The organism is Bacillus cereus (assembly GCF_007678085.1).
GTDB lineage: Bacteria > Bacillota > Bacilli > Bacillales > Bacillaceae_G > Bacillus_A > Bacillus_A cereus_BE.
On record NZ_VEDW01000003.1, the window covers coordinates 630078 to 687748 of the forward strand.

A 57671-nucleotide genomic window follows, 5' to 3' on the forward strand; every position below is an offset into this window, starting at 1 on the left:
CAGGAACAACTTCGATACATATACTATAAAAGGTGGATGTGACCAAGGTGTGAACATAGAGTGAAAGAGAGAGGGAGTTTTATATAAGAGGTAGCGTAAACAAAAAATAAGACCATCACATAAGAGATGGTCAAGGAAGGGGACAATTTATGTCAATTTAATTAGGGATGGAAAGCTGTTCAAGACACTGGGGAATGTCTTATAAATTAGGGAGGAACAGCTCCGATACATATACTATAAAAGGTAGATGTGACCCCCATGTGAACATAGAGTGAAAGATATGAGGATTTGTGAAACGATACATATAAAATGATTATTGCAAGAGTTGTAGAGTAAGAAGAAATATAATAGAAAGTGTCTTGTCATAAATGAAATGAAGTTCGAGTATAAATAAAAGTTGAAAACTAGGAAAAAAAGGATTATGCTCAACTATATTATAAGAATATAAGGTTTATCCCGCTGTTTAAGGTTTCTTATAAGCTTTTATTTATGAGGGGAAAAGGGAGTTAGTGAAATGGAAGTAACAAAAAGACAAGGTCTGTATAATCGTTTTATACGATTAAATCCACCACAAATATTAGCATTAGGTTTTTTTTGCTTAATTGTGGTTGGAGGTTTGTTATTAAAGTTACCACTTGCAACGAAAGTACATATTAGTTGGGTAGATGCTTTCTTTACGGCAACGTCAGCAGCAACTGTAACGGGATTGGGAGTAGTAGATACTGCAAGTACGTTTACGATGTTTGGCGAGATTGTTATTATGTTTTTAATTCAAACAGGTGGTTTAGGTCTTATGACAATTGCCATTTTAATTGTTTGGGTATTAGGTAAAAAAATCGGATTACGCCATCGCTTATTAATTGGAGAGGCATTTAATCAGACAAATATAGGTGGTCTCGTAAAATTAGTAAAACGTGTCTTTATATTTTCAATTTGTATTGAGCTTATTGGAGTCATCTATTTATCATTTCGTTTTATTCCAGAGTTTGGCTTTGGAAAAGGTGTATATTATAGCATTTTTCACGTTATTGCCTCTTATAATAATGCTGGATTTGCTTTATGGCCGGATAATTTAACAAGGTATGTAGGAGATCCTATTATTAATATTGGGATTTGCTCATTAATTGTAATTGGTGGTCTCGGTTTTACTGTATTAATTGATATATGGTATAGCCGTAGTTTTCGAAAATTATCACTTCATTCCAAAATCATGATTATTGGAACGGTAGCGCTAAATGTGATAGCGATGATTGTGATTTTTGTATTGGAATATAATAATGTGAAGACGTTAGGGAATTTACCTTTAAATGAAAAGTTATGGGCTTCTTTCTTTCAAGGTATTACTCCTCGTACTGCTGGATTTAATACAGTTGACTACGGGGGAATGGAAGAATCATCTATATTATTTACGATGGTTTTAATGTTTATTGGTGCAGGAAGTGTATCAACAGGTGGAGGGATTAAATTAACAACGTTTGTTATTTTAGTTACATCTGTCCTTTCTTTCTTTAGAAAAAAAGAGGAAATCGTTTTATTTCAGCGCACAATTAAAATGTCAACAGTAACGAGAGCGTTAGCCATTGCTGTTGCCAGTCAAATACTCATTTTTGCAGCAGTATTTTTATTAATGCTTACAGAAAACTTCAGCTTTATTCAGTTACTATTTGAAACAATTTCAGCGTTTGGAACAGTAGGGTTAACGATGGGGATTACTGCAAAGTTATCAGCGTTTGGAAAATGTATTATTATGTTTGTTATGTTTTGCGGATTAATTGGACCGTTAACACTTGTGTTTTCTTTAGCGCGACCAGCAAAACAAAAAATTAAATATCCATCGGAAGATGTATTTACAGGATGAGGTATCCCGCATAAGCGAGATACCTTTTTCTTTTTAAAAAAGGGAGAACAATAATCCGACAAGTGCTACTCGGAATAAAATTGCAATGAGTGCTGCAATTCCGCCGACAATCGCAGCGATACCACCAGTTACAGTAGCTCCGCGATTATAAGCGTAAATTCCTAGTAATACAGAAACAAGACCAAATAATGTTGGGAAGGTAAAGAGTGATAAGATAGATAGGGCAAGAGCGATAAAGCCAGCAGTTGATCCAGCGGCGGACGATCTTACATCATCTTTATGATCTTTCTCATCGTAATCATAATCCATGCGCTGTGGTGCAACCTCAGCTGCATATTCTTCTTTATAGTCACTATAATCACTATCTATTCTATCTCTTTTTTTATACTCATCAAATTTCTCAGTCAAAGTCATGACTCCTTTCATAACAAGGTTCAATAGTAGTATGTATCTCTTTTTCTTTTTTATCCCGCTTTAATGGGCAGTAAGCCCCCCACCTCAAAATTCAGCGAAAGCAAAGAAGTTAGGTGGGGGTCGGGCTGCCCATTAAAGTCCGATTGGTGAGGGCTAATAATCAGTGGGGGATGAAGAAAACCCTCACTGATTAAAGTTTCACTTTATCCGAGTATGTACAGGGAGTAATATCCATTTAGAAGGGAGAAATTGTTTTTTTGAAATAGGAAAAGTTAGTATGACTTCCTCTATTTTGGAAAGTATAAAAAAGAATAATGAGGAAAGGGTGCAATACATAATGGAACATCCAATTGAAAATTTAATGAAAACAGCAATGACAAATTTAAAAGAGATGGTAGATGTAAATACGATTGTCGGAAGTCCAGTTTCAACAGCTGATGGAAATGTAGTATTAACAGTATCTCAAGTGGCTTTTGGTTTTGGAGCTGGCGGAAGTGACTTTAAAGGTGATTTTATTTCCGAAAAACATAATAACGGACAAGGGCAGCATAAAGAGAATAAGCAAAGTCACCCATTTGGAGGCGGAAGCGGGGCTGGGGTTTCTATTAGCCCAGTTGCTTTTTTAGTAGTTGGTTCAAACGGTGTGCAAGTATTGCACCTCAATAGTAGTACACATTTAATTGAAAAGGCTTTAAATACTGTACCAAGCACTGTAGATAAATTTGTAAATGGTCGCCAAAAGTGAACTTGCATTTTTTAGGAATTATGATATATTAGAAAAAGTGCGCTTTAGGATGATCGGAATAATTGAACTGTAAATATATATGATGTGTGGAATAAGGGAGAGGAATTTATGATTAATATCAAAAACTTAGTATTTGGCTTATGTATGTTAGTAAGCGGTTTTGTTGTATATGTAATAAAAGAAAAAGCTCCATTCTAAAACAGACAAACCGTTACTGTCTGTTTTTAATTTGTACAAAATGTTGACAAGTTATTGTATTGGTGTTAAAATTTTAATTCGTGTCTCGGTTACAGCTAGTATAAAGTAAATAAATCTTATAAATATAATACGAAAAGTTTGCGAAAGATCGGGTAGTCTTACCAACAACTTTTGTGAACAAACCCTATAAATTATAAGTGTAGGCTTTATAGGTATACTAGTGAATCAAGGAGCGGTCAGTGGAACCGTAATGATGAGAGAGAGGTAGGGCTTTCATCCAGTATATGTTACTTTCCCGTTAGGTGAATATAAAAAAGAGGACTCCTTTTCAAAAGGAGTCCTCTTTCTTTTTGTATAATACATTTAAGTACGGCTCTCAACGTGCTGACAAATTTCATCTGTTGTTAAACCATGAGCTACAACTACCTATCCCTTGATTGATGCATCTGCAATTCCCATCATATTAAAATCTTGCTCAGTTACAATACAACAATCACACCCTTGTGCATCATGTTCTGAGTTGAGGGTAATAACTTCATGTCCTTGTTTAACATCTATTAATGAGTTTTCAACGCCAATTCTAGCCATAATTCGCACTTTCTACCATCTATTTGCTAGTATAATCAAGTACATCGCATATATTTATCCTGATATTTACAGGTGGACTGAGTAAAGTGTCACTTTACTTAGTCGTTATATACACCAGTAAGCATTTGACTTACGAATTGATCGTTTAAAGTATCTTGGGCAGAAGAAGTATTTGAATGAATGTCGATGGAAGCAATAAAATTATTATGTTCTTTATTATTTGGTTCTACTTCTACATAATTATCGAATTTACAAAAACCTTTCGTATCCATTAGATCAAATAGTTGAAGCATTTCTACTACCTCTTGTCTCGTTCCTTTAATTTGTACACACGCCATATTGATTTCCTCCTTCATTTTGACAAATTGTTTTTTAAAAATAGGATTATGATTGCGAGATGAAAAATATGAATGTTATTTTTAGACAGCGTTATTTTTATTATTTTCCCCCTTTTTCAGCAAAAGTCGTTATATATTCCCGAATTTATAAAAACGGACGTCCGTTTATTGAATACAATAGATTCGTATCAATTGATGAAAATCCTTCTTTTAAACAAATATTTTTTTTAGTGAAAATTGGCGAAAAAAAAATTTTGACTTTTTGTAAACGTTAACAATGCTGTTAAATCAATATAATCAAAGATGTACGTACGATTAAAAATTATAAATTTTCTAAAAATTAACTTGATTTATTTAGAAAGGAGAGTAAACTAGGAAACAATAAAAAATTCATAGAACATAGGAGGCGCTTTCCAGTGAACGAGCAATGGATTTTCTTAAATGGAGAATTTGTTCCAAAAGACGAGGCAAAAGTTTCAGTATATGATCATGGTTATTTATATGGCGATGGAGTATTTGAAGGAATTAGAGTATATAGCGGTAATGTTTTCCGTTTGAGAGAGCATCTTGTCCGGTTATATGAATCAGCAAAATCCATCATGTTAGAAATTCCATATTCTTTAGATGAAGTAACGAATATTGTTGTTGAGACGATTCGACAAAATAAATTATCTAATGGATACATTCGCCTTGTTGTATCGAGAGGAGCAGGAAATCTTGGATTAGATCCTGATTCTTGTAAGACACCGAATGTAGTAGTAATTGCAGAACAACTATCTTTATTCCCTCAAGAATATTATGAAAAAGGGATTCCGGTGGTAACAGTTGCAACGCGCAGAAACCGTCCAGATGTTTTGTCGCCTCAAGTAAAATCATTAAATTACTTAAACAATATTTTAGTTCGTATTGAAGCGAAATTAGCTGGAGTACAAGAAGCACTTATGTTAAATGATCAAGGATACGTAGCTGAAGGCTCAGGAGATAACGTGTTTATTGTAAAAGGAAATAAATTAATTACACCCCCAAGTTCTGCTGGAGCGTTAGAAGGTATTACACGAAACGCTATTTTAGAAATCGGTGAAAAACTTGGATATGACGTTAGAGAAGAGTTATTTACAAGACATGATGTATATGTAGCTGATGAAGTATTTTTAACAGGAACGGCTGCTGAAGTAATTGCTGTTACGACAGTAGATGGTAGAACGATTGGTTTAGGGCAAACAGGTCCACATACGAATCGTTTATTAGAAGAATTCCGAAAGTTAGTTATAGAAGATGGAGAGAAGATTTATGAAGAAAATAAAGTTGGATAACAACTTTTTATAACATAAGAAAGCGTTGAGAGGGAGGAGTAGTTGATTGTGAAGCCTCACAGAGAGTCGGTGGTTGCTGAAAACCGATGGTTCACGTCGACGAACATCGCCCTTGAGTGCTAAGCTGAAGCGTTTGTCTAGGCTTAGACGGTAGCTCCGTTATTAGCTAGACTCATTTATGGGTCACTGAGGCAAGAGTATTCTTGCAAAGAAGGGTGGTACCGCGAAATCTTTCGTCCCTTCAGCACATAGCTGGAGTGTGGACGTAGGATTTTTTTTATTGATAAAAGTTTTCAAAAAGGGGGCTTATAAGAACAATGTCTTCAAAAACGGAAGAGAAACTGGCAACTGGTGCACAGCTATTGTTAGAAGCGCTAGAAAAGGAAGGAGTAGAGGTGATTTTTGGTTATCCTGGTGGTGCTGTTTTACCTCTTTATGATGCACTCTATGACTGTGAAATTCCGCATATTTTAACAAGGCATGAGCAAGGAGCTATTCACGCCGCTGAAGGGTATGCCAGAATTACTGGTAATCCAGGGGTTGTCATTGCAACGAGTGGACCAGGTGCTACAAATGTTATTACGGGTCTAGCAGATGCGATGATTGATTCATTACCACTTGTTGTATTTACAGGGCAAGTAGCAACAACGTTAATTGGAAGTGATGCTTTCCAAGAAGCGGATATTATGGGGCTTACGATGCCGGTGACAAAACATAACTATCAAGTGCGAAAGGCTTCAGATTTACCTCGAATTATTAAAGAAGCATTTCATATTGCTAGAACAGGAAGACCAGGCCCAGTCGTTATTGACCTTCCGAAAGATATGGTAGTAGAGCAAGGAGAACGATGTAATGACGTACAAATGGATTTACCAGGATACAACCCTAATTATGAACCGAATCTACTCCAAATAAACAAATTATTACAAGCAATTGAGACTTCAAAAAAACCGTTAATTTTAGCTGGAGCAGGTGTATTGCATGCGAAAGCTTCGAAAGAATTAACAAGTTTTGCTCGTAAATATGAAATTCCTGTTGTGCATACATTACTTGGTCTTGGTGGTTTTCCGCCGGATGATGAGCTTTTTCTAGGGATGGGAGGGATGCATGGTTCTTACACAGCTAATATGGCGTTATATGAATGCGACTTACTTATTAATATAGGTGCAAGATTCGATGATCGCCTTACTGGAAATTTAGCTTATTTTGCTAAAGAGGCGACCGTTGCGCATATCGATATTGATCCAGCGGAAATCGGAAAAAATGTACCGACTGAAATTCCTATTGTTGCAAGTGCTAAGCGAGCGCTAGAAGTATTACTTCAACCAGAAGGAAGGAAAGAAAATCATCATAAGTGGCTCTCTTTATTAAAGAGTAGAAAAGAAAAGTATCCACTATCTTATAAACGAAATTCAGAAAGTATTAAGCCTCAATATGCAATTGATATGTTATATGAAATTACGAAAGGAGAAGCGATTGTAACAACAGATGTTGGGCAACATCAAATGTGGGCAGCCCAATATTATCCGTTGAAAAACCCAGATAAATGGGTAACTTCAGGGGGATTAGGGACGATGGGATTCGGATTTCCAGCAGCAATTGGTGCACAAATTGCAAAGCCTGAAGAACTAGTTATTGCAATTGTCGGTGACGCTGGATTTCAAATGACCTTGCAAGAATTAAGTGTGTTAAAAGAACACTCTTTACCTGTTAAAGTATTTATTTTAAATAATGAAGCTTTAGGAATGGTAAGACAATGGCAAGATGAATTTTATAACAAAAGATATTCGCACTCTTTACTATCGTGTCAACCAGATTTCGTTGCTCTTGCGAATGCATATGGCATAAAAGGAGTGCGCATAGATGATCCACTTCTTGCAAAGAAGCAAATACAGCAGGCGATTAAATTACAAGAACCAGTCGTAATTGATTGCCGTGTACTTCAATCAGAAAAGGTAATGCCGATGGTTGCACCAGGGAAAGGAGTTCACCAAATGGAGGGAGTGGAAAAAAGGTGAAGAGAATTGTTACAGCGACAGTTCGAAATCAAAGTGGTGTGTTAAACCGAATTACAGGTGTTATGACACGAAGACATTTTAATATTGAAAGTATTTCAGTAGGTCATACAGAATCATCAGATATATCGCGGATGACGATTGTTGTACACGTTGAAAATGAACAGCAAGTGGAGCAGTTAATTAAACAACTTCATAAGCAAATTGATGTTCTGAAAGTATCAGATATTACAGAAGAAGCGATGATCGCAAGAGAACTTGCACTTATTAAAGTCGCAACATCAGTAGCAAGAGCAGAATTATATAGTTTAATTGAACCGTTTCGAGCCGCTGTAATAGATGTTGGGAAGGATTCCATAGTTGTGCAAGTAACTGGTACGCAGGAGAAAGTAGAAGCATTAATTGAATTACTTCGTCCGTACGGTTTGAAAGAAATTGCTAGAACAGGTGTAACAGCATTTACGCGTAGTATGAAAAAACAAGATAAGCAAGTTATGTTAATTCAATAATCATTTAAATATAGGGGGAAATGAAAATGGCAAAAGTTTATTATGAGAAAGATGTAATGGTAAATGTATTAAAAGAAAAGAAAGTAGCAATCATTGGATACGGATCGCAGGGTCATGCGCATGCGCAAAACTTACGTGATAACGGATTTGATGTAGTAGTAGGTTTAAGAAAAGGGAAGTCTTGGGATAAGGCGAAAGAAGATGGATTTTCTGTATATACAGTAGCAGAAGCAGCGGGAAAAGCTGATGTAGTAATGATTTTACTACCGGATGAACTGCAGCCAGAAGTATATGAAGCGGAAATTAAGCCGAATTTACAGGCAGGAAATTCTCTCGTTTTTGCACACGGATTTAATGTTCACTTTGATCAAGTGAAACCACCAGCAAATGTAGATGTATTTCTAGTAGCACCAAAAGGACCAGGGCATCTCGTACGTCGTACGTTTGCTGAAGGAGGAGCTGTTCCTGCATTATTTGCAGTATATCAAGATGCAACAGGAGTTGCGACTGAAAAGGCACTTTCTTATGCCGATGGAATTGGAGCGACGAGAGCTGGTGTATTAGAAACAACATTTAAAGAAGAAACAGAAACAGATTTATTTGGAGAGCAAGCTGTGCTTTGCGGCGGAGTAACTGCGCTAGTAAAAGCTGGATTTGAAACGTTAGTTGATGCCGGATATCAGCCGGAACTTGCATATTTTGAATGTTTACATGAACTAAAACTAATCGTTGACCTTATGTATGAAGGCGGACTTGAAAATATGAGGTATTCAGTTTCAGATACAGCGCAGTGGGGCGACTTCGTATCAGGACCACGCGTTGTGACTGAAGATACGAAGAAAGCGATGGGTGCAGTGCTAGCAGAAATTCAAGATGGTACGTTTGCGAGAGGCTGGATCGCAGAACATAAAGCAGGAAAACCAAATTTCCATGCGACAAATGAGAAAGAGAATGAACATGAAATCGAAGTAGTTGGACGTAAATTACGTGAAATGATGCCTTTCGTGCAGCCGCGAGTAAAGGCAGGGATCAAATAATATGAAGCAGATTTTGTTCATGGATACAACGCTACGTGATGGCGAACAATCACCAGGAGTGAATTTAAATGAACAAGAGAAATTGCAAATTGCAAGGCAATTAGAGAGACTAGGTATTAATGTCATGGAAGCTGGCTTTGCAGCAGCTTCCGAAGGGGATTTTCAATCGGTAAAACGCATCGCAAATACGATTCAAAATGCTACAGTTATGAGTTTAGCTAGAGCGAAAGAAAATGATATTCGAAGGGCATATGAAGCGGTGAAAGGTGCTGTATCTCCCCGTTTACACGTATTTTTAGCTACGAGTGATATTCATATGAAATATAAGCTTTGTATGTCAAAAGAAGATGTATTAGATAGTATTTACCGCTCGGTTACACTCGGGAAATCATTATTTCCGACAGTACAATTTTCTGCAGAAGATGCGACAAGGACAGCAAGGGATTTTTTAGCTGAAGCAGTAGAAGTTGCGATTCGTGCAGGAGCGAATGTAATTAATATTCCAGATACAGTTGGATATACGAATCCAGAAGAATATTATTCTCTTTTTAAATACTTACAAGAAGCCGTTCCTTCCTATGAAAAAGCAATTTTCTCTTGTCATTGTCACGATGATCTTGGGATGGCTGTAGCAAATTCGCTAGCTGCGGTTGAAGGCGGAGCATTGCAAGTAGAAGGAACAATTAATGGAATTGGAGAAAGAGCAGGGAATGCGGCGCTAGAAGAGGTCGCAGTTGCTCTTCATATTAGAAAAGATTTCTATAAAGCGGAGTCTTCTATGACGCTAAAAGAAATTAAAGCGACGAGTACATTAGTAAGCAGATTAACAGGTATGGTTGTACCGAAAAATAAAGCAATCGTTGGAGCGAATGCATTTGCTCATGAATCTGGAATTCATCAGGATGGTGTTTTAAAAGAAGTGACAACATATGAAATAATTGAACCAGCGCTAATAGGCGAATCTCAAAATCTATTCGTACTTGGAAAACATTCTGGACGTCACGCATTTACAGAAAAAATGAAAGAGCTTGGCTATGAATTTACAAAGGAAGAACGAGACGCGGTGTTTGAAGCATTCAAAAAATTAGCTGATCGTAAGAAGGAAATTACTGAGGAAGATTTACGTGCGCTTATGCTTGGGGAAGCAGCATTTGCGGCTCAGCAATATAACATTACGCAACTACAAGTACATTTCGTATCAAATAGTACACAATGCGCGACAGTTGTACTAAAAGACGAGGAAGGAAATGTATACGAAGATGCAGCTACTGGTTCTGGTAGTATTGAGGCAATTTATAATGCAATCCAAAGAATTTTAAGATTAGAATGTGAATTGGCGGATTATCGCATACAATCTATTACACAAGGTCAAGACGCACTAGCTCATGTTCATGTTGAATTAAGAGAAGGAACGCATCAAGTATCAGGTTTTGGTGTTGCGCAAGACGTATTGGAAGCGTCGGCAAGAGCATATGTCCATGCAGCAGGGAAATTAAAATCTCTTATAGCGCTTGTGAAATAAGTGTTTGGTAGGTGAGAGGGAAGTTTCCTTACCTATCAAATCAAAGTTCTGAAAATTCAGTTAAAAGGAGTGTTGAAATTGGAAAAACGTATCGTTTGTTTAGCTGGTGATGGTGTTGGTCCGGAAATTATGGAAAGCGCGAAAGAAGTATTGCATATGGTAGAGAGGTTATATGGACATCATTTTCACTTACAAGACGAGTACTTTGGCGGGAGTGCTATCGATTTAAATGGGCAACCATTACCACAACGAACGCTTGCTGCTTGTTTAGCAAGTGATGCGGTTTTACTTGGAGCGGTTGGTGGACCAAGGTGGGACGGTGCGAAAGAAAGACCGGAGAAAGGATTATTAGCTTTAAGAAAAGGGCTCGGTGTATTTGCGAACGTTCGCCCTGTAACGGTAGAAAGTGCAACGGCACATTTATCGCCATTAAAAAAGGCTGATGAAATTGATTTCGTTGTCGTTCGTGAGTTAACAGGTGGGATTTATTTTTCTTATCCGAAAGAACGGACGGACGAAGTAGCAACAGATACACTTACGTATCATCGCCATGAAATTGAACGTATCGTTTCTTATGCTTTTCAATTAGCAAGTAAGCGGAAGAAAAAAGTAACATCTATTGATAAGGCGAATGTTTTAGAATCTAGTAAACTATGGAGGACTGTGACAGAAGAAGTAGCACTTCGTTATCCGGACGTTGAACTAGAACATATTTTAGTAGATGCAGCTGCGATGGAGTTAATTCGGAATCCAGGACGGTTTGATGTAATTGTAACGGAAAATTTATTTGGGGATATTTTAAGTGACGAGGCTTCCGTATTAGCTGGATCATTAGGAATGCTTCCATCAGCAAGTCATGCGGAAAAGGGACCTTCATTATACGAGCCTATTCACGGATCAGCACCGGATATTGCCGGAAAAAATAAGGCAAATCCAATTGCCATGATGCGCTCCGTTGCCATGATGCTTGGGCAATCGTTCGGATTAACGAGAGAAGTGTGTGCAATTGAAGACGCAATTTCTGCAGTCCTTAAATCAGGAAAATGTACAGCAGATATCGGAGGGACTGAAACGACAACTTCATTTACGAAGGCAGTTATGCAAGAAATGGAAGAACAAGCGCTAGTAGGGAGAGGGAGATAATGGGGAAAAGGTTGCTAGATAAGCTTTGGGAAAGACACGTAGTTACGACAAACGAAAATGGATTGGATTTATTATATATTGATTTGCATCTTGTTCACGAAGTAACGTCACCGCAAGCCTTTGAAGGCTTGCGGCTTACAAATCGAACGGTCCGCAGACCAGATTTAACATTCGCAACGATGGATCATAATATCCCGACGAAAGATGTTTGGAATATTACGGATCGCATTGCGAAGCAGCAACTAGATACACTTCGGGAAAACTGTAAACAATTTCAGGTACCGTTAGCGGATATCGGGGATGAAGAGCAAGGGATCGTTCATGTTATCGGACCAGAACTAGGGCTCACGCAGCCAGGAAAAACAATTGTTTGTGGTGATAGTCATACAGCAACGCACGGTGCGTTCGGTGCGTTAGCATTCGGCATTGGTACGAGTGAAGTGGAACATGTATTGGCAACGCAAACGTTATGGCAACGTAAACCGAAAGCGATGGGCATTGAGTTAAAAGGGAAATTACAGAAAGGTGTCTACGCAAAAGATATTATTTTGCATCTCCTTTCAAAGTACGGTGTAGCAGTTGGAACTGGATACGTAATGGAATTTTACGGAGAGACAATTGGAGCTATGGAGATGGAAGAGAGAATGACGCTTTGTAATATGGCAATTGAAGGAGGAGCGAAGGCTGGCATTATAGCACCAGATGAAAAAACATTTACTTATGTAAAAGGACGTAAATATGCACCGAAAGACTATGAAACTTTCGAGAAAAAATGGTCTGAACTGTATACAGATTCAGATGCAATTTATGATTTACATATTTTGATAGATGTGGCGGATTTAGCACCGTACGTTACGTGGGGAACAAACCCGAGTATGGGTGTTCGTATTGATGAAAAATTGCCAGAAAAGCATGATGCAAATGACGAAAGAGCATTTTCTTATATGGGATTAAGCCCTGGACAAAGTACGTATGACATTCCAGTTCAGCATGTTTTTATTGGATCTTGTACAAATTCCAGGCTCTCTGATTTAGAAATTGCTGCATCTGTTGTGAAAGGGAGAAAGGTAAAAGAAGGTGTGCGAGCACTCGTTGTGCCTGGATCGAAAAGAGTAAGAGAAGCTGCGATGCAAAAAGGACTACATCACATCTTTGAAGAAGCTGGATTTGAATGGAGAGAACCTGGATGTTCAATGTGTCTTGGAATGAATCCAGATCAAGTACCTGAAGGAGAACATTGTGCTTCCACTTCAAACCGTAATTTTGAAGGAAGACAAGGAAAAGGAGCGCGAACACATTTGGTTAGCCCAGCAATGGCGGCAGCAGCTGCGTTATATGGTCATTTTGTTGATACTAGAAAGGAGAGTTATGATGGAGCCGTTTCGTATTCATAAAGGTACTGCCGCAGTACTAATGAATGATAACATTGATACAGATCAAATTATTCCGAAGCAATATTTAAAGAGAATTGAAAGGACCGGATTTGGCAAATATTTATTCGATGAATGGCGTTTTGATAATAACCGCCATGAAAACCCTAATTTTCCACTTAATGCACAAGATAGAAAAGGGGCAAGCATATTAATTACAGGTGATAATTTTGGTTGCGGTTCTTCAAGAGAACATGCTCCGTGGGCGCTTGCTGATTATGGTTTTCGCGTTATTGTCGCTGGCGGGTTTGCAGATATTTTTTATATGAATTGTATGAAAAATGGTATGTTACCAATTGTAATGGATAAAGAAATGCGCGAACAACTTGCCAAAACGGATGCGAGAGAACAAATAGAAGTAGATTTAGAGAATGAAGTAATTACAACGAGTACGCACAGGCTTCATTTTACAATCGAGAAAATGTGGAAAGAGAAATTATTAAATGGTCTAGACGAAATTAGTATTACGATGCAATATGAACAAGAAATTGTAGAATATGAAAGGAAAGTAGCTTTATATTAAGAAATAACGGAATGTTCAAAATGTATTTACATTCAGAATTAAGTATTATATACTATGTAAAAATCAGAGGAGAAAGGGAGTAAGTATTATGAAAACAATGCAATCTATTAAAATGCTTACACAACTACATCATCATACATAAAGCCCTTGAACCTAGCGTGAAAACGTGTAGGCACAAGGGTTATTCCCGTTGTACCTACACTCTACTAAAGAGCCTTGTAGGTATTTTGTCTACAAGGCTCTTTTTATTTTCGGTTTAGGTGAATGAAATAGGCATACATTAGAAAGGGAAAGGTGTGAGAATTTAGATGACAAAATGGAAGCGTGCAAACCCAAATGGAACGAGAGATTATTTATTCGAAGAATGTACGTTAATTGAAGAAGTGGAGCAAAAATTAAGGCGTACTTTTTTAGAGAGAGGTTATGAAGAAATAAGGACACCTACAATTGAATTTTATGATGTGTTTGCCTTTCAAAATAGACCGATAGATGAAGAAAAGATGTATAAATTTTTTGATGAAAAGGGACGGATTATCGTCTTGCGTCCAGATATGACAATTCCTTTAGCGAGAGTGATGGGAACGCAGAGATGTGATACGCCACTTAAAGTAACGTATAGCGGGAATGTATTTCGAGCAAATGAGTCTCTTACTGGAAAATATAATGAGATTGTACAAAGTGGTATTGAAATTATCGGGATTGATAATGTAAGAGCGGAAATTGAATGTGTCATAAGCGTTATTCAATCACTTCAAAAGTTGAAAGTACAATCTTTTACAATAGAGATTGGGCAAGTGCAGTTATATAAATGTATTGTAAAAAAGCTCTCTATTCATGAGGAAGAAGAGAAAGTACTTAGAACGTATATTGAAAGTAAAAATTATGCTGCGCTATCAAATTTTATTAGAGAAAAGAAATTAGATCGATGTGATGAAACAGTAAGATTATTGGAGAAATTACCAAGGCTTTTTGGGAATTTAGAAGTGATTGAGGAGGCAGAAAAACTCGCCTCAAGTAATGAAATGAAAATGGCTATTGCAAGAGTGAAAGAAATATATGAAGCGATTGAAAAACTAGGCTATGGATCTTACATATCAATTGATTTAGGTATGATTCAACATTTGGATTATTATACAGGTGTTATTTTCAAAGGGTATATATATGAAATTGGGGAAGAAATTGTTAGTGGCGGAAGATATGATGAGCTAATTGGAAATTTTGGAGAAATGTTGCCGGCTGTTGGACTCGCGGTGCAAGTCAATCAAATTGTGAAGGCACTACAAGAGCAACAAGAGCCATATGAACGAAAGAGAATAGATATTATCATTCATTATGAGTTAAATAGATTAGCAGAAGCGGAACGATTACGAAGTTTACTTCAAAAGGACGGAAAAAAAGTAGAGCTATCTTTATTCTCTAATGTAAATGACACCTTTCAATTTGCAAGAAAAAATCAAATCGGAACGGTCGTTGAGGCAAAGAATGAATCATTAGTGGAATATGTGTGGAAAGAAAAATGGGTAGTCCAGAAAGAAGGAGAAACTTCATGCGTAACATTCAAATTGCGTTAACGAAAGGAAGATTAGAAAAACATGTGATTCCGCTCTTTGAGCAAATTGGAATTGATTGTTCAGAACTCAAAAATAAAGGAAGAAAGCTTGTCTTTCAAAGTAAAAATACAGATATCTCATTTATTTTAGTGAAAGCAGTAGATGTTGCTACTTATGTGGAACATGGAGTAGCTGATATTGGAGTCGTTGGAAAAGATGTTTTAATGGAAAACGAGAAAGATATTTATGAAATGTTGGATTTAGGAGTAGGTGTGTGTAAGTTTTGTGTTGCTTCTATTCCTACTTATAACGCGAAGAGCTACCGGAAGAAACGTATTGCGACGAAATATCCACATATTACTTCTAACTATTTTCATGATAAAGGAGAAGATGTAGAAATTATAAAAATAGAAGGTTCGGTAGAAATTGCGCCTATTCTTGGATTGGCAGATGCGATTGTTGATATTGTTGAAACAGGAAAAACATTACAAGAAAACGGGCTCATTGTATTTGAAGAAATGTGTTCTATATCCGCTCGAATGATTGTAAATAAGGCTGCATTAAAAACTAAAAAAGACGAAATATTTAGTATTGTAAATATGATGGAACAAGAAATTTTATCAGGAAAATAGGGGGATTAAAATGGAAATCGTTTATGAAGATTTCAAAGAGGCGTTATCGAAAATAAAATTGCTACGAGAAAACGCTAATATAATAGAAGAAACTGTTCAAAGAAGTGTAAGTGAAATCGTTCAAAATGTAAGGGAAAGTAGGGATGAGGCCCTATCTTTTTATACAAAAAAGTTTGATGGTGTAAAGGTTAAAGAATTTCGCGTAAGTGAAGAAGAAATAAAACAAGCGAGTATGTTTGTCGAGAATTCATTTTTAGAAGCGTTACAAGAGGCGAAGAAAAACATTATTTCATATCATGAAAAGCAAAAAAGGCAATCTATATTCGATTGCGCGAGTAAAGGCATCATTAGAGGACAAATCATTCGGTCATTAGAGAATGTAGGAGTATATGTGCCAGGCGGAACTGCTTCGTATCCTTCGTCAGTGTTAATGAATGTATTACCAGCAAAACTCGCTGGTGTGAAAAAGATTGTAATGGTAACACCGCCAAGAGAAGGAGGAATTGATCCACATATTTTAGTTGCTGCAAGCCTTGCAGGAGTAGATGAAATTTATACGATAGGTGGTGCGCAAGCAATTGCTGCTTTAGCGTATGGGACGGAATCGATTCCGAAAGTGGATAAAATAGTTGGACCAGGAAATTTATACGTCGCTCTAGCGAAACGAGAAGTATACGGAATAGTAAATATCGATATGATTGCTGGACCGTCAGAAATAGTAGTTATTGCTGATGAAACCGGTAATGCAAAATATATCGCTGCTGATTTACTGTCACAAGCAGAACATGACGAGAGAGCAACAGCAATTTGTATTACAACGAATACAGAGTTAGCAAAAGAAGTAGAAAAAGAGATAGAAAGACAGTTGGAAACATTACCAAGAAGCGAAATTGCACGTGAATCAATAAATAGAAATGGAGCTATTTGTATTGTTCCTTCTTTAGAGAAGGCACTACAATTGTCGAATGAAATCGCTCCAGAACATTTAGAGTTACATATAAAAGAACCGATGAGTGCTCTAGCTTATGTGAAACATGCAGGATCTATTTTTCTTGGACCATACGCACCAGAACCGCTCGGTGATTATTTAGCAGGACCGAATCACGTGTTACCGACAAGTGGAACGGCAAGATTTTTTTCACCGTTATCAGTCGATGATTTCGTGAAAAAATCAAGCTTTCTGTCTTATACGGAGGAAGCGTTAAGAGATGTACAACATCATATTGTAGAACTTGCCAATAAAGAAGGGTTACATGCGCATGCGAGAGCAATTCAAATAAGATTTGAGGAGGAAGAATAATGCGTGAGTCTAGTCAAATACGTGAGACGACAGAAACAAAAATAAAATTAAGTTTACAGCTTGATGAGGAAAAGGGCGTTTCTGTACAAACGGGAGTTGGATTTTTTGATCATATGCTAACTTTATTTGCAAGGCATGGAAGATTTGGTTTACAAGTGGAGGCGGAAGGCGATGTATTTGTTGATGCGCATCATACAGTTGAAGATGTTGGAATTGTACTCGGGAATTGTTTGAAAGAAGCCTTGCAAAGTAAAGAGGGGATTAACCGTTACGGCTCCGCATATGTACCGATGGATGAGTCTTTAGGTTTTGTCGCAATTGATATAAGTGGACGCTCGTATATTGTATTTCAAGGAGAATTAACGAATCCAAAGCTAGGGGATTTTGATACAGAACTAACGGAAGAGTTTTTTAGAGCAGTTGCTCATGCTGCCAATATTACATTACATGCTCGCATTTTATACGGAAGCAATACACATCACAAAATTGAAGCATTATTTAAAGCGTTTGGTCGAGCGCTTAGAGAAGCAGTCGAAAAAAATGCCAACATTACTGGTGTAAATTCAACGAAAGGGATGTTGTAATTGATTGCTATTATAGATTATGGAATGGGAAATATTCGTAGTGTAGAACAAGCATTAAAATATATTGGAGCAGCGTACATCGTAACGAGTGATAAAGAAGAGATTTTTAGAAGTGATGGAGTGATTTTACCAGGAGTAGGTGCATTTCCAAAAGCGATGGATGTATTGGAAGAAAAAGATTTAGTGCGTGTGTTAAAAGAAGTCGGGATTTCAGGGAAACCGCTTCTGGGCATTTGCTTAGGAATGCAACTTTTATTTGAAAAAAGTGAGGAACTACAAGACTGTAACGGATTAAGTTTATTGCCAGGTGTTATTCGAAAGTTAAAGGTTCCTTATAAAATTCCTCATATGGGATGGAATGAGTTAAAGAAAGAGGGAGAAATAGCACTTTGGAATAGAGTAGAGAATGGTTCTTTCGTATATTATGTCCACTCTTATTACGCAGATTGTCCAAATGAAATTGTGTATGGAATAAGTGAATATGGGGTGAAAGTACCTGGTTTTGTAGCAAAAGGAAATATATACGGCGCACAGTTTCATCCTGAAAAAAGTGGTGACATTGGGATGCAAATGTTGAAAAATTTCAAAGGAGTGATAGAAGCATGGAAATCTTCCCAGCTATCGATTTAAAAGAAGGTCGATGCGTTAGACTTTATCAAGGCGAGTTTAGTAAAGAAACAGTAATGAATGAAAATCCGGTTGCACAAGCGATTATATTTGAAAAATTGGGAGCGAAAACACTACACATTGTTGATTTAGATGGTGCAGTTGCTGGGGAGTCAGTAAATTTTCTCGTTATTGAAAGAATTTGTAAGGCAGTACGTATTCCTGTCCAAGTTGGAGGAGGAATTCGCTCACTTGTAGTGGTGGAGAAGTTATTGTCAGTAGGTGTAGATAAAGTGATTTTAGGAACAGCTGCTCTTTATGATAAGGCATTTTTAGAAGAAGCAGTTCTTCTATATAAAGAGAAAATCATTGTTGGCATTGATGCGAAAAATGGTTTCGTAGCAACGAGAGGCTGGCTTGATGTGTCTGAAATTTCTTACATTGATTTAGCGAAGCAAATGGAGAATGTAGGTGTTCAAACGATTGTGTTTACAGACATTTCGAAAGACGGGACACTTGCAGGGCCGAATGTAGAGCAATTGGAGTTACTACAAAAAAACGTTGCTATTCGTCTTATTGCTTCTGGAGGAGTGGCCTCTATTCAAGATGTGAAAAAATTAAATGATATGAATATATATGGCGTCATAATTGGTAAGGCTCTTTACGAGAAAACGATTGATTTAGAAGAAGTGTTAGAGGTAACGAAGTTATGTTAGCAAAACGCATTATTCCATGTCTAGATGTGAAAGAAGGGCGAGTCGTAAAGGGTGTAAATTTTATAGGATTACAAGATGTCGGTGATCCTGTTGAAATAGCCGCTCTATATAATGAGGCGGGAGCAGATGAAATAGTATTTTTAGATATTACGGCAACGCATGAAGGACGAAAAACGATTATAGATGTTGTAGAAAAAACAGCATCAAAAGTATTTATTCCTCTTACAGTTGGCGGGGGGATTTCAAGTGTTAAAGATATGTACAATTTATTAAGAGCTGGGGCAGATAAAGTTTCAATTAACTCAGCAGCAATGCGAAACCCAAAATTAATCGAAGAAGGGGCAGAACACTTTGGCTCACAATGTATTGTAGTAGCAATTGATGCTAGAAAAGTAGCAGAAGATAAGTGGAATGTATATGTGAATGGCGGAAGAGTTGATACGGGAATGGATGCAATCGGGTGGGCAAAGCGCGTTACCGAGCTAGGGGCAGGCGAAATTTTGTTAACGAGTATGGATGCAGATGGAACGAAAAATGGATATGACCTTCGTTTAACAGAAGAAATTTCAAAAAGTGTTTCCGTACCAGTCATTGCGTCAGGTGGCTGTGGTCATGCTGATCACATTATAGAAGTTTTTCAAAAAACAACAGTCGATGCAGCGTTAGCAGCATCCATCTTTCATTATGGTGAGGCGACAGTGCAGGACGTAAAGAGAAAATTAAGAAACGTAAACATTGAGGTGCGGTTATGAAACCTAACTTTTCAAAAGGATTATTACCAGCAGTTGTAATGGAAGAAGGGACAAAAGAAGTTTTAATGCTAGCTTATATGAATGAAGAAGCATATGAAAAAACGCTAGAAACGAAAAGAACTTGGTTTTATTCTCGTTCAAGAAGGTCGTTATGGAATAAAGGAGAAACATCAGGAAATGTCCAATATGTGCAATCTCTTTATTTAGATTGTGATCAAGATTCAATCGTTGTTGTCGTAAAGCAAGTAGGACCTGCTTGTCATACGGGAGAGAAGACATGTTTTCATTACAAAATTATTTAGGGGGATACATATGGAAAACGCCTTTACATTACTATTTGAAACAATTGAAGAACGAAAGAGAAATCCACTTCCTGAATCATATACAAATTACTTGTTTTCAAAAGGAGAAGATAAAATTTTAAAGAAAATTGGTGAGGAATGTACGGAAGTAATTATCGCATCTAAAAATAATGATAAAGAAGAGTTAGTGAAAGAAATGGTTGATGTATTGTATCACTGCTTCGTTTTATTAGCCGAAAAAAATATATCATTAGAAGATATTATGGAGGAAGTAACAGAAAGAAATGGGAAGCTTTCGAGATTAGGGGACAGAAGAGAAATAGATACATTATAAGGGGGAATATGTATGAAAGTGGATTATCACATTCATTTAGAAGAAGGGCCGTATTCAATAGGATGGCTAGCTAAAATAAATGAAGCACTGCAACATTATGAACCACTTAAAGAAGAAAAACATTCTATGGAATGGCTTGTGAAAACACAAGAACGTCTGCAAAGGCGTGTGAAAGAAGGGCCATTTACAACGAAATGGATTGATTTATATTTAGAAGAAGCTTTGCGAAAAGGTATAAAAGAAGTTGGGATTGTCGATCATTTATACCGTTTTTATGAAGCGAAAGAATACTATGAAAGATATGTCGATATTAGTGATTCGAAGCTTGGTCGTTTACAGAAGGAATGGTTAGACCAAGTAAGGGTAGCGTCACTACATGATTTTACAAAGGCAATTGAAGAGGCAAAAGAACGGTGGAGTAAAAGAGGTGTTACGCTTAAACTTGGAATTGAAGCGGATTATTTTATTGGTGGTGAACAAGAATTACAATCTTTACTCGCATTAGGAGATTTTGATTATGTAATTGGTTCTGTTCATTTTTTAAATGGATGGGGATTTGATAATCCAGATACGAAAGAATATTTTAAGGAACATGACTTATATGCTTTATATGATACGTTTTTCAAAACGGTGGAGTGTGCAGTTCGTTCTGAGTTATTTGATATAATAGCTCATCTTGATAACATAAAAGTATTTAATTACCGACTAGATGAGAATGAACAACTTTCTTATTATAAGGAAATTGCGCGTGCGTTAGTAGAAACAAATACGGCAACGGAAATAAATGCGGGATTGTACTATCGATACCCTGTGCGCGAGATGTGCCCGAGTCCACTATATTTACAAGTATTAGCTAAGCACGGGGTCCCGATTACACTTTCCTCAGATGCTCATTATCCAAATCATTTAGGAAAATATGTGGAAGAGAATATAAAGACGTTACGCAATCATGATATTTCGCATGTAGCTACATTTACGAAACGAGTAAGAACGATGCGATTGTTTGAAGAAGAAGTTACAATTTTAAAATGATCATGATTTTTTGATGAAAACCTACCTTTTTGTTCAAAATAAGAAAGAATAAAAAGGAGGGTAAAGAAATGGCGAGACAACAAAATAAACAAAATGTACAAGGTGCACAGCAACAAGCGTATACTTCTGAAACGAATGCTACTTCTCAATCCGTTATCGAGGAACAAATTAGTGATACAGTTGCAGAAGGAACGATCGATGTGAAGCTTGGAAAAGAATCACAAGAGAAAGCATAAGAAGAGAGGAGACTTGCATCTCCTCTTTTTTCATGGAAAAGTGTCGATTTTCAAAACTATAATCAAATTCCTTGGTTTTTATATGTGGATTTCTTACAATGAAAGATAAGAGCTATCTTATTTTCTGTAGAAGAGGTGTTAGTAGTGGCAAAAATATTAGTAGCAGGGAAAATTCCAGCAATCGGATTAGAACTATTAAAGGATCATGATGTAGAAATGTACGATAAAGAGGCGTTAATTTCTTTAGATGAATTAACAGAGCGTGTAAAAGATAAAGATGCATTGTTAAGCTTACTTTCTACAAAGGTGACAAAAGAAGTGATTGATGCGGCACCTAATTTAAAGATCGTTGCAAACTATGGTGCTGGTTACGATAATATTGATTACACGTATGCTGGAGAAAAAGGGATTTCGGTAACGAATACACCGAAAGTATCAACGGAAGCGACAGCTGAATTAACATTTGCACTTCTTTTAGCAGCTGCACGTAGAATTCCTGAAGGTGATACGTTATGTCGTACAACTGGATTTAATGGATGGGCACCGTTGTTTTTCTTAGGCCGCGAAGTACACGGTAAGACAATTGGAATTATTGGCCTTGGAGAAATCGGAAAGGCAGTTGCAAAGCGTGCAAAAGCGTTTGGAATGAATATTTTATATACAGGACCGAATCGAAAGCCTGAAGCTGAAAGTGAACTGGAAGCAACATATGTAACATTGGAAGAATTATTACAAACAGCAGACTTCATTACAATTAACTGTGCGTATAATCCGAAATTGCATCATATGATTGATGAAGAACAGTTTAAAATGATGAAGAAAACAGCGTATATTATAAATGCTTCACGTGGACCAATTATGCATGAATTTGCACTTGCTCATGCATTAAAAACGAATGAAATTGAAGGGGCAGCTCTTGACGTGTTTGAATTTGAACCGAAAATTACTGAGGAGCTAAAAGGATTAAAGAATGTAGTACTTGCTCCTCATGTAGGAAATGCAACATTCGAAACACGTGATGCGATGGCTGAAATGGCAGTGAAAAATATTTTAGCCGTATTAAACGATGAAGAGCCTGTAACACCTGTAAATCAAAAATTATTAGTTACAAAATAAAAAGAAACCTTCCGGAATCGGAAGGTTTTTCTTATTTTTCTTTATTTGCTCTTTTAGATGGTCTTTGTCTAAGAAATTGAGATAGCATATACAAAATATATAGTGGAATAGCAATGAATAAGAAAACAGAAAAATTACCGAACCCTGTTTGGTACATTGTTATAATGATTCCAACTAAAAATAGTGTAATAATGATGCTATATCGTGGAATTGGTACATCTTTTAAACTTGGGATACGAATGCGGCTCACCATTAAAAATGCGAACGTTACAAATACTGTAATGAGAACGATTTTTGGAATGGTATGTGAAAATAATGTTAAGAAAGCAACAAGCCCTCCCGCTGCTGTAATCGGTACCCCAGTGAAATATTTCATTGAAGTAGAAGATGGTGTTACATTAAATCGTGCTAAACGATATGCTCCAAAAAGAGGGAATAGTCCCGCTATGTATAGTCCGATGATTCCGTAATTGGAGAAAGATGTGTAATACATGAGGACAGCAGGTGCTGCACCAAATGTTACGACATCCGCCAGCGAGTCAAGCTCTTTTCCCATTTGTGAATCAACACGTAATAAACGAGCAACACGCCCATCAAGACTATCTAACATCATCCCGATAAGTACTAAAATAGCAGCTGATTTATAATATCCTAAAGATGCATAGCCGATTGACAAGAATCCACTATATAAATTTCCGAGCGTAAATAAGTTTGGAATAGCTGCTCTATACAAAATCTGATCCCTTGCTTTCTGTAATAAATTCTTAATTAGTGTATGAAAGTTTACTTATTTTATCATACCATAAATTTCTTCCTCATACGAAAAAAATTCCCAATTTGTGAAAGATTTCAAAGCAGAATGATTTGAAAAATAAGTAAAAAAAGAAGCAACTTTTATAAAAGTTGCTTCTTGCACTATTCAAATTTCGTTGTCATTGTTCCGGTTTTATATCGATTGTTAGGATCGAAACGTAATAAATCTCCATAAATGAGTTTGTCGGAGAGTTTCAATTCAGTTTTTGCTTTTTCAATATTCGGTTGACATAATGAGATTTCTGCTTCTTCACCTGTATTTCGTTTATAGCACATGTTTTTTGTATACACATAATCTTCTGAAACGAAGCTACCATCACGCATTACCATAAGTGGGTCTTCTTCTTTAATAAATAAGTCAGTTCCAAATTCAACGGATTGATTTGTTTTAATACCAAGTAAATGAAGTAGCGTTGGTTTAATATCGATTTGACCAGATACTTTAGAGATGACTTTTCCTTCTTGACCAGGTACGTGAATAATGAGAGGGACGCGTTGTAATTGCATAGAATCAAACGGTGTAATAGCGTCTTTCCCAAGGAACTGAGCCATAGCTGCGTTATGGTTTTCAGAAATACCGTAATGATCTCCGTAAATGATAATAACGGAATTATCATACAGCCCTTCTTCTTTTAATTGTTTAATAAATTGTTTAAGAGCTTCATCTGTGTAACGAACAGTTGGGAAGTAACGGTTTACAACACCACTTTCGGAATTAAACTCATCAACATATTGATCTTCTGGATTTAGAAGAAATGGAAAATGGTTTGTTAAAGTAATGAACTTTGTATAGAACGGCTGTGGTAAAGATTTTAGCTTTGGAATCGATTGTTCAAAGAACTCTTTATCTTTTAATCCCCAACCGACAGACATTTGCTCTGTGCCTACGTAATCATTTAAATTAAAGTAACGATCATATCCGAGTGCTGGATACATTACATCACGATTCCAAAACGTTTTGTCGTTTGAATGGAAGACAGCGGAAGAATATCCGTATTTCTTTAATTGTTCTGGTGTAGCTGTATATTCATTTGTTGCGTGAGTAAAGAATACAGAACCGCGGTCTAACGGATAAAGTGAATTTTCAACGATAAATTCAGCATCAGAAGTTTTACCTTGTCCTGTTTGATGATAGAAGTTATCGAAATAAAAACTATCTTTAATAAAATCGTTTAAAAATGGAGTAATTTCTTTTCCATTTATTTTTTTATTAATAACAAAACTTTGTGTAGATTCCATTGAAATCAAAATGACATTTTTACCTTTTGCAGCTCCAAATAAGTTTTTATCAACTTGCTTATCTTTTGAATCTGTATAGTTTTTAATTTCAGAGAACCCGTCTCCACTTGCGAATACACGTTCAGCTGAAGATTTAGATTGAAGTGTAATATCAAATAGATGATATGTGTATAAACCTAAATTTTTCACGACAGTTTGACGGTCAAATGAGCGTGAGAACATTTGTGGTTTATAAATAACTGAAACAACAATTTGTAATGCTAATAGAGCAGTTACACTGCTAAAGAAAGTTCGCTTCTCAGAGCGAGAAAGTGGCGTTTTGTCACAAAATGCCGGGAATTTCCGCGAAAGAAACATTAAAATAATTGCATCTGCGAATAAAAGTAATGTTTTATACGTAAAGAGTTCTTTTATACTCGTCCCTAAATCAGCCATATTATTTGTTTGAAATAATACTGGGAATGTAACGAAATCGTTATAAAACCCATAAAACATTGCATTTCCAAATAAAATGAATGATAGTATAAAACTAATTCCAACTATAATGCGATTTCGGTTTTTAGATGCAAATAAAGCAAAACCGAAAAATAAAAGTAACGCAGCTAGTGGATTAATAAAAAGCATAAATTCTTCAAAGAAATTATCAATTTTAATATCAAATGCTAGCTTGTACACAATATATGTTTTTATCCATAATAAAACGACTGCAACGAGTGCAAATCGCAGTTTTGGAAACAGACGTTGTAGCATAATATACTCCTCTCCTAAAAAGCATGACAGTTCTTGTGAGTCGATTTGATTAGCGCCTCATTTTATATATACGAACAGTCCTTTGTTATTATGTTTATTATACTATGAGTATCATTATACGAAAATAAAAGAGAGTTGTGGGCTTTTTTATAATAATTGAGTAGAAAAAGGGCGGTAGGAGACAATAAAACGGAGTTCCTATGTATGATTATTGTCGTGCGTAGAAAGAATCGTGTAACAATACGGAGGTTATAATGCGAAAATTATTATATTTTATAGTATGCAGTAGTGTTATACTTTTTGCTTCACCGAGTGTGTCGGTAGCTCAATATGATGCACCTCTTATGGAAGATGCCCTTTATTCTGTTTTATTTCCGAAAATAAATAAAGCAATTGAAAAACAATACGGGAATTTGAAACCTTATCAATGTCCTAAAATCATCAGTTTAAAAAAAGTGTATAGCGGTACATATTTATTTCAAGCGGTTATTGAAGTGACGAAGTATGAACAGATTGGTGGGAAAATTGTTCCACCATTTGAGAAGGTAACGATTACATTTAATAACGAAGAGGGCGAATGGGAAGTAACAAAGATAATAGTAAAGCGCTTACCAAATGATACGAAATTAAACTGCAAAAAAACAATATAAAAAATTGTTTGACAAATAAAATGGTCCTTTGGTATTGTTAATAGCAACAATTAGATGTTTGAAAATTAAATAGACTTACCTCATCTACTCTCAAAGGTAGAGGCCGCGATAGGAAAGAGTAAGCTATGGGAGATTTAATGGAATCTGTGATCATAGGTTGAAAGGGACTATTGCCGAAATATAAGAATAACCATCTTATTCATATATTGGGACTGCATTGAATAAATGTAGTACTGTCATAAGATTTATTTTATGGAGAGCTATTTGGAGATGTTGATGCGGTTTCTTATTTTGAGGAGATAACAACTCGTTTATTTTTTCAATATATATTTTTCCTAATAAGAAACGCGTGTGAACATTGTTCCGCGCGTTTTTTGTCTATCTAAAAGCGTGCTGCAATGAATAGAAGATTGGGGTTATGAGTTTTAGAGGAAATAAGGGAGGAATTCAAATGTATTTACACGGCACAAGCCGAATCAATGGGCAAGGACACTTAGAAATTGGAGGGTGCGATACGACGCAGCTAGCAAAACAATACGGAACACCACTTTATGTATACGATGAAGAGTCTATTCGAGGAAAATGCCGCGCGTTTCATCGTGCTTTTAAAGAAAGTGGTTTCTCTTATCAAGTAGCGTATGCAAGCAAGGCGTTCTTGTGCATGGAGATGTGCCGAGTGGCTCGTGAAGAGAATATGTCATTAGATGTTGTTTCTGGCGGAGAATTATATACTGCGTTGCAAGCAGGATTTCCGGCATCACGCATTCATTTTCACGGCAATAATAAAACAGAAGAAGAGATTGTGATGGCTCTTCAGGCGAATATTGGCTGTTTTGTCGTAGATAATTTCTTAGAATTAGAAATTTTGCATGATTTAGCAGTGCAACACGGGAAATTTGTGAACGTATTAATTCGTGTAACGCCTGGAGTAGAGGCGCACACACATGAATATATTACAACAGGCCAAGATGATTCGAAATTTGGATTTGGCGTGTCAAATGGTCAAGCGATGCAAGCAATTGAGCTTGCTTTACAAAAATCAAACTATAATGTGTTAGGAATTCATTCACATATTGGATCGCAAATATTTGAAACGGCTGGATTTGTTCGAGCGATTGAAGTTCTTCATCAATTTTTAGAAGAAGTGAGAGAGAGAGCGAACTATGTAGTAAAAGTATTAAATGTGGGCGGAGGATTCGGAATACGCTACACAGAATCAGATACACCATTAACTCTTGAGACATATGTGCGAGCTGTAACAAGTGCAGTGAGGGAACAATTTACAGTATGTAATTATCCCTTGCCAGAAATATGGGTTGAACCAGGCCGTAGTATTGTAGGTGATGCTGGAACGACAATTTATACAGTTGGATCTGTGAAAGACATTCCTGGTATTCGGAAATATGTATCAGTGGATGGAGGGATGACTGATAATTTAAGACCTGCATTATATAACGCTCGTTATGAAGCGATGTTAGCGAATCGAGGAAATGATGAGAATGAGGAAGTTGTTTCGATTGCAGGAAAATGTTGTGAGAGTGGAGATATGTTAATTTGGGATATTACTCTACCGAAAATTGCTACGGCCGATTTATTAGCAATTTCTTGTACAGGGGCATACGGGTACTCGATGGCGAATAATTATAACAGGATTCGTAGACCAGCTGTCGTCTTCGCGAAAGGCGGCACATCACAAATTGTTGTAGAGCGCGAAACATATGAAAATATTATTGGGAACGATCGCATACGTATTAAAGAACTGGTTTAAATAGGGAAAAAGGAGTTGTTCGGATGGGCAATTCCTTTTTTGTAAAATAAAATAATTAAAATATATCGGAAAACTAGGATTGAAAAAAATCTGAATTGTGATAAAATACAAATACAAAGCTTATCAAGAGAAGCGGAGGGAACTGGCCCGACGAAGCTCGGCAACCTGCTTATAGAAAGCAAGGTGCTAACTCCAGCAAAATGGAATCCATTTTGAAAGATAAGGTAAAATATATTACCGAACAGTCTTTTCGAAATGGGAAAGATTTTTTTTATGAATAAAAAGGGGGGGCTGTTCGCGTGAGCGTACGGGAACATTTTGAGGAAGTATCTGAGAAGATTCAAGCGATGCTTGCTGATATGAAATATGGTTCAATTACAATTGTTGTGCAAGATGGGAAAGTCATTCAATTAGAGAAAAGTGAAAAAGTACGTTTAAAGTAAAAAGCGCTGACTAGAAAAACTAGAGGCGGTTTTAACCTATGTCATTAGGTTAAAACCGTCTTTTTGCTTTTACAGGGGGAAAGAACATGTTGACGTATGAAACGTGGGAAGAAAATAACATTTCATTTTCAGAAGAAGATGAAACGAAAGGCGCGCTATCTGTATTAAGTTGGGCTTATAAAGAATATAAAAGTGAAATTGTATACGCATGTAGCTTCGGAGTGGAAGGAATGGTATTGCTGCATCTTATAAACCAAGTAAATCCATCTGCTAAAGTTGTATTTTTAGATACAAATGTTCATTTTCGAGAAACGTATGAATTAATTCAAAAAGTGCGGGAAAGATTTCCTTCATTAAATATTATAGAAAAACAACCGGAACTTACACTTGATGAACAAGCGAAGTTGCATGGTGAGAAATTATGGGAAAGTAATCCGAATCTCTGTTGTAAAATTAGAAAAATTTTACCGTTAGAAAAATCATTAGCAGCAGAAAAAGCGTGGATATCGGGCTTAAGGAGGGAACAATCAGAAACACGTAAGCATACAAAGTTTATAAATCAAGATCATCGCTTTCAATCTATTAAAGTTTGTCCGCTCATTCATTGGACGTGGAAAGAGGTATGGCGATATGTATACAAATATAGCTTGCCATATAATCCGCTGCATGATATTGGATATCCAAGTATTGGGTGTGAGAAGTGTACGTTACCTGTAGGTGAGGGTGGCGATTCGAGAGATGGTAGATGGGCCGGGAAAGTGAAAACTGAATGCGGTCTACATTACCAATAAGATGAATTTGAAAATAAAGCTAAGAGGGGATTTAGAAAATGAGCACAAAGAACGAATTAGTAAATCTTATAAACGAGACATATGACGTATCACAAATTGAAAAAGAAATTCAACTAGACAACATTGCGTTAAGTGATTTAGAGCTATTAGCGACAGGGGGATATAGCCCGCTTATTGGTTTTTTAGGAAAGAAAGATTATGACTCGGTCGTAGAAACGCTTCGCTTAGCAAATGGGAGCGTTTGGAGTATACCGATTACGTTACCAGTAACAGAAGAAGTAGCAGAAAGTCTGAAAGCTGGAGAGGAAGTAAAACTTGTTAACGCCGGAAATGTATATGGTGTCATTCAAATAGAAGATATTTTTGTACCTGACAAGGAAAAAGAAGCGTTACTTGTGTATAAAACAACGGATGAGGCTCATCCAGGAGTGAAAAAATTATATGAACGACCGAACGTTTACGTTGGAGGAGCTATTATTCTTACGAAACGCTTTGAAAATAATCCGTTTCCTTCTTATCATTTAGATCCAATTGAAACGAGAGAAGAATTTACAAAACGTGGTTGGAAAACAGTGGTTGGATTTCAAACAAGAAATCCAGTACATCGTGCCCACGAATACATTCAAAAATCAGCTCTTGAAATTGTAGATGGTCTCTTTTTAAATCCACTCGTTGGGGAAACGAAGTCGGACGATATTCCTGCTGATGTAAGGATGGAAAGCTATGAAGTATTACTTCAAAACTATTATCCGAAAGATCGTGTCTTTTTAGGTGTATTTCCTGCAGCGATGCGTTACGCAGGACCGAGGGAAGCTATATTCCATGCATTAGTCAGAAAGAATTTTGGATGTACCCACTTTATTGTAGGGCGCGACCATGCAGGAGTAGGAGATTATTACGGGACTTATGAAGCGCAAGAAATCTTTACAAACTTTACAGTGGAAGAGTTAGGGATTACACCGTTATTTTTTGAACATAGTTTTTACTGCACGAAATGTGAAGCGATGGCTTCCACGAAAACATGTCCGCACGGAAAAGAGGATCATGTCATTTTATCGGGTACGAAAGTAAGAGAGCTATTAAGGAACGGTGAGGTTCCGCCAAGTACATTTAGTCGTAAAGAAGTAGTAGAAGTGCTAATTAAAGGTTTGAAAAAAGAAGTAGTAACAGAATAGGGAGAGAATGTGATGGATACAAATATTACTTGGCATACAGCATCTGTTTCAAAAGATGAGAGAAGAGTAAGAAATGGGCATCATAGTTTTGTAGTTTGGTTTACTGGTCTATCAGCTTCAGGTAAATCTACGGTGGCGAACGCGGTTGCTCGTAAACTATTTGAAAAGAATATTGGAAATTATGTACTAGATGGGGATAATATACGCCACGGTTTAAATAAAGACTTAGGTTTTTCTGAAAGTGATCGTATGGAGAATATAAGACGGATTGGCGAAGTGGCGAAGCTATTTGTAGATCAAGGTACTGTTGTTCTTACAGCGTTTATTTCACCATTTCGAGTAGACCGAAAACAAGTTAGAGATTTATTAGTAGCAGATGAGTTTATAGAAGTGTTTGTAAAGTGTCCAATTGAAGAGTGCGAAAAGCGTGATCCGAAAGGGCTGTATAAAAAAGCAAGACAAGGTGATATTAAAGAGTTTACAGGTATTGATTCACCGTATGAGGAACCAGAGAAAGCGGAATTAATTGTAGAAACGCACAAGTATTCGATTGAAGAATGTGCAGAACAAATCGTGAAGTACTTACAAGAGCGTAGTTTTATCCCGCGTTAACGGGCTGTAAAAACTCCCATTTCAAAATTTAGCTAGGGCAAAGAAGTTAGGTGGGAGATGAACTGCCCGTAAATGCCCGATTGGTTAAGGCTAATAATCAGTGGGGGATGAACACCCCCCACTGATTAAAGTTTCACTTTATATAGGGGGATTAAAAAATGAGTTATGAAAAAGTATGGGCTAACAATGAAAAATTAAATCAAACTGAGAAAAATAAATTAAAAAAAGATGGATTGGAAATCTTTAATGATATTCCTTACTATGCAGAGAATGGCTTCGAATCTATTCCGAAAGAAGAGTGGGACGCATTCAAATGGGCAGGGTTGTATTTACAAAGACCGAAAGAAGCTGGTTATTTTATGATGCGTGTAAATATTCCTTCAGGGATTATTACGAACGCACAGGCGGAAGTGCTTGCTTCTATCGCTGAGGATTATGGGCGTGACGTAATAGATATTACGACAAGACAGGCGATTCAGTTTCATTGGTTAGAAATTCATCAAATTCCAGATATTTTTAAAAGATTAGCGAGAGTTGGGTTATCTTCAGCTGGGGCTTGTGGTGATATAACGCGTAATATTACAGGGAATCCACTTGCTGGTATTGATGCAAATGAACTGTTTGATACAACGGGTATTGTGAAAGAGGTATATGATTATTTCCAACATAATGAAGAGTTTTCTAACTTACCACGTAAATTTAAAATGTCTATTAGTTCTAACATTTATAACTCAGCAAACGCAGAGATTAACTGTGTTGCATTTACACCTGCTACGAAAGAAATAGATGGTGAGAAAAAAGTTGGTTTTCATATAAAAGTAGGTGGTGGATTATCAGCTCGTCCATATTTAGCTGATGAATTAGATGTATTCGTTTTACCAAAAGAAGTAAAGACGGTAGCGATTGCGATTGCGACGGTATTCCGTGATTTTGGATACCGTGAAAAACGTCATTTAGCCCGTTTGAAATTTCTAGTTGCAGACTGGGGAGCGGAGAAATTTAAAGAGAAACTAATAGAGTATACAGGACCATTGCAAAGTAAAGGAGAAAGTGCTCTCAAAGGTTGGAATGCTGGATACTTTTATGGTGTTCAAGATCAAAAACAAGATGGACTAAAATATGTAGGTTTTAATGTGCCGGTAGGACGTCTACATGCAAAAGAAATGTTTGAGATTGCAAAAATTGCTAAGAAGTATGGAAATGGACAGATTCGTACATGTAACTCGCAAAACTTCATTATTCCGAATGTTCCGCCAGAAAATGTAACGGGTTTACTGAATGAGCCGTTGTTTGAAGCGATATCAGCAAGTCCGAAATCGTTTATTGGTCATGCGGTTTCTTGTACTGGTATTGAATATTGCAATCTTGCATTAGTAGAAACGAAAGAAAGATTACGTAAAATCGCCGAATACTTAGATACACAAATTGCACTCGATGTTCCGGTTCGTATTCATATGGTAGGATGCCCGAATTCATGTGGTCAACGTCAAATTGCTGACATTGGATTACAAGGGGTGAAAATGAAAACGAAGGAAAAAGGGATTGTTGAGGCATTTGAAATATATGTAGGTGGAACGTTGTTAGATGGCGGTGCTTACAATCAAAAGTTAAAAGGAAAAATAGATGGTGAGGATCTACCTGATGTACTTGCATCATTTATAAGTTATTTTAAAGAGAATAAATTACCAGCTGAAACGTTTTATGATTTTGTCGGTCGTATCGGTGTAGAGACATTACAAATAGCCTTAAATAACGTGCTAGAAGAAGTAATAGCGTCTTAGGAGGGACAATATGGATTTATATCGATTTGAAGCTGTGTTAGTAAATAGTATTGTTCCGATTGTTGTTGTTGCTCAAAGTGAAGAACAGGCGTTTAAGCTCGCGGAGATGGAGCTTGAAAAGCATTTTTTACCGCTGCCAGAAGTAAAGGAGATTTCTCTATTTGAAAAAAAGAAGATTCGAAAAGGTGCGGCATTTGTTATTCATGAGTAGGGAACAGGTAATAGGAAATAATGAAAACTTCCATTCGTATATAAGGATGGAAGTTTCACTTTAATAGTAGAAATGAGGAGAGATGATGGGGAAGGTTTATATCGTTGGAGCAGGTCCTGGTGATCCAGATTTAATTACTGTGAAAGGATTGAAATGCATTAAGAAAGCAGACGTTATTTTATACGATCGTCTCGTAAATAAAGAGTTGCTTTCCTATGCAAAGCCTGAAGCGGATTTAATTTATTGCGGAAAACTACCAAATTATCACACGATGAAACAAGAGACAATTAACACGTTTCTTATTAAATATGCGAAAAAAGGAAAAGTTGTAACGAGGCTTAAGGGCGGCGATCCATTTGTATTTGGTAGAGGGGGAGAAGAAGCTGAAGCGTTAGCGAAGCAAGGTGTGCCGTTTGAAATTGTTCCTGGTATTTCAGCTGGAATAGCTGCACCTGCTTATGCTGGCATTCCAGTGACGCATCGTGAGGCAAGTGCAAGTTTTGCTATTGTGACGGGGCATAGGAAAGAAAATGCTGAAGAAGAAGTGAAGTGGGAAAATTTAGCGAAAGGTGTAGAGACTTTAGCTGTATATATGGGGGTTAGCAATTTACCCTACATATGTGAACAACTGATGAAGCATGGAAAAGATAAAAGTACACCTGCTGCTATTATTGAGCGGGGAACGACATCAATGCAGCGCACAGTTGTCGGGACGTTAGGAACAATTGTAGATGTTGCGAAAAAAGAGCACATTCAAAATCCAAGCATGATTGTAATTGGAGAAGTGGTCCGTTTTAGAGAAAAGATCCATTGGTTTGAGAAACAGACAGAAAGTACGTATCAAGTAAGCGGAGTGTTATAAAATGAAAGCCATCTTATATATATGTCATGGAAGTCGTTTGAAAGCAGCTAAAGAAGAAGCGATTGCGTTTATTACGTCATGCATGAACCGTGTAGAGGCAAATATTCAAGAAGTTTGTTTTTTAGAGTTAGCGAGTCCAACTATTGATGAAGGTTTCCGTACGTGTGTGGAGCGTGGTGCTACAGAGATTATTGTTATTCCAGTTTTTCTATTAGCGGCAGGTCACGTGAAAAAAGATATCCCGTTTGAATTAGAAAAGTTAAATAATCAATTTTCGAATGTTAAAGTGACCTACGGTAATCCGTTTGGTGTATCAGAAACACTCGTTAAATCAGTGTATAAAGGAAGTGGCATCGAACAGGAAGAGACGAATGAAGTGACGTTACTTCTCGTTGCGAGAGGGAGTAGCGATCCTGAAGTATTAAAAGATATAAACTGGATCGCTTCTTTATTTCAAACGGAAGAGAAAATTAAAAAAGTAGAGGTTTGTTATTTAGCGGCCGCCGAGCCAAAATTTGAGGAGAAGTTAAAGGGAGTTGTAGAACGAAAAGAAAAGAACATCGTTGTGTTGCCTTACTTGTTATTTACCGGTTTACTTATGAAACATATTGAAAAAGAAGTACGCCAATACGAGTCGGATGAGATAAAAATAAGTCCGTATTTAGGAAAGAATGAGGCGTTTCAATATATGTTAATTCAGAAAACGAAGAAGTTATTGAAGGGAGATCAATATGTATCCACTTACAGTGCGAGTTGAGAAGAAACGTGTTGTTGTCATTGGTGGAGGGAAAGTCGCGGGATTTAAAATTATTCCTTTACTAAAACAAGGTGCGGATATAGTTGTGATAAGTCCTGAATTGGATGCAAATTTAGTAAAACTAGTGGAAGAAAAGCAAATTCGTTGGTATCAAAGGGAGTATGAAAAAAGTGATATTAAAGACGCTTTTTTAGTTGTTGCAGCGAGTGGTGATGCCGTATTAAATGAACAAATTGCCGAAGATAGCGCAGAAAATCAATTAGTAAATGTTATTACGAACCCGGAAAGTGGGAATGTTCATTTTCCAGCGGCGATTCATCGTGGATTACTGAATGTGGCTGTGTCTACTGGAGGAGCGAGTCCGAAACTGGCAAAAAAAATTCGTGATGATATCGCAAATAAATATGATGAGGCGTATGAAGTGTATCTTGATTTTTTATACGAAGTTAGAATAAAAGTGAAAGAATTACAAATAGAGAAAAAGCAGAGAAATATATTGTTGCAAGAAGTATTAAAGTCGGTATATGTTCAAAATGAACAAAAAAGGGAATTGTTTTTACGAGAATTAGAGAGAAGAGTTCATATAGGATAATGAATAAATTGTACTTTACAACTATAAAAATATAATTTATAATCACAAGTAACTTTAATAAATGAAATCGATGAGCAAGAAGAGTATGTATATTTGATACGTTCAGAGAGCTGGGGTAAGGTGTGAGCCCGGTACGATAAAATATACAGAATGGGCTTGCGAGAGGTATGTTGAACATTGTAGTAGGCAACCCGGGTTCCGCCGTTAAAAGGATAGAGTATCGGAATTTTCCTGTACTTGAACAAGTGGGATTTATCAATCCAATTGAGGTGGTACCACGGTATTTACATTACATATATCGTCCTCTACATGCATATTTGCGTGTAGGGGACTTTTTTATTTTCTAAAGGAGGTGTGCGAGTATGAAATGAAAGTGTATAATTGATAAAAGTTTAAATATTCAGAAAAGGAGAAATTATGATGAAAGAAACACAGCAATGGACGTCGAAAATAGGCTTTGTACTCGCAGCAGCCGGAGCCGCAGTAGGTCTTGGTGCCATATGGAAATTTCCATATGTTGCAGGTAATGGTGGGGGAGGCGCATTCTTCCTTGTATTTTTACTATTAACTTTATTTATAGGTATGCCACTTCTTTTAGCTGAATTTGTTATTGGACGTAGCACGCAAAAAGAGGCAGTTACAGCATATAAAGTATTGGTACCAAATAGTAAGTTATATCCTTGGATTGGTCGCATGGGAGTTGTTACTTGTTTTAGTGTACTATCATTTTATAGTGTTGTAGGTGGATGGATTTTACTGTACTTATACTATAGTGTTACAGGAAGCTTCTGGAATGGTGTTGTTGATTACGGGAAATTATTTGGTGAAACGATTTCAAATCCAGTCAGTGCGATTGGAGCACAATTTATCTTCATGCTTTGCACTATTTTTGTTGTAAGTAAAGGTGTCGAGAAAGGGATAGAAAAAGCAAGTAAGTATATGATGCCGCTATTATTTATTTTGTTTATTGCGATCATAGTTCGTGCTTTAACACTTGATGGTGCTTTTGCTGGGGTAGAGTTCTTCTTGAAACCAGATTTTTCAAAGTTGACAGCAGATACGATTTTATACGCGATGGGACAATCGTTCTTCTCGCTAACAGTGGGTGCCTCAGTAATGGTCACGTATAGTTCATATTTGAAGAAAGAAGAACATTTAGCTAAATCAGCAACATCTATTGTAAGTTTAACTGTTTTTATTACAGTGCTTGCAGGATTAGCAATTTTCCCGGCGATTTTCGCATTAGACGTTAAGCCGACTGAAGGACCAGGACTACTGTTTATCGTCCTTCCAGCAGTATTTGCGAAAATACCATTTGGACAATTTTTCTTCATTATGTTTTTAGTTTTATTCTTCTTTGCAACATTAACATCTGCGATTTCCATGTTGGAAATTGTAGTAGCATCTGTTGCCAAAGATAATGAGAAAAAGCGTCCGTCGGCATCATTATTAATTGGTATTCTTATTTTTGCAGTTGGAATCCCGTCAGCATTATCGTTTGGAATTATGAGTGATGTGAAAATATTTGGTAAGACATTCTTTGATTTCGTCGATTTTGCGGTAAGTAATGTATTACTGCCACTCGGAGTACTAGCCATTTCGTTATTCGTACCAAATAAAATGAGTAAAGAAATGCTAATGAAAGAATTAGAAGTTACGGAAACGAAAGGGAAAACATTATTTAATATTTGGTTCTTCTTGCTTCGTTACGTTATTCCGGTAACTGTAATTATTGTATTTTTAAATGCGATAGGCGTATTTAAAATGTTTGCATAATAAAAAGACGGAGATTTCTCCGTCTTTTTATTATGTTGTAGGTGTATTTAATAAAAGATTATGCGCTTTATAGGGTATTCATATGATTCACTCCGTAAAATATAGGCATTTAGTTGTAGTCTGTGTGGAATGCCTATAGTGTGTGAAGGGAAAAGAAAAAACTCGGTGTGCACCGAGTTTTTTTCTATAATCCGATATAAGGAGATGGATCAACTGCATTTGTTTTGCCGACATTCCATTCTCCAAGGTGAAGTTCGAAGTGTAAGTGTTGTCCGTATGATTGGCCAGTGTTCCCCATAAATCCAAGTTGAGTGCCTTGTTTTACAGTTTGTCCATTTGATACAGAACGGCTACTCATATGAGCATATACTGTCGTGTATGTTTTTCCGTTTATACGGTGAGATAAGTACACAACGTTTCCGTAACTAGATGATAACTCTGAGCGAATAACAACGCCATCTGCAGCGGCTATAATTGGAACAGTTCCTGAAGCGGCAATATCGATTCCTTTATGGTTATCTAAAGAACGTGCGCCAAACCCAGAAGTTTTTGATCCAGCTGCTGGTTTAATAAATCCACCGATGTTTGTATCGTGAGGTACCGGAGCGGCTTGAGCAGGTGTGGCAGCTTGTTTGCGAGCTTCCTCTGCCTTGCGAGCTTCTTCAGCTTTACGAGCTTCTTCTGCGCGTTTTTCTTCTTCAATTGCTTTTTGAACAGCTTGACGCTGGTTTTCTAAAATGCCTTTGGATTCTTCTAACCCTTCAATCTCTGAATCTACTTTTGCTACTTTCGTATGTAGATCGTTAATAAGAGTTTGTTGCTGTTGTTGGTTATTTTGTAATTCTTGCTGTTTTTGTTCTAATTTTTGCTCTGATTCTTTCAGTTGTTGCTCTTTTTTCTCGACAGCCTCTTTTTCTTTCGCCACAGCATTTTGATCAGTTGTTTGTTTTTTCACAATATCAGTATCGTTGTTTAAAATTAAACTTACAGAGTACATATTATCAACAAGATCAGCGATATTTGTAGAAGTTGTAATTACCTCTGTAATAATATTTGTACGAGGTTTTTCTTGCATAGATTGTAAACGTTGCTTAATAACTTCCTGGCGCGTATCTATGTTTGTTTGTAATTGCTCTATATGTTTCTTTTTTTCAGTAATTACTTGTTGTGTTTTACTAATTTCTTTTTTTGTATCATTTAATTCAGCTTCGTTTTTATTAATAGAAGTAGTTAAATCGTCAATTTTCTTTTGTAATTCTTGAATTTCTTTTTCTATTTGATCTTTCTCAGCTGATTTATTTTGTAAGTCATTTTGTTTTCCTTCTAATTCAGATTGAATATTAGATAATTTATCTTGATTCGTTTCAGCGTATACGGGTGAAAGTAGCGGAGAAACAAAAATCGTTCCTGCTGCTAAAACACTAAACGCTGCAAATTTCTTTTTCATGGTTGCCTGGCTCCTTTCCCTATGAATGTTATATATCATAAGAAGAAGAGTGTCTATCGTTGTAACCATAATGTAAAGAAAAATTTATAAAATTGCTAAGTTTTGTCGGAATTTATCATCTTTTAATGATAATTGTCATGGTGGATACGCTTTTTTGTTCGTGTAACAAGGATGTATTTTTTGGTTTTTCTTGTAAAATAAAGGAAAAAACATTTGTTTTACATAGTAAAATAGTAGATAGGAATCCAATAAAACACTGATAAGGAATCGTTCTCATGTGAGGTTTTCTGACATGGGTTTTGTTTTTGTCAAGAAAATTATTTGCGTTCGGGCAAACTTATTTTGTTGTCAGATTTTAAATTTTGATTTATGATTTTTAACAGGGACAAAATGTAGTGAATTGTCGAATAATATGTAATACTCTTAATTTCGAGTTTTATAGAGATAGAATGAGAGATAGAGTGACACATCGAAGAGGGGGTTACAACAAATATGAAAAGAATAGGACTTGCATGGCAAATATTAATTGGTCTTGCGTTAGGTATTGCAGTTGGGGCGATTTTCTTTGGCAATCCGGCAGTGGTGAGTTATTTACAACCAATTGGTGATATTTTTATCCGATTAATTAAAATGATCGTTGTACCGATTGTTGTAGCAAGTATTGTTGTTGGAGTTGCTGGTGTTGGCGATGTTAAAAAATTAGGTCGACTAGGCGGAAAAACAATTATTTACTTCGAAATTATTACAACAATTGCAATTATTGTCGGTCTATTAATTGCGAATATTTTCCAACCAGGAAAAGGCGTAAATATGGAGCAATTAACAAAGACAGATATTTCCAAATATACACATACGACAGAGCAAGTACAAAGTCATTCATTTGCAGATACATTTGTAAATATTGTTCCAACGAACATTATGAAGTCATTAGCTGACGGAGATATGCTTGCTATTATCTTCTTCTCTGTATTATTTGGTTTAGGTGTAGCAGCAATTGGTGAAAGAGGAAGACCGGTTCTTCAATTTTTCCAAGGTGTAGCTGATGCAATGTTTTACGTAACAAATCAAGTTATGAAATTTGCACCATTTGGGGTGTTTGCGCTAATTGGAGTTACAGTTTCTACATTTGGTCTCGCTTCATTAATTCCGTTAGGGAAATTATTAATTGTAGTATACGGTGCAATGATTTTCTTCGTTGTAGTTGTATTAGGGATTACAGCGAAAATATTTGGAATTAACATTTTCCAATTCTTTAAGATTTTAAAAGACGAGCTGATCTTAGCTTATTCTACAGCTAGTTCAGAAACAGTTTTACCGAAAATCATGGAGAAAATGGAGAAGTTCGGTTGTCCGAAAGCAATTACATCTTTCGTTATTCCGACAGGTTATTCATTTAACTTAGATGGATCAACTTTATATCAAGCAATTGCGGCTATTTTCTTAGCTCAAATGTACGGTATTGATTTATCTATTACACAACAAATTACATTATTACTTGTATTGATGGTAACATCAAAAGGTATCGCAGGCGTACCGGGCGTATCATTCGTTGTATTATTAGCGACACTTGGTACAGTAGGTATTCCACCTGAAGGTTTAGCATTCATCGCTGGTATTGATCGTATTTTAGATATGGCTCGTACAGCAGTTAACGTTGTAGGTAACTCTTTAGCAGCTGTAGTTATGTCTAAGTGGGAAGGTCAGTATGACGCTGAAAAAGGACAGGCCTATTTGAAAGAAATTTCTAATAAGCAAGCAGCTTAATTATAATTTGAACAAGCTCTCACATAATATGTGGGGGCTTTTCTATATAGAAGGGAAGCGGACGTAATGAAACGTAAATATGGTGACGGTTCTTCGTGGAAGCGACTAATAGAGAAAGATTATACGGTTAAGCAAATAGAAGAGGGAATGCTAGGAATACTGGAAATAAAAAAGGTGAGAGAACCTAGTTGTAAAGAATATGATGGTAAAAAACTTTGTATTGCAGGGAATCAATATACGTGGATTCAATATTTCGTAGACGGGAAAAACTTTGCGATTACAGCTATGTTAGATGATCGGAAAAAATTAGTGCAATATTACATCGATGTGGCGAAAGAATATAAAATTGATGACCGTGATTTACCGTATTTTGATGATTTATATTTAGATGTGGTGTTATTACCGAACGGTAAGATGTATGTACTAGATGAAGATGAGCTAGAGGATGCCTATAAAAGTGGCGATGTTACAAAAGAAGAGTACGAGTTAGCTTGGTACACTACGAAATGGATAATAGATGCAATAAAAAATAGTGAATTTTATTGGATTTCAATATTGGAAGAAGAAATCAAAAAGTTAAAATGATTGTTGTATTCAAATTTTTGCATAATTACCAAAAAAAACTATACAAAAAATAATTGACTTTTGTTTTGTAAGCGAGTAAAGTTAGGGAAGAAATTATTATTAAAAAATAAATATGAAACCTTCTTATAAAGAGAGGCGGAGGGACTGGCCCTACGATGCCTCGGCAGCGGACTCGATTTCAGAGTGCTGTGCCAAATCCAGCAAGCATGTGCTTGAAAGATGAGAAGAGTGTTTCTTATAGATGTATAAGACCTCTTCTCATTGGAAGAGGTCTTTTGTTATTCATTAGAAAAAGGTTGAAACTAGGGAGAGATGGTACTTTGAAAGAAACGAGAGGAAATGGTTTGGCTTTATTACCACTTGGGATATTTTTGGCGCTATTTATTGGTTCTGGAATTATTACAGGTGATTTCTATAAATTGCCGATACTTGTAGCAATTTCAATTGCTGTAGGAGTCGCTTTAGCAATGAATCGTAAAGAGAGCTTTAATGTAAAAGTAGAACGATTCGCTAAAGGTGCAGGGAACCCGGATATCATGATTATGGTTCTGATTTTTGTATTAGCAGGAGCGTTTTCTGAAACAGCAAAAGGAATGGGTGGCGTTGATTCTACAGTTAACTTAGCGTTATCCATTTTACCGCAAGGATTTATCGTAGCTGGAATTTTTGTTATAGGTGCATTTATTTCATTAGCGATGGGAACTTCAATGGGAACAATTGCTGCATTAGCACCAATTGCTGTAGGTATTAGTGGGCAAACTGATATCTCCATTGCACTTACGATGGCTACTGTTGTTGGCGGAGCGATGTTTGGTGATAATTTATCATTTATTTCAGATACAACGATCGCAGCTGTACGTTCACAAGGAACAGAAATGAAAGATAAGTTTAAAACGAACTTTTTAATTGTATTACCAGCAGCTATTATTACAATTGTACTATTAGTAATTGTCACTTTAGGAAGCGACACGCAGATAAAAGCACATAGCTTTGACTGGATAAAGATTTTACCTTATGCAGGAGTACTTATTACAGCGCTACTTGGCTGGAATGTACTTATTGTATTAACTGGTGGAACTGTACTATCTGGCGTTATCGGTCTTTTAGATGGTAGTTACACGTTAGAGAGTTTCTTTAAAAGTGTAACGACTGGAATGGGCGGTATGATGGAGTTAGTGTTACTTGCTATTTTAATTGGCGGTATGGTCGAACTGATTCAATATAATGGTGGCATTCAATATTTAATGAATATTTTAACGCGTAACATTCGTTCAAAAAAAGGAGCAGAGTTTGGTATCGCTGGCTTAGTGAGTATGACGAATATGTGTACAGCGAATAATACGATTTCGATTATCTTTACAGGTCCGCTTGCGAAAAACATTGCAGATCAATATGAAATTGACCCTCGTAAATCAGCGAGTGTATTAGATCTTTTCTCATGCTGTGTACAAGGATTAATACCGTATGGTGCGCAGATGTTAACGGCAGCAGGATTTGCGGCGTTATCTCCAATTGAATTGTTACCATATGCGTTTTATCCGATCTTAGTTGGAGTATGTGGAATCATTTCTATATTAATTGGTTTCCCAAGGTTTTCTAAAGTAGCGGGAAAGAAAGAGTATCACAAAACAGCATAATTTAAAATGAAGTTTATGAATCGTAACGAAAGCCGTACAGAGAATGTTCTCTGTACGGCTTTTTTATGTGCGATAAAAGATTGAATCATCCTATCCTACCGCATATTTTTACAAAAGGCTGAATGCAACTCAGTCTTAAGTCTGAGTCGAAAACGGTTCTTAAGCTCGTTATGGAAAAGTGAAAAAATAGTTAAGATAAGAGTATCAAATCGAAGGGAGGCAAGCACAAGATGAAACAATTTCTAGCGTTTATCGCGGCTGGTATTTTAGCTTTAATTGCTCTTGGCAGTCTTGCTGGTATTATAGGATTCGCAATCGGAGCAGGAGTTGTGTACTGGAGCTATAAATCATTTGTGCGAGCACAATCATTTTTTGGAAAGTTAGCTTGGGGTATTGTTGGTTTAATCGGCTTGTCCATCGCCCTTTCTCATTCCCCAGCATTAATCGGTATCGCAGCATTAGTAGTTTTATACTACGGGTACCGTGAGTGGAAAAAAGAAAAAAATGTAGTTGTTGATTCTGCACCAGAAAGTTCTAAACCATATAGCAACTTTGAAGATGAGTGGAACAAGTTAATGAAAAACTAATAAAAAATTAATAACAATCAAATCAAATTTATAAAGTAGAAGAGAGGAAGATTATAATGAAACAATCTTTATTCGGACGTGTACGCGATGCAATTTTAGCAGATTTTCATAATGTATTAGATGAGAAAGAAAGAAAAAATCCAATCGCGATGTTAAATCAATATTTACGTGATAGTGAGCGTGAAATAACAAAAATTGAGAAGTTAATTGAGCGCCACAAAACATTAAAATCTAATTTTGCTCGTGAGCTTGAGCAAGCACGTTATTTTGTTAATAAAAGATCAAAGCAAGCGATCATCGCTCAAGAAGCAGGCGAATTACAACTACATGAGCGTGCGTTAGAAGAAGTAGCGTATTATGAAGGGCAAGTAACTCGATTAGAAGAAATGTATGCAGGTGTTGTAGATCAAATTGATGAGTTAGAACGTCGTCTTGCTGAGATGAAAAATAAATTAAAAGAAATGCACGCAAAACGTATGGAATTAATGGCACGTGAAAATATGGCACATGCAAATCGTCGTATGAATACAGCGATGCATAAAATGGATGAAAACAATCCGTTCTTACGCTTTGAAGAAATTGAAGATCATATTCGCGACTTAGAATCACGTATAAATGAGGAGCATGAACGTGACACATTTGATATGAAGATTGCAAAGCTTGAGCGTGAAATGAAAGAAAAGAATGATGTACCGTTAACGAAAGAGTTAACAAAATAATAGTAGTATATTATAAAACAGGCTTATGATATAGTGATAGGAGAAAAGGTGTTGGAAAGCAATGCCTTTTCTTCTATGTATATGTGACAAGAAGGGGGGGAGCTGAAATGAAGAAACATTTTTCAAAAACACAATTAATGGGGATGCTCCTCATCATATTTGGATTCGGTCTTTTTCTTGATATGATACTTGGACATTTTGAACCAGGTGGTCTCATTTTTGCATTTATTATGCTTATGTTTGGAAGGCATTATCGTAAAAAGAATCGTTATGTACGGGGAAATGTATTTTTATTTGTTGGTGGTATCGTATTTTTATTTTTCTTATTTTCATCAGCAGCATTTGTTCTTGTCGTATTCGCTTGTTTAGCTTTAATTGGTTATCAATTGATTCAACAAGGACACAAGCAAAAGGTAATGAAGGTTGAAATTAAAGAAAAAGGGATTATAGACGAAGAGAAGCAAATATATCGTACAGAACCATATTTGAAAAATATGTTTGTAGGTAATGTACGAATGATGGATCATATTTATGAACTTGAGGATATTAATGTTCAATATGGTGCTTGTGATGTGGAAATAGATTTAACAACTGCTATGATTCCAGAAGGAGAGACGGTAATTGTTATTCGGGGTGTCGTTGGTAATATTCGTTTATATGTGCCATATGATATTGAACTGTCTTTAAATCATTCTGTTATTGTCGGACGGGTGCTCCTGCCAGGACATGAAGAGACAGGGTTTAACCGAAATGTTACATTTAGAACAGAGCAGTATAAAGAGGCTCCTCGTCGTATTAAAATTATTTCTTCGCTTGTCGTAGGCGATACGGAAGTGAGGAAAGTATAATGAAGAAACAAAAAAATATTTCATGGATGTATATTCGTTATTCTATGTTGTCCTCTGTTAGTATCGCACTTATTTGTACAATTGTATATGTATGGAAAAGCGAGCAAAAAGTGTATGATTTATTATGGAAGGAATCCATCGCTTCTGTTCCAATTGGCTTGTTTATTATGACTACAAGTTTACTTATCGGGGGAATTGTAGGATATGCAATCGGTTACTATATAGAGCAGCGTATACAAGGATTAAATACGTTTTTATTTGAAGTAGAGCGAGGGAATTTTCCGAGCGATGTTTCGTTTACTGCAGATGATGAATTTCATGAAGTGGAACGAAAAGTAATCGGTCTTGCTCGTCGATTAGAGGAGCAAGCTGGACTCTTTCAAAAAGTAACAAATGAACGAGCTCATTGGAATGAAGAGATGAGACAAGAAGCGATTTCTCAAGAAAGGCATCGATTGGCGAGGGAGCTGCATGATTCTGTTAGTCAGCAGCTTTTTGCAATGTCAATGATGATGTCGGCTATTAATGAACAAGTAGCTGAAATTCCAGAAACGACGAAAAAGCAGTTACAGCTTGTTGAAAATATGGTTGTAAATGCACAATCAGAAATGAGAGCATTGCTTCTTCATTTACGCCCAGTGCAGTTAGAAGGTAAGAAACTAACAGAGGGCATAGAAGAGTTATTAACAGAACTGTCTAGAAAACAACATATGAAAATTGAATGGTTAATTGAGCCAATAGAATTGAAAAAAGGTGTAGAAGATCATTTATTCCGCATTGTACAAGAGGCGCTGTCTAATACTTTACGGCATGCGAAGGCAAAGAAAACGGAAGTGCGTCTTCGAAAAATTGATCAATATGCAATATTGAAAATTATTGATGATGGCGTTGGATTTGAAGTCGGAGTTAATAAAGCTGGTTCATATGGTTTAAGATCAATGCAAGAGCGTGTTCATGAAATTGGTGGGACATTAAAAGTGCTTAGTTTTCCGGCTAAAGGTACGCAAATAGAAGTGAAAGTACCGATTATGATTGAGAGAGGGGGAGAATCATGATAAAAGTATTACTAGTGGATGATCATGAGATGGTTCGAATGGGTGTATCAGCATATTTATCAACACAGTCAGATATTGAAGTAGTTGGAGAAGCTGAAAATGGAAGAAAAGGTGCAGAGTTAGCTTTGCAATTAAGACCGGATATTATTTTGATGGACCTTGTCATGGACGAGATGGATGGGGTTGAAGCAACACGTGCTATTATTCAAGAATGGCCAGAAGCGAAAATTGTAGTTGTAACGAGCTTTTTAGATGATGAGAAATTGTATCCTGTTATTGAGGCGGGAGCGACAAGTTACTTATTAAAAACATCAAGAGCGAGTGATATAGCAGACGCTGTACGAGCTACTTACGATGGAGAAACGGTATTAGAGCCAAAAGTGACTGGTAAAATGATGTCTCGTATGCGTCAGAAGAAAGAACAACCTTTGCATGAGGAGCTAACAGAAAGAGAGTCTGAAATTTTGTTATTAATTGCAGAGGGGAAAAGTAATCAAGAGATTGCAGATGAATTGTTTATTGCCCTCAAAACAGTAAAGACACATGTGAGTAATATATTAAATAAGCTAAATGTAAGTGACCGGACACAGGCGGTTATTTATGCGTTTAGACATCAATTGACGAAATGATAAAGTGAAACTAATAATCAGTGGGAGGAGTTATCCCGCTGATTATTAGTTTGCAACAAATCTTTTTATTGACGTTAATAAATGTAAGCGTTATCATTGAGTTGTTAACAGTACATACAAAGGGGAGAATGTATATGTTAGTTCAAACTATATTTGGCATGGATAAGTCTAAAAAATTAGGGGATTATGTAAACGCATTACAAGCGCTTTGTGAACAATATAATGTTGAAACAGATAAAATTGCAATTGTTGAGGCGACAGAAGAGTACTATTTATTTTTAGTAAAGCAAGAAGATTGCTATGATGTTGTCAAAGTAGAAACAGTGGATACAAATATCGACTACTATACGAAAGCTTATAAAATAAGCAGCTTTAATCATACTGCTTATCAAATGTAAAAAAACTCCCATTCGGGAGTTTTTTTAGGATGCTTTTGCTTCATGAGATTCGGTTAGTAAAGGAACTTTTTTTGCGCCGCTTAGCTTAGCGATTATAAGGCCGATAAGGGCTCCGGCTAATGCTGGTATTAACCAGCCAATTCCTTCATTATATAAAGGGATAAATTCAAAATATGGTGTGATAAATGAAATTGAAATACCACCTTGTTTTAATCCATCAAATACGCTAACCACTGCTGCTCCAATTAAAGCACCTACATAAACAGAGCGATATCCACCGAAATATTTATGAAGTAACGATAGTAGCACGAGTACAATCGCAATTGGATATACGACAAGTAGGATTGGAACAGAGATAGCAATAATTTTTGTTAAACCTAAGTTGGCAACTAATAATCCTAATGCGCAAATGATGCTAGCGAACATTTTGTATGAAAATTTAGTCAATAATGTTGAGAAGTATTGACTACATGCAGATACAAGTCCGACACATGTTGTTAAGCAAGCGAGAGTAACGATTAGAGATAATAGAAGCAAACCGTATGGACCGAATAATTGTTGTACGATAACAGTAAGTAATTGTCCGCCATTTTTTGCATATCCGAGAGAGACGCTAGTTGCACCGAGCCAGCCAAGTGCACCATATACAAGTACGAGACCAGTAGCGGCAATAAGTCCTGCTTTCGCTGTCGCGATGGCAATCGATTTACGATCCTTCACACCTTTAGAGCGAATGGCATTTACAACAATAATGCCAAATGCAAGCGCAGAAATGGTATCCATCGTTAAGTATCCTTCCATAAAGCCTTTGAAGATTGGAGAAGTTTGATACTCTTGCATTGCTTGTCCTGATTGCCCAAGTGGTGTAAATACACTTTTAACAAATAATAAGAAAATAGAGAGTAATAAAATAGGTGTTAATATATTTCCGATACGATCGACAAGTTTAGATGGATTTAAACTAAGCCAAAATACGATAGCGAAGAAAATGACTGTGTATAAAAATAGTGCTAGGTTACTAGAGCGAATTGTTTCTGGTAAGAAAGAACTCACACCCATTTCATAAGCGACATTTGCAACGCGTGGAATTCCCATAGAAGGACCAATTGCGATGTATACAACTACAGTAAAGAAGATTCCGAATAATGGGTGAACATGACTTGCAAGTTGTTGCATACCATTTCCTGATAAAGAAATTGCAATAACGGTTAATAGTGGTAAACCGACTCCTGTTAGTAAAAATCCAATCATTGCTGGCCAAAAGTTTTCACCTGCATTTTGTCCAAGCATGGGAGGGAAAATTAAATTACCTGCCCCAAAAAATAAAGAAAATAGCATAAGACCCGTGGAAAAAATATGTTTTTTTGATACAGTGTTCATTGTTTTTCCTCCTTTTTAAATTCATTTGTAAGAACACAAAAAACTCGTCCCTAAAGAAAGGGACGAGTTATATTTACCCGCGATACCACCCTAATTTATACATGTAGAAATTAGTCTATATGTATACGGCTTTACAACGTACAACATGATACGTGTTCCTTGTAACGGGGGAAAGCCGGTAAGAACTTACTGTAACATTCGGTTCTACTTCTCGGAGATGATTTTCGGCTACGCACTGAACGTTGGCTTTCAGCAAATCGCCAACTCTCTGGGGGACAGTCCTATAACGTACTCGTTCTCGTCAATGAATTTTTATTCAAGTATTCTGACAGTATTGTTACATGTTTTTTTTTGAAAGTCAATATTTTTTTGAAAGATATATTTATATCCAGAAATATCGAATGAGATATTTGTTGCAGTAAAGGGAATGGTGAATTGTAAAATGGGAGTGAAATTTTGTAGAGAATTGTAAAATTTGTGGAGAAAGTTGATATTTATAGGAGTAAAGAAGGTATTGTTTGAATTTACAGAGAATAATACAACAATCCACTTGCTGGAAAGAACAAACCAAAAGAGGTGACTGAAATGCTTGCGATGGGAGTATTATTTGGCATTATTGCTATAATTGGTTTTATGTGGTTATATTATTCGCGTTCGTTTAAACAAGCAGAAGTTTTACTCTTTCAAAAAGGTAGTTTGTTGACAAATCAGTCTAGATATTTAGTATGTCCGAAGTGTGGAAGTGCACAGGCCAGAAGTGGAGGATATCAAGAGTGTTGCAAAATTAGATTATGAAAGAAGGAAGCCTCACATTATTTTGTGAGGCTTCCTTCCTTACAATTTCATAGCGCTCCAAATTGTCCACCGATCTCTTTCGATAATAGGAGAGACGTTTTGCAAGGCAGTCTGTACTTGTTGTAGAAGTTGAGAAAGTTCATGATCCGTTAATTCGTATAGAATGGATCGACCTGTTCGAGGTGATAAATCTTGTAGCAATGCTTCTACAGAATCATGTATTTTTCGTACTTCCCATTGTGTTTGAGTGGGGAACACGTGAAGAAAATATTTTTGTAATTCTTTTTGTATCGTGGTGGTTTTTGGACGTCTTTTTGATTCAATTTCAATGAGTTTTGGAAAGATAGAGAAAAAATATCCACGAATGTGTTCGGGGCTTCCTGGAATTGTACAATCTTCAATGGTTCGGTCTTGTACAATAAGTACACCGTTTTTCTTTAATATACGAGAAGCTTCACGTAGAAATGTAGGAATGTCGTGTAAATGATGAATAACTGCGCGCGAAATAACAATGTCGAATGTATCATTAGGATATGGGACGCTATGCGCATCGCCGTGAATGAATGAAATGTTTGAAAAGCCGTTACAATTTTCTTTTGCAGCTTGTAATATTTCTTTGGAAAAATCAAGCCCAACAACACCTTTTGCTCCCATAAGAGCAAGTTCTTTCGTATAAATTCCGCCACCACAGCCGATATCAATTATTTGCTTGTTTTGTATATTTGTAATACTTTTTATCATTTCTCCCCAAGAAATATGGGCGTTTCGCTGTGCGTATGTGTATTTATTATTTGCATCATGAAAATTAATGGACATGAAAAAGACCTCCTTTCAATGCTTAGTATAGCGTATTTTATAGTGTGTCACGTTTTTGTTTTTTGTATGAAGATTATAAGGATTTCTTATTGTAAAGGGAGGATTAAGTTGAAAAGGAAATATGTATTGTTAGTATTTGCTATGTTACTAGCATCTTGTAGTCAAACAGAGCCAAAAAAAGAAACAGAAAAAGTAGAAGAGACGGTGAATGAAGTGAAAGAAACAATAGGGGTAACCGTTATACAAAAAAAACATAAAGAGAAAAAGTTACAGGAATCAGAAGCGAAGTTAGTAATAGATATTATGGATAAAGCAGAGAAACAAGAAATAACAGGAAGCTTTGGTGAACCTGAATATGAAATACAAATTAGTAGGGATGGGAAGAAAGACACGTATTATGCATGGCTAAGGGGAGAAGATAGACGAGGTTGGGTACAACATAAGAAAGCTATGTATATGCTGAATAAAAAAGATACGGAAAAGCTTTTGGCTATATTTCCAAATGTTTCAGAACAAAAAGAAGATGAGAAGCAGGTAGGTCCTTTAACGGAAGTAACAAAAAAAGATTTGCAGATTACCGCGTTTCATATTAAAGCAGGAGATCAAAAAGTGAATTATACGGTACGGTATACGATTTCACAATCACTATACAACAAGTTAGAGAAGGAACAAGAATATTATTTGAAAGTCATTTATCCAGAAAAAGTTCAAAAATTAATTGGAGCAAAAGAGAGCGAAGAAATTTCAGGAGAAAAGGTAAGAGAAGGATATAAACAGTATGAATTACATGCTACTGTTCCGGTAAAAGGTGCTTCAGAATCACAATTAAAGTCATTAGAAACATATTATGAAAATTATGATTTAAAAATATTAAATAGTAAAAAAGAAAAAATAGGTGTTTTTCAAAATATCATTCAAATTGTTAAAGAGTATGGTGAAAAAATGGATTTGCAAAGATAAAGTGAAACTTTAATTTGCCATTATGGATCGGGATGTATGTGAATTCGTAAAGTCTATATGACCTTTCCTAGGAAATGATAATAGAGAGGGGGAAATCCCCTCTCTATTATTTTGTTTTTGCAGATGGCTCATTCATTGATTTTCGTGTAATAAGAAAAGAAATCATAAGAGCGGAAAAGATGATAAGGGCAATAAATACGTGATTGGGCAACAAATCTAATAATAATACGTAACTAACGGTATAAAAAATAAGAGTTGAAGCTAAAAACGATAGAGCGCCTATTATGAGAGATTGTAAATTCATTTACGAACACCTCCTTTTATTTATATTTTTGGCTAAAAATGGATTAAATAAACATTGTTTCTAACAATAGAAAAAAATATGTCATAATAGAGAAAAGAATAGTTTTGATGAATATGATTCATTAATGAGAGATAAAGGAGAGGAATATGAAAAATAATAAAAAAGGATTATGGGGAATTATTGTTGCAATAGGGCTATTTTTACTTTCTAAGTTAAAGTGGGTATTTGCAATTTTTAAACTAGCAAAGTTTTCAACGGTATTTAGTATGTTTCTATCACTTGGTGCATACGCAGTTATATATGGTTGGAAATTTGGGGTAGCGCTCATTTATTTGTTGTTTATTCATGAAATGGGCCATTTATGGGCTGCGAAAAGAAAAGGTATACCAACATCGCCAGCAATATTTATTCCATTTATGGGTGCTCTTATTGGGATGAAAGAGATGCCGAAAAATGCAAAAGATGAAGCTTATATCGCTTATATGGGACCTCTTTTCGGATTGTTATCATTTTTACCTGCAATCCCACTTTATATAATAACGAAAGAGCCATTTTGGGCATTAATTATTTTACTTGGCAGTATGATTAACTTCTTTAACTTGATTCCAGTTTCTCCATTGGATGGTGGAAGAATTATTTCGGTTGTAAGTACAAAGATTTGGGGAGCGGGCCTTATTGTATTGCTCGGTTATTCCATTTACTTTAAAAGTATTTTGGGAGGGTTTATTTTTATTATCGGCTGTATGGAATTATATAGAGTAATAAAGAGAGAGGGGCCAATTAAGGAGTTAGGATATAGAATTGATGGAATGAAAGACTATGTTGCAAGGCTTGAAGAGGAGTTAAAAGAAACAGGTGCGGTGCATCGAAATATATATATGATGCAACATGAAATAAATATATTAAGGCAAAAAGAGAGAGAGAAAGAATTAAAAACAGGAGAACTTCAAAAGATTGAAGTGTTAGAGTATCTTTTACCAAAGTTTGAGCCACTTGATTACGTCCCATATGAAGATGAAAAAGAAACTCATACAATTCATATAAGAGAAGCATTTGAAATGTCAGAAAGAAAATTACAGGAATGGGAAGCAGAAAAGAGACAACAGGAAAACTATTACAAAGTGGATACGAAAACGAAATGGACGGTATTTGCTTGTTATATCGGATTAATGGCTATACTCGGTTACACAGCTTATGAAGGGTATATTGTTTTACAAGAACATTTGCCAACGAGAAATGTATAGAAAAATATTGTCGAAATGATGGGAAAGATTTATACAGGAATTATATTTCTACGAGAGAATGTTACAAGTATAGTCATACATTGTAATATCTTTAGTAGAGAAGGAGTTCTGTATATGAAGAAATTGTTACGTGTATTTGGGGTTATTATCGTAATGATCATTGCAAGTTATAGTCTCATGAAAGTGTTGTTACATTATGCGAATAAGCCTGCTGACGTAAATACAATAGCTCAAGTAGAAGATGTACAAGAAGAGACAAAAGTACTTGATTTTATTCGTATGACACATGAAAGTTATAATAATTTCTTAAATTATGGTAAAGCAGAGAATTATACAGAAGGGGACTGGAACCAATTTAAACAATGGTTTCAACAACAAGAATCGTCTTTAAAAAGTATACATACAGAAATAAAGAATGAAAAAATAAAACGTGATGTAAATAGAAGCTATGAAATTGTAAAAAAAGGTGTGGAACTTCAAAATATTGAGTATGTAGTTTATGCACACCGTGTATATCATGACTTAGATATTATCGTAAATAAATATAGAGGTGAAACGAACATCTGGGGGTATACAGAGTTTGGAGATGGGAAAGATATAAGGGTAATTGAACAAGCTATAGAGTCCAAATAATAAGCTAGCTAGAATTCTAGTTGGCTTATTTTCTTTTGTAAGTGCAATGTTCATATATTATTCACAAAAACACAGTGTTAATAGTGATTAAAATCACAATATGTACTATACAATTCAGTTAAACTAAAAACAGTTAAGGAAATAGAGGAGTGGGATACAATGTTAAGTGCAAAAACAATTGAAATCGTAAAGTCAACAGTACCATTATTACAAGAAAAAGGCGTTGAAATTACAACGAGATTTTATCAAATTTTATTTTCGGAACATCCGGAATTATTGAATATTTTCAACCATACAAATCAGAAAAAGGGAAGACAACAACAAGCGCTAGCGAATGCTGTTTATGCAGCTGCAACGTATATTGATAATTTAGAAGCTATTATTCCAGTTGTAAAACAAATTGGTCATAAGCATAGAAGTTTAGGTATTAAAGCAGAGCATTACCCGATTGTAGGTACATGTTTACTACGTGCGATTAAAGAGGTCGCAGGTGCACCTGATGAAGTTTTAAATGCATGGGGAGAAGCATATGGTGTCATCGCTGATGCATTCATTAGCATTGAAGCAGAGATGTATGAAGAAGCGGCACATAAAGAAGGTGGATGGAAAGATTTCCGTAACTTTGTGGTTGTTAAAAAAGTGAAGGAAAGCGACGTTATTACATCATTTTATTTAAAACCTGAAGATGGCGGGAAAGTTTCTTCATTCATCCCAGGACAATATGTAACGATTCAAATAAATATAGAAGGTGAAACATATACACATAATCGTCAATATAGTTTATCAGATGCTCCAGGGAAAGAATATTATCGTATTAGTGTAAAGAAAGAAAAAGGTGTAGATACACCGGATGGTAAAGTATCTAACTACTTACATGATCATGTAGAAGAAGGGGATATGTTACCAGTAAGTGCACCAGCAGGAGATTTCGTATTAAATATGGATTCCACATTACCAGTTGTATTAATTAGTGGTGGAGTAGGTATTACACCAATGATGAGTATGCTAAATACGTTAATTGAACAAGATTCAAAACGTAGTGTATGTTTTGTTCATGCAGCGATAAATAGTAATACACATGCAATGAAAGAACACGTTGAGGCAGTAGATAATAAATACGAACAAGTTAAAGCGTATACTTGCTATTCTGCGCCAACTGAAAAAGATTTGGAAATGAAGAACTTTGATAAAGAAGGTTTCATTGAAGCTGAATGGTTACAAACGATTATTCCAACAACTGAAGCAGAGTTTTACTTCTGTGGTCCGGTACCATTTATGAAACATATAAATGCTGCACTAACTGATTTAGGTGTGAAACAAGAGCATATTCATTATGAGTTTTTCGGTCCAGCAGCAAGCTTACAATAAATGAGGTTTGAAATAAGCAAAAAACGAGGTATTATTTTACCTCGTTTTTTATTTGTTCTCGTAACAGACGATTTACCGTTTCACGGCGTATACCTATGAGTTGACCAATTTCAGTTTGTGTTAATATTTCATATATAGGAATGTCACCTAAATATAGTGTGAACCATTCTTGTAAACGATGAAGACGTTCTTTCGGAGAGACGGTTGTCAATTGATCGATACGCTGTTGCATCATTCTTAATTTTGATTGTAGTTGCATAGCAATATTTGCATATGATGCAGGATTTGCCTGAAGTTGATCGTACCATTCATTACTAATTATAGGTTCAACTTCTGTTTTCATTAAAGCGATTGCTGTACCGTGATATTCCTTCGGTGAAATTAAAGAATGGTGAGGTATCGTTTCACCTGGAACGATAATGTTGAATAAAAATGGTGTTCCATCTTCTTCTATCCGTACTACTTTTAATAAACCTGTTTTTATAAAATATAAAGGACCGTCCTCGCCTTGACGGAATAATACATCTCCTTTGTGTAGAATCAATGTTAGCCCCCCATTTAAACATTTCTATTTCTTTTATTTTAGCGTATATGTATAAAGACAATATGCTTTTAAACAGCAATTTCATTGACGAAATATATGCTATTACAGTAGTATACTATTTAGTGTGTAATAGTACTAGCAATGAATACGCTGTAGGGGGTTTAGTATATTGTTAGATGCGATAAAAATGACGGATATGAGAATTCCGGCGAATGCTATCATTCATGTAGAAGAGATGAAAGGTGGAGTCGTATTATCCGTTGAAGTAGACGGCCAAATTATTTATACGATGGCTTACGATGAAGAAACAGATAGTTATGCTGAATTATATGATCGAAACGATAAGAGGGCGTGCCAAGTACATGAGGATTTTATGGGATGGTCACTTCTTCACTAAAAAGATGTCAATATGACATCTTTTTTTATTAAAACGATAGAATATACAAAGAAATGAAATATAAGGATAAAATTTGTAATAAATGATTTTGCATTGTTAGCACTTTGTAACTGCAAGTAAATTATTTTTTCGCTATCATAAAGATAACAGTCGCAGTTATAGGAGTGGTCAACTTGAAGAAAGTACATATTTCCAATTATATGTTATTATGTGTTTGTTTAATTTTATTTGTTCTCTTAGGAGGATTTTTATATTCATGTGTATAAGAAAAAACGCATTCTAAAAAGAACGCGTTATAAAAAAGAAGTGATGATTAATCTAGTTCCGAGAATAATTAATGTGATACGTAATAAATTAATTACGGCTTTACCACTTAATTTTGTATTAATATAAGCCCCGATTTTTCCGCCAATCCATGCACCAGGAATAAGAATTAATGCATAAATCCAGCTGACATTTCCAAGAGAGATGTGAGTTGCAGAACTTACAATGGCTGATAGAAATACGATAAACATCGAAGTTGCTACAGCAATATGTGCTGGGAATGCAAAAAGTAGCATCATTGCTGGAACGAGTAAGGCACCGCCACCAATTCCAAATAACCCAGATATAAAACCAACTATAAAGGCGATAAAGATAGCGAGAAGCGGTGGAAATTGATAGTGTACAGTGTTTCCTTCGTTATCTGTAAAAGAACGCTTAATTACCGTCATATTTGATAAAGAAAGAGGGTTTAATTTGTCTCGTAACATAAGAAGAATGGAGACGAAAATAAGGAAAATCCCAAAATATAAAGAAAATGTATCTTGGTTTAAAAATTTGTTTGCCCACGAGCCGATGATACCACCAGGTCCACTCCCGATAAATAAAATAAGTCCACTTTTGTAATCTACTCGTTTATGTTTCATATAAGTAAGGGTGGAAGATAGTCCTGTAAAAACGACTGTTACCATTGAAGTTCCTACTGCAAGTTGTGGTGATAGACTGTGTAATCCGATTAATAACGGAACAATAATAATTCCGCCACCAAGCCCGACTAGACTCCCGACTGTCCCGGCGATTAACCCGATGAAAAGTAACATGATGTATTCCAAAATTGCCAACTCCTCTATATAACTTATCCACCAATTATTATACACTCTTTTTAATAAGAAAAAGATATGTTCACAAAAAAGTCGTCTTCCTAGAAAAATAAGGAAGACGACTTTTAATTAAAAGATTAAGTGTAATAAAGAGTAAAATAAAGCAGCTAAAGAAGCTGAAATAGGAAGCGTGATAACCCATGTAATTAACATGCGTTTTGCTGTTCCCCATTTTACACCTTTTACACGATGAGAAGCACCAACCCCTAAAATAGAAGAAGAGATAACGTGCGTCGTACTAACTGGTAAATGAATGAATGTTGCACCGAAAATAACAAGTGATGATGATAAATCGGCAGCTACACCATTTACAGGACGAATTTTCATAATTTGTCCACCGACAGTTTTAATAATTTTCCATCCACCGACAGAAGTACCAAGACCCATTGCGATTGCACAAGATAATTGTACCCAGAACGGGATGTCGCTAGAAGTATGATAGTTATTGGCCATAAGAGCCATCGTAATGATCCCCATTGCTTTTTGCGCATCGTTCGTACCATGTGTATAAGCTTGTAATGCGGCAGTAAAGATCTGGAATATACGGAAGTTTTTATTCGTTTTCGTTAAGTTAAAGTTTTTGAAGACCACTTTAAAAATACTGTATACGATATAACCAATAACAAAAGCGATAATCGGTGAAATAATTAAAGCTTCAAGAATTTTTATGAATCCTTTAAGATTTAATGAGCTAATACCGGCAGCAGCGATTGCTGCACCTGCGATTGAGCCAATAATTGCATGCGAAGAACTACTTGGAATACCGTAGTACCAAGTAATTAAATTCCAAGCTATTGCCGCAAGTAAAGCAGCTAAAATTACAAGAGAACCATTTGGTAAAGCAAATGGATCAACGATATCTTTTGTAATCGTTTTTGCTACACCTGTAAATGTCATCGCACCTAAAAAGTTCATAATAGCTGCCATAATAATTGCATGTCTAGGCTTTAGAGCTTTCGTTGAAACAGCCGTTGCAATAGCGTTTGCTGTATCGTGAAATCCATTGATAAAGTCAAAAGCTAAAGCGCAAATGACTACTAAAACGGTCAGTATCAAGAGTGTATCCATGATCAAACTCCTTACGCGTTCTTCATAATAATTGTTTCTAATACGTTTGCAACGCTTTGGCAGCTATCCGCTACTTCTTCAAGCTCTTCGTAAATCTCTTTGTATTGAATAATCTTAATCGGATCTTTCTCACGAGAGAATAAGTGCTTAATCGCATGACGGCGAATATCATCACATTGTGATTCATAATCCTTAATCTTAATCGCGTTCGTACGAATGTCGACTAACTTCTTTTTAGACAGTAGTTCAACAGAATTTGCAATCTCAATCGCACATTGATTAATTGCTTCAACGAATTTAATCATGTATTCATCAGCTTCTGTAATAGAATACATTTC

Annotated in this window: 63 protein-coding genes, 1 pseudogene, 3 riboswitches and 3 other annotated features (1 of these 70 only partly in view); of the genes and pseudogenes, 51 read left to right on the plus strand and 13 right to left on the minus strand. The window is 36.1% G+C overall.

Annotated elements, in window-relative coordinates; genetic code table 11:
* Positions 1-514 precede the first annotated feature (514 nt).
* A complete protein-coding gene (locus FS742_RS16885; RefSeq protein WP_144613787.1) occupies positions 515-1858 on the plus strand; it encodes a TrkH family potassium uptake protein in 1344 nt (447 codons plus the stop codon).
* Positions 1859-1891: 33 nt separating this feature from the next.
* Here FS742_RS16885 and FS742_RS16890 read toward each other — a convergent pair whose 3' ends face one another.
* Complete coding sequence (locus FS742_RS16890; protein WP_144613901.1) at positions 1892-2284, minus strand: imidazole glycerol phosphate synthase; 393 nt, start codon at positions 2282-2284, stop codon at positions 1892-1894.
* A 265-nt stretch (positions 2285-2549) separates the two neighbouring features.
* Here FS742_RS16890 and ytfJ point away from each other — a divergent pair, with 265 nt between their 5' ends.
* Together ytfJ and FS742_RS16900 are read left to right on the plus strand one after the other, a co-directional pair.
* Positions 2550-3017, plus strand: coding sequence for a GerW family sporulation protein (gene ytfJ, locus FS742_RS16895; protein WP_002096773.1), 468 nt, complete (start codon positions 2550-2552; stop codon positions 3015-3017).
* Between the two features lie 108 nt (positions 3018-3125).
* A complete protein-coding gene (locus FS742_RS16900; RefSeq protein ID WP_144613789.1) occupies positions 3126-3215 on the plus strand; it encodes a phosphoribosyl-ATP pyrophosphatase in 90 nt (29 codons plus the stop codon).
* Positions 3216-3644: 429 nt separating this feature from the next.
* Here the strand turns inward: FS742_RS16900 and FS742_RS16905 are convergent.
* Both FS742_RS16905 and FS742_RS16910 read right to left on the minus strand, forming a co-directional pair.
* A pseudogene (locus tag FS742_RS16905) lies at positions 3645-3803 on the minus strand (YkuS family protein); the annotation flags it as partial.
* Between the two features lie 98 nt (positions 3804-3901).
* A complete protein-coding gene (locus tag FS742_RS16910) occupies positions 3902-4141 on the minus strand; it encodes a DUF3911 family protein (RefSeq protein ID WP_000752504.1) in 240 nt (79 codons plus the stop codon).
* 59 nt (positions 4142-4200) lie between these two features.
* On the opposite strand from FS742_RS16910, the gene FS742_RS28215 reads away from it, so the two are divergent.
* From FS742_RS28215 to FS742_RS17015, 21 genes are all read left to right on the plus strand, one after another.
* A complete protein-coding gene (locus FS742_RS28215; RefSeq protein ID WP_144613793.1) occupies positions 4201-4416 on the plus strand; it encodes a hypothetical protein in 216 nt (71 codons plus the stop codon).
* A 141-nt stretch (positions 4417-4557) separates the two neighbouring features.
* Entirely contained in the window at positions 4558-5454 is an 897-nt protein-coding gene (gene ilvE / locus FS742_RS16920; protein WP_144613795.1) for a branched-chain-amino-acid transaminase, read from the plus strand.
* Between the two features lie 16 nt (positions 5455-5470).
* Positions 5471-5698 (plus strand) — a binding site (T-box leader).
* 73 nt (positions 5699-5771) lie between these two features.
* A complete protein-coding gene (gene ilvB, locus FS742_RS16925) occupies positions 5772-7472 on the plus strand; it encodes an acetolactate synthase large subunit (protein ID WP_144613797.1) in 1701 nt (566 codons plus the stop codon).
* Positions 7469-7978 (plus strand): acetolactate synthase small subunit, encoded by a 510-nt coding sequence (gene ilvN / locus FS742_RS16930; RefSeq protein WP_000822948.1) that lies wholly within the window; start codon positions 7469-7471, stop codon positions 7976-7978. Before ilvB ends, ilvN begins: the two co-directional genes overlap by 4 nt.
* Positions 7979-8004: 26 nt before the next feature.
* On the plus strand, positions 8005-9015 hold the full coding sequence (gene ilvC, locus FS742_RS16935) for a ketol-acid reductoisomerase (protein WP_144613799.1): 1011 nt from the start codon (positions 8005-8007) through the stop codon (positions 9013-9015).
* A 1-nt stretch (position 9016) separates the two neighbouring features.
* Positions 9017-10537 carry a 2-isopropylmalate synthase gene (leuA, locus tag FS742_RS16940; protein WP_144613801.1) on the plus strand — a complete coding sequence of 507 codons (1521 nt, stop codon included), beginning with the start codon at positions 9017-9019 and terminating at the stop codon, positions 10535-10537.
* A gap of 78 nt (positions 10538-10615) precedes the next feature.
* On the plus strand, positions 10616-11680 hold the full coding sequence (leuB, locus tag FS742_RS16945) for a 3-isopropylmalate dehydrogenase (protein ID WP_144613803.1): 1065 nt from the start codon (positions 10616-10618) through the stop codon (positions 11678-11680).
* A complete protein-coding gene (leuC, locus tag FS742_RS16950) occupies positions 11680-13074 on the plus strand; it encodes a 3-isopropylmalate dehydratase large subunit (RefSeq protein ID WP_144613805.1) in 1395 nt (464 codons plus the stop codon). Before leuB ends, leuC begins: the two co-directional genes overlap by 1 nt.
* The gene (leuD, locus tag FS742_RS16955; RefSeq protein WP_144613807.1) at positions 13052-13633 is read left to right on the plus strand and encodes a 3-isopropylmalate dehydratase small subunit; all 582 of its coding nucleotides are present in this window, start codon (positions 13052-13054) and stop codon (positions 13631-13633) included. Before leuC ends, leuD begins: the two co-directional genes overlap by 23 nt.
* A 308-nt stretch (positions 13634-13941) precedes the next feature.
* Entirely contained in the window at positions 13942-15204 is a 1263-nt protein-coding gene (gene hisZ / locus FS742_RS16960; RefSeq protein WP_144613809.1) for an ATP phosphoribosyltransferase regulatory subunit, read from the plus strand.
* On the plus strand, positions 15180-15815 hold the full coding sequence (gene hisG, locus FS742_RS16965) for an ATP phosphoribosyltransferase (RefSeq protein WP_144613811.1): 636 nt from the start codon (positions 15180-15182) through the stop codon (positions 15813-15815). Before hisZ ends, hisG begins: the two co-directional genes overlap by 25 nt.
* 10 nt (positions 15816-15825) lie before the next feature.
* On the plus strand, positions 15826-17115 hold the full coding sequence (hisD, locus tag FS742_RS16970) for a histidinol dehydrogenase (RefSeq protein WP_144613813.1): 1290 nt from the start codon (positions 15826-15828) through the stop codon (positions 17113-17115).
* Positions 17115-17699, plus strand: a complete 585-nt coding sequence (gene hisB, locus FS742_RS16975; RefSeq protein ID WP_144613815.1) for an imidazoleglycerol-phosphate dehydratase HisB — start codon at positions 17115-17117, stop codon at positions 17697-17699. The genes hisD and hisB overlap by 1 nt, the downstream gene beginning before the upstream one ends.
* Positions 17700-18329 carry an imidazole glycerol phosphate synthase subunit HisH gene (hisH, locus tag FS742_RS16980; RefSeq protein WP_144613817.1) on the plus strand — a complete coding sequence of 210 codons (630 nt, stop codon included), beginning with the start codon at positions 17700-17702 and terminating at the stop codon, positions 18327-18329. It begins immediately after the preceding gene.
* Complete coding sequence (gene hisA, locus FS742_RS16985; protein ID WP_144613819.1) at positions 18302-19021, plus strand: 1-(5-phosphoribosyl)-5-[(5-phosphoribosylamino)methylideneamino]imidazole-4-carboxamide isomerase; 720 nt, start codon at positions 18302-18304, stop codon at positions 19019-19021. Before hisH ends, hisA begins: the two co-directional genes overlap by 28 nt.
* Positions 19015-19773: an imidazoleglycerol phosphate synthase cyclase subunit gene (hisF, locus tag FS742_RS16990; RefSeq protein WP_144613821.1), complete on the plus strand. Its 759-nt coding sequence runs from the start codon at positions 19015-19017 to the stop codon at positions 19771-19773. The genes hisA and hisF overlap by 7 nt, the downstream gene beginning before the upstream one ends.
* Entirely contained in the window at positions 19770-20075 is a 306-nt protein-coding gene (gene hisI / locus FS742_RS16995) for a phosphoribosyl-AMP cyclohydrolase (RefSeq protein WP_073517398.1), read from the plus strand. Before hisF ends, hisI (FS742_RS16995) begins: the two co-directional genes overlap by 4 nt.
* A 10-nt stretch (positions 20076-20085) precedes the next feature.
* Complete coding sequence (hisI, locus tag FS742_RS17000) at positions 20086-20409, plus strand: phosphoribosyl-ATP pyrophosphatase (RefSeq protein WP_144613823.1); 324 nt, start codon at positions 20086-20088, stop codon at positions 20407-20409.
* A gap of 12 nt (positions 20410-20421) precedes the next feature.
* Positions 20422-21441, plus strand: a complete 1020-nt coding sequence (locus FS742_RS17005; protein WP_144613825.1) for a histidinol phosphate phosphatase domain-containing protein — start codon at positions 20422-20424, stop codon at positions 21439-21441.
* 68 nt (positions 21442-21509) lie between these two features.
* The gene (locus tag FS742_RS17010; protein WP_144613827.1) at positions 21510-21677 is read left to right on the plus strand and encodes a YozQ family protein; all 168 of its coding nucleotides are present in this window, start codon (positions 21510-21512) and stop codon (positions 21675-21677) included.
* 144 nt (positions 21678-21821) lie between these two features.
* The gene (locus FS742_RS17015; protein WP_222124847.1) at positions 21822-22793 is read left to right on the plus strand and encodes an NAD(P)-dependent oxidoreductase; all 972 of its coding nucleotides are present in this window, start codon (positions 21822-21824) and stop codon (positions 22791-22793) included.
* 31 nt (positions 22794-22824) lie between these two features.
* Here FS742_RS17015 and pssA read toward each other — a convergent pair whose 3' ends face one another.
* A complete protein-coding gene (pssA, locus tag FS742_RS17020) occupies positions 22825-23526 on the minus strand; it encodes a CDP-diacylglycerol--serine O-phosphatidyltransferase (RefSeq protein ID WP_000285422.1) in 702 nt (233 codons plus the stop codon).
* Between the two features lie 182 nt (positions 23527-23708).
* Positions 23709-25595: an LTA synthase family protein gene (locus tag FS742_RS17025; protein ID WP_144613830.1), complete on the minus strand. Its 1887-nt coding sequence runs from the start codon at positions 25593-25595 to the stop codon at positions 23709-23711.
* A 254-nt stretch (positions 25596-25849) separates the two neighbouring features.
* Here FS742_RS17025 and FS742_RS17030 point away from each other — a divergent pair, with 254 nt between their 5' ends.
* The 12 genes from FS742_RS17030 (at position 25850) to FS742_RS17090 (ending at position 37013) form a co-directional block, all read left to right on the plus strand.
* Positions 25850-26245, plus strand: a complete 396-nt coding sequence (locus tag FS742_RS17030) for a DUF3888 domain-containing protein (protein ID WP_144613832.1) — start codon at positions 25850-25852, stop codon at positions 26243-26245.
* Positions 26246-26334: 89 nt separating this feature from the next.
* Positions 26335-26516: riboswitch (Lysine riboswitch) on the plus strand.
* A 180-nt stretch (positions 26517-26696) separates the two neighbouring features.
* Positions 26697-28013, plus strand: a complete 1317-nt coding sequence (gene lysA, locus FS742_RS17035; RefSeq protein WP_144613834.1) for a diaminopimelate decarboxylase — start codon at positions 26697-26699, stop codon at positions 28011-28013.
* Between the two features lie 117 nt (positions 28014-28130).
* Positions 28131-28239, plus strand: a riboswitch (SAM riboswitch).
* A 73-nt stretch (positions 28240-28312) separates the two neighbouring features.
* Positions 28313-28456, plus strand: coding sequence for a YezD family protein (locus FS742_RS17040; protein ID WP_000116163.1), 144 nt, complete (start codon positions 28313-28315; stop codon positions 28454-28456).
* A gap of 86 nt (positions 28457-28542) precedes the next feature.
* Positions 28543-29247, plus strand: coding sequence for a phosphoadenylyl-sulfate reductase (locus FS742_RS17045; RefSeq protein ID WP_144613836.1), 705 nt, complete (start codon positions 28543-28545; stop codon positions 29245-29247).
* A gap of 38 nt (positions 29248-29285) precedes the next feature.
* The gene (sat, locus tag FS742_RS17050) at positions 29286-30422 is read left to right on the plus strand and encodes a sulfate adenylyltransferase (RefSeq protein ID WP_144613838.1); all 1137 of its coding nucleotides are present in this window, start codon (positions 29286-29288) and stop codon (positions 30420-30422) included.
* 12 nt (positions 30423-30434) lie between these two features.
* On the plus strand, positions 30435-31034 hold the full coding sequence (gene cysC, locus FS742_RS17055) for an adenylyl-sulfate kinase (protein ID WP_144613840.1): 600 nt from the start codon (positions 30435-30437) through the stop codon (positions 31032-31034).
* 158 nt (positions 31035-31192) lie between these two features.
* Positions 31193-32815: a nitrite/sulfite reductase gene (locus tag FS742_RS17060; RefSeq protein ID WP_144613842.1), complete on the plus strand. Its 1623-nt coding sequence runs from the start codon at positions 31193-31195 to the stop codon at positions 32813-32815.
* Positions 32816-32825: 10 nt separating this feature from the next.
* Complete coding sequence (locus FS742_RS17065; protein ID WP_000366917.1) at positions 32826-33026, plus strand: DUF3906 family protein; 201 nt, start codon at positions 32826-32828, stop codon at positions 33024-33026.
* Between the two features lie 85 nt (positions 33027-33111).
* On the plus strand, positions 33112-33888 hold the full coding sequence (gene cobA / locus FS742_RS17070; RefSeq protein ID WP_144613843.1) for a uroporphyrinogen-III C-methyltransferase: 777 nt from the start codon (positions 33112-33114) through the stop codon (positions 33886-33888).
* 1 nt (position 33889) lies between these two features.
* Entirely contained in the window at positions 33890-34645 is a 756-nt protein-coding gene (locus FS742_RS17075; protein ID WP_144613845.1) for a sirohydrochlorin chelatase, read from the plus strand.
* On the plus strand, positions 34620-35237 hold the full coding sequence (locus FS742_RS17080; protein ID WP_144613847.1) for an NAD(P)-binding protein: 618 nt from the start codon (positions 34620-34622) through the stop codon (positions 35235-35237). The genes FS742_RS17075 and FS742_RS17080 overlap by 26 nt, the downstream gene beginning before the upstream one ends.
* A gap of 61 nt (positions 35238-35298) precedes the next feature.
* Positions 35299-35546 (plus strand) — a binding site (T-box leader).
* Positions 35547-35657: 111 nt separating this feature from the next.
* Positions 35658-37013 carry a sodium-dependent transporter gene (locus tag FS742_RS17090; protein ID WP_144613903.1) on the plus strand — a complete coding sequence of 452 codons (1356 nt, stop codon included), beginning with the start codon at positions 35658-35660 and terminating at the stop codon, positions 37011-37013.
* Between the two features lie 184 nt (positions 37014-37197).
* On the opposite strand, the gene FS742_RS17095 is transcribed toward FS742_RS17090, so the two are convergent.
* Positions 37198-38460, minus strand: a complete 1263-nt coding sequence (locus FS742_RS17095) for a murein hydrolase activator EnvC family protein (RefSeq protein WP_144613849.1) — start codon at positions 38458-38460, stop codon at positions 37198-37200.
* A 492-nt stretch (positions 38461-38952) separates the two neighbouring features.
* Between FS742_RS17095 and gltP the strand changes: the two genes are divergently transcribed.
* The 9 genes from gltP to FS742_RS17140 all read left to right on the plus strand — a co-directional run bounded on the left by gltP (position 38953) and on the right by FS742_RS17140 (position 46682).
* Positions 38953-40224, plus strand: coding sequence for a glutamate/aspartate:proton symporter GltP (gltP, locus tag FS742_RS17100; RefSeq protein ID WP_098096779.1), 1272 nt, complete (start codon positions 38953-38955; stop codon positions 40222-40224).
* 66 nt (positions 40225-40290) lie between these two features.
* Positions 40291-40809: a ribonuclease FAU-1 family protein gene (locus FS742_RS17105; protein WP_144613851.1), complete on the plus strand. Its 519-nt coding sequence runs from the start codon at positions 40291-40293 to the stop codon at positions 40807-40809.
* Positions 40810-40929: 120 nt separating this feature from the next.
* Positions 40930-41035, plus strand: a riboswitch (SAM riboswitch).
* A gap of 94 nt (positions 41036-41129) precedes the next feature.
* A complete protein-coding gene (locus tag FS742_RS17110; protein WP_033659650.1) occupies positions 41130-42446 on the plus strand; it encodes a Na+/H+ antiporter NhaC family protein in 1317 nt (438 codons plus the stop codon).
* Between the two features lie 230 nt (positions 42447-42676).
* Entirely contained in the window at positions 42677-43033 is a 357-nt protein-coding gene (locus FS742_RS17115) for a lmo0954 family membrane protein (RefSeq protein WP_000808634.1), read from the plus strand.
* Positions 43034-43089: 56 nt separating this feature from the next.
* On the plus strand, positions 43090-43752 hold the full coding sequence (locus FS742_RS17120) for a PspA/IM30 family protein (protein ID WP_144613853.1): 663 nt from the start codon (positions 43090-43092) through the stop codon (positions 43750-43752).
* Positions 43753-43859: 107 nt separating this feature from the next.
* On the plus strand, positions 43860-44600 hold the full coding sequence (gene liaF / locus FS742_RS17125; RefSeq protein ID WP_144613855.1) for a cell wall-active antibiotics response protein LiaF: 741 nt from the start codon (positions 43860-43862) through the stop codon (positions 44598-44600).
* Positions 44600-45655 carry a sensor histidine kinase gene (locus FS742_RS17130; protein WP_144613857.1) on the plus strand — a complete coding sequence of 352 codons (1056 nt, stop codon included), beginning with the start codon at positions 44600-44602 and terminating at the stop codon, positions 45653-45655. The genes liaF and FS742_RS17130 overlap by 1 nt, the downstream gene beginning before the upstream one ends.
* Positions 45652-46284: a response regulator gene (locus FS742_RS17135; protein ID WP_144613859.1), complete on the plus strand. Its 633-nt coding sequence runs from the start codon at positions 45652-45654 to the stop codon at positions 46282-46284. Before FS742_RS17130 ends, FS742_RS17135 begins: the two co-directional genes overlap by 4 nt.
* A gap of 59 nt (positions 46285-46343) precedes the next feature.
* The gene (locus FS742_RS17140) at positions 46344-46682 is read left to right on the plus strand and encodes a DUF3922 domain-containing protein (RefSeq protein WP_144613905.1); all 339 of its coding nucleotides are present in this window, start codon (positions 46344-46346) and stop codon (positions 46680-46682) included.
* Positions 46683-46706: 24 nt separating this feature from the next.
* Here FS742_RS17140 and brnQ3 read toward each other — a convergent pair whose 3' ends face one another.
* Positions 46707-48062 (minus strand): branched-chain amino acid transport system II carrier protein BrnQ3, encoded by a 1356-nt coding sequence (gene brnQ3 / locus FS742_RS17145; RefSeq protein WP_144613861.1) that lies wholly within the window; start codon positions 48060-48062, stop codon positions 46707-46709.
* Between the two features lie 55 nt (positions 48063-48117).
* Positions 48118-48376, minus strand: a binding site (T-box leader).
* Between the two features lie 271 nt (positions 48377-48647).
* Between brnQ3 and FS742_RS17150 the strand changes: the two genes are divergently transcribed.
* Positions 48648-48857: a hypothetical protein gene (locus FS742_RS17150; protein WP_000880630.1), complete on the plus strand. Its 210-nt coding sequence runs from the start codon at positions 48648-48650 to the stop codon at positions 48855-48857.
* Positions 48858-48896: 39 nt separating this feature from the next.
* Here FS742_RS17150 and FS742_RS17155 read toward each other — a convergent pair whose 3' ends face one another.
* Positions 48897-49673 carry a class I SAM-dependent methyltransferase gene (locus FS742_RS17155; protein WP_144613863.1) on the minus strand — a complete coding sequence of 259 codons (777 nt, stop codon included), beginning with the start codon at positions 49671-49673 and terminating at the stop codon, positions 48897-48899.
* 108 nt (positions 49674-49781) lie between these two features.
* Here FS742_RS17155 and FS742_RS17160 point away from each other — a divergent pair, with 108 nt between their 5' ends.
* Complete coding sequence (locus FS742_RS17160; protein ID WP_144613865.1) at positions 49782-50633, plus strand: YhfM domain-containing protein; 852 nt, start codon at positions 49782-49784, stop codon at positions 50631-50633.
* 106 nt (positions 50634-50739) lie between these two features.
* Here the strand turns inward: FS742_RS17160 and FS742_RS17165 are convergent, their stop codons facing one another.
* Positions 50740-50937, minus strand: coding sequence for a hypothetical protein (locus FS742_RS17165; protein WP_144613867.1), 198 nt, complete (start codon positions 50935-50937; stop codon positions 50740-50742).
* A gap of 146 nt (positions 50938-51083) precedes the next feature.
* Between FS742_RS17165 and FS742_RS17170 the strand changes: the two genes are divergently transcribed.
* The 3 genes from FS742_RS17170 to hmpA all read left to right on the plus strand — a co-directional run bounded on the left by FS742_RS17170 (position 51084) and on the right by hmpA (position 54182).
* The gene (locus FS742_RS17170) at positions 51084-52181 is read left to right on the plus strand and encodes a site-2 protease family protein (protein WP_144613869.1); all 1098 of its coding nucleotides are present in this window, start codon (positions 51084-51086) and stop codon (positions 52179-52181) included.
* 114 nt (positions 52182-52295) lie between these two features.
* A complete protein-coding gene (locus FS742_RS17175; protein WP_144613871.1) occupies positions 52296-52814 on the plus strand; it encodes a hypothetical protein in 519 nt (172 codons plus the stop codon).
* Positions 52815-52973: 159 nt separating this feature from the next.
* Complete coding sequence (hmpA, locus tag FS742_RS17180; protein WP_144613873.1) at positions 52974-54182, plus strand: NO-inducible flavohemoprotein; 1209 nt, start codon at positions 52974-52976, stop codon at positions 54180-54182.
* A 31-nt stretch (positions 54183-54213) separates the two neighbouring features.
* On the opposite strand, the gene FS742_RS17185 is transcribed toward hmpA, so the two are convergent.
* On the minus strand, positions 54214-54726 hold the full coding sequence (locus FS742_RS17185; RefSeq protein ID WP_000600574.1) for a Crp/Fnr family transcriptional regulator: 513 nt from the start codon (positions 54724-54726) through the stop codon (positions 54214-54216).
* A gap of 169 nt (positions 54727-54895) precedes the next feature.
* Here FS742_RS17185 and FS742_RS17190 point away from each other — a divergent pair, with 169 nt between their 5' ends.
* Positions 54896-55123 (plus strand): hypothetical protein, encoded by a 228-nt coding sequence (locus tag FS742_RS17190; protein ID WP_000882907.1) that lies wholly within the window; start codon positions 54896-54898, stop codon positions 55121-55123.
* Between the two features lie 293 nt (positions 55124-55416).
* Here FS742_RS17190 and FS742_RS17195 read toward each other — a convergent pair whose 3' ends face one another.
* From FS742_RS17195 to FS742_RS17205, 3 genes are all read right to left on the minus strand, one after another.
* On the minus strand, positions 55417-56217 hold the full coding sequence (locus tag FS742_RS17195; RefSeq protein WP_000455763.1) for a sulfite exporter TauE/SafE family protein: 801 nt from the start codon (positions 56215-56217) through the stop codon (positions 55417-55419).
* Positions 56218-56334: 117 nt separating this feature from the next.
* A complete protein-coding gene (locus FS742_RS17200) occupies positions 56335-57333 on the minus strand; it encodes an inorganic phosphate transporter (RefSeq protein ID WP_144613875.1) in 999 nt (332 codons plus the stop codon).
* Positions 57334-57344: 11 nt separating this feature from the next.
* Positions 57345-57671 carry the 3' portion of a DUF47 domain-containing protein gene (locus FS742_RS17205; protein WP_000231446.1) on the minus strand. The gene runs 294 nt beyond the window's last position, so the window shows 327 of its 621 coding nt (coding positions 295-621); its start codon lies off the right edge, out of view; the stop codon is at positions 57345-57347.

Coding starts and splice junctions, on each gene's coding strand:
- FS742_RS16885 (WP_144613787.1), top strand. CDS start 515: ATGGAAGTAACAAAAAGACAAGGTCTGTATAATCGTTTTATACGATTA.
- FS742_RS16890 (WP_144613901.1), bottom strand. CDS start 2,284: ATGAAAGGAGTCATGACTTTGACTGAGAAATTTGATGAGTATAAAAAA.
- ytfJ (WP_002096773.1), top strand. CDS start 2,550: ATGACTTCCTCTATTTTGGAAAGTATAAAAAAGAATAATGAGGAAAGG.
- FS742_RS16900 (WP_144613789.1), top strand. CDS start 3,126: ATGATTAATATCAAAAACTTAGTATTTGGCTTATGTATGTTAGTAAGC.
- FS742_RS16910 (WP_000752504.1), bottom strand. CDS start 4,141: ATGGCGTGTGTACAAATTAAAGGAACGAGACAAGAGGTAGTAGAAATG.
- FS742_RS28215 (WP_144613793.1), top strand. CDS start 4,201: ATGAAAAATATGAATGTTATTTTTAGACAGCGTTATTTTTATTATTTT.
- ilvB (WP_144613797.1), top strand. CDS start 5,772: ATGTCTTCAAAAACGGAAGAGAAACTGGCAACTGGTGCACAGCTATTG.
- ilvC (WP_144613799.1), top strand. CDS start 8,005: ATGGCAAAAGTTTATTATGAGAAAGATGTAATGGTAAATGTATTAAAA.
- leuA (WP_144613801.1), top strand. CDS start 9,017: ATGAAGCAGATTTTGTTCATGGATACAACGCTACGTGATGGCGAACAA.
- leuC (WP_144613805.1), top strand. CDS start 11,680: ATGGGGAAAAGGTTGCTAGATAAGCTTTGGGAAAGACACGTAGTTACG.
- leuD (WP_144613807.1), top strand. CDS start 13,052: ATGGAGCCGTTTCGTATTCATAAAGGTACTGCCGCAGTACTAATGAAT.
- hisZ (WP_144613809.1), top strand. CDS start 13,942: ATGACAAAATGGAAGCGTGCAAACCCAAATGGAACGAGAGATTATTTA.
- hisG (WP_144613811.1), top strand. CDS start 15,180: ATGCGTAACATTCAAATTGCGTTAACGAAAGGAAGATTAGAAAAACAT.
- hisD (WP_144613813.1), top strand. CDS start 15,826: ATGGAAATCGTTTATGAAGATTTCAAAGAGGCGTTATCGAAAATAAAA.
- hisB (WP_144613815.1), top strand. CDS start 17,115: ATGCGTGAGTCTAGTCAAATACGTGAGACGACAGAAACAAAAATAAAA.
- hisA (WP_144613819.1), top strand. CDS start 18,302: ATGGAAATCTTCCCAGCTATCGATTTAAAAGAAGGTCGATGCGTTAGA.
- hisF (WP_144613821.1), top strand. CDS start 19,015: ATGTTAGCAAAACGCATTATTCCATGTCTAGATGTGAAAGAAGGGCGA.
- hisI (WP_073517398.1), top strand. CDS start 19,770: ATGAAACCTAACTTTTCAAAAGGATTATTACCAGCAGTTGTAATGGAA.
- hisI (WP_144613823.1), top strand. CDS start 20,086: ATGGAAAACGCCTTTACATTACTATTTGAAACAATTGAAGAACGAAAG.
- FS742_RS17005 (WP_144613825.1), top strand. CDS start 20,422: ATGAAAGTGGATTATCACATTCATTTAGAAGAAGGGCCGTATTCAATA.
- FS742_RS17010 (WP_144613827.1), top strand. CDS start 21,510: ATGGCGAGACAACAAAATAAACAAAATGTACAAGGTGCACAGCAACAA.
- FS742_RS17025 (WP_144613830.1), bottom strand. CDS start 25,595: ATGCTACAACGTCTGTTTCCAAAACTGCGATTTGCACTCGTTGCAGTC.
- FS742_RS17030 (WP_144613832.1), top strand. CDS start 25,850: ATGCGAAAATTATTATATTTTATAGTATGCAGTAGTGTTATACTTTTT.
- lysA (WP_144613834.1), top strand. CDS start 26,697: ATGTATTTACACGGCACAAGCCGAATCAATGGGCAAGGACACTTAGAA.
- FS742_RS17045 (WP_144613836.1), top strand. CDS start 28,543: ATGTTGACGTATGAAACGTGGGAAGAAAATAACATTTCATTTTCAGAA.
- sat (WP_144613838.1), top strand. CDS start 29,286: ATGAGCACAAAGAACGAATTAGTAAATCTTATAAACGAGACATATGAC.
- cysC (WP_144613840.1), top strand. CDS start 30,435: ATGGATACAAATATTACTTGGCATACAGCATCTGTTTCAAAAGATGAG.
- FS742_RS17060 (WP_144613842.1), top strand. CDS start 31,193: ATGAGTTATGAAAAAGTATGGGCTAACAATGAAAAATTAAATCAAACT.
- FS742_RS17065 (WP_000366917.1), top strand. CDS start 32,826: ATGGATTTATATCGATTTGAAGCTGTGTTAGTAAATAGTATTGTTCCG.
- cobA (WP_144613843.1), top strand. CDS start 33,112: ATGGGGAAGGTTTATATCGTTGGAGCAGGTCCTGGTGATCCAGATTTA.
- FS742_RS17075 (WP_144613845.1), top strand. CDS start 33,890: ATGAAAGCCATCTTATATATATGTCATGGAAGTCGTTTGAAAGCAGCT.
- FS742_RS17080 (WP_144613847.1), top strand. CDS start 34,620: ATGTATCCACTTACAGTGCGAGTTGAGAAGAAACGTGTTGTTGTCATT.
- FS742_RS17090 (WP_144613903.1), top strand. CDS start 35,658: ATGAAAGAAACACAGCAATGGACGTCGAAAATAGGCTTTGTACTCGCA.
- FS742_RS17095 (WP_144613849.1), bottom strand. CDS start 38,460: ATGAAAAAGAAATTTGCAGCGTTTAGTGTTTTAGCAGCAGGAACGATT.
- gltP (WP_098096779.1), top strand. CDS start 38,953: ATGAAAAGAATAGGACTTGCATGGCAAATATTAATTGGTCTTGCGTTA.
- FS742_RS17105 (WP_144613851.1), top strand. CDS start 40,291: ATGAAACGTAAATATGGTGACGGTTCTTCGTGGAAGCGACTAATAGAG.
- FS742_RS17115 (WP_000808634.1), top strand. CDS start 42,677: ATGAAACAATTTCTAGCGTTTATCGCGGCTGGTATTTTAGCTTTAATT.
- FS742_RS17120 (WP_144613853.1), top strand. CDS start 43,090: ATGAAACAATCTTTATTCGGACGTGTACGCGATGCAATTTTAGCAGAT.
- liaF (WP_144613855.1), top strand. CDS start 43,860: ATGAAGAAACATTTTTCAAAAACACAATTAATGGGGATGCTCCTCATC.
- FS742_RS17130 (WP_144613857.1), top strand. CDS start 44,600: ATGAAGAAACAAAAAAATATTTCATGGATGTATATTCGTTATTCTATG.
- FS742_RS17135 (WP_144613859.1), top strand. CDS start 45,652: ATGATAAAAGTATTACTAGTGGATGATCATGAGATGGTTCGAATGGGT.
- brnQ3 (WP_144613861.1), bottom strand. CDS start 48,062: ATGAACACTGTATCAAAAAAACATATTTTTTCCACGGGTCTTATGCTA.
- FS742_RS17150 (WP_000880630.1), top strand. CDS start 48,648: ATGCTTGCGATGGGAGTATTATTTGGCATTATTGCTATAATTGGTTTT.
- FS742_RS17155 (WP_144613863.1), bottom strand. CDS start 49,673: ATGTCCATTAATTTTCATGATGCAAATAATAAATACACATACGCACAG.
- FS742_RS17165 (WP_144613867.1), bottom strand. CDS start 50,937: ATGAATTTACAATCTCTCATAATAGGCGCTCTATCGTTTTTAGCTTCA.
- FS742_RS17170 (WP_144613869.1), top strand. CDS start 51,084: ATGAAAAATAATAAAAAAGGATTATGGGGAATTATTGTTGCAATAGGG.
- FS742_RS17175 (WP_144613871.1), top strand. CDS start 52,296: ATGAAGAAATTGTTACGTGTATTTGGGGTTATTATCGTAATGATCATT.
- hmpA (WP_144613873.1), top strand. CDS start 52,974: ATGTTAAGTGCAAAAACAATTGAAATCGTAAAGTCAACAGTACCATTA.
- FS742_RS17200 (WP_144613875.1), bottom strand. CDS start 57,333: ATGGATACACTCTTGATACTGACCGTTTTAGTAGTCATTTGCGCTTTA.